At 33.0% G+C, this 57,671-nt stretch carries 56 protein-coding genes (1 of these 56 running past the window's edge); 11 read left to right on the plus strand and 45 right to left on the minus strand.

Going from position 1 to position 57,671, the window contains the following annotated elements; translation table 11 throughout:
* The 11 genes from LO744_RS00005 to LO744_RS00055 all read right to left on the minus strand — a co-directional run.
* The coding region (locus LO744_RS00005; protein ID WP_317207261.1) for an IS630 family transposase at nt 1-509 on the minus strand (509 nt) is incomplete at its 3' end.
* Complete coding sequence (locus LO744_RS00010; protein ID WP_230666131.1) at nt 418-918, minus strand: helix-turn-helix domain-containing protein; 501 nt, start codon at nt 916-918, stop codon at nt 418-420. The genes LO744_RS00010 and LO744_RS00005, both read right to left, overlap by 92 nt.
* A 44-nt stretch (nt 919-962) precedes the next feature.
* Entirely contained in the window at nt 963-1,337 is a 375-nt protein-coding gene (locus tag LO744_RS00015) for a hypothetical protein (protein ID WP_230666133.1), read from the minus strand.
* A 546-nt stretch (nt 1,338-1,883) separates the two neighbouring features.
* Complete coding sequence (locus LO744_RS00020) at nt 1,884-2,162, minus strand: hypothetical protein (RefSeq protein WP_230666135.1); 279 nt, start codon at nt 2,160-2,162, stop codon at nt 1,884-1,886.
* A 119-nt stretch (nt 2,163-2,281) separates the two neighbouring features.
* The gene (locus tag LO744_RS00025) at nt 2,282-2,644 is read right to left on the minus strand and encodes a toxin-antitoxin system YwqK family antitoxin (RefSeq protein ID WP_230666137.1); all 363 of its coding nucleotides are present in this window, start codon (nt 2,642-2,644) and stop codon (nt 2,282-2,284) included.
* A gap of 5 nt (nt 2,645-2,649) precedes the next feature.
* The gene (locus LO744_RS00030) at nt 2,650-3,015 is read right to left on the minus strand and encodes a hypothetical protein (RefSeq protein WP_230666139.1); all 366 of its coding nucleotides are present in this window, start codon (nt 3,013-3,015) and stop codon (nt 2,650-2,652) included.
* Between the two features lie 67 nt (nt 3,016-3,082).
* On the minus strand, nt 3,083-3,463 hold the full coding sequence (locus LO744_RS00035; RefSeq protein WP_230666141.1) for a hypothetical protein: 381 nt from the start codon (nt 3,461-3,463) through the stop codon (nt 3,083-3,085).
* 203 nt (nt 3,464-3,666) lie between these two features.
* Nucleotides 3,667-4,047 carry a hypothetical protein gene (locus tag LO744_RS00040; protein WP_230666143.1) on the minus strand — a complete coding sequence of 127 codons (381 nt, stop codon included), beginning with the start codon at nt 4,045-4,047 and terminating at the stop codon, nt 3,667-3,669.
* A gap of 203 nt (nt 4,048-4,250) precedes the next feature.
* Nucleotides 4,251-4,628 (minus strand): hypothetical protein, encoded by a 378-nt coding sequence (locus tag LO744_RS00045; RefSeq protein ID WP_230666145.1) that lies wholly within the window; start codon nt 4,626-4,628, stop codon nt 4,251-4,253.
* A gap of 116 nt (nt 4,629-4,744) precedes the next feature.
* Nucleotides 4,745-5,389: a hypothetical protein gene (locus LO744_RS00050; protein WP_230666147.1), complete on the minus strand. Its 645-nt coding sequence runs from the start codon at nt 5,387-5,389 to the stop codon at nt 4,745-4,747.
* Nucleotides 5,390-5,603: 214 nt separating this feature from the next.
* Nucleotides 5,604-5,966: a toxin-antitoxin system YwqK family antitoxin gene (locus LO744_RS00055; protein ID WP_230666149.1), complete on the minus strand. Its 363-nt coding sequence runs from the start codon at nt 5,964-5,966 to the stop codon at nt 5,604-5,606.
* A gap of 558 nt (nt 5,967-6,524) precedes the next feature.
* Here LO744_RS00055 and LO744_RS00060 point away from each other — a divergent pair.
* From LO744_RS00060 to LO744_RS00080, 5 genes are all read left to right on the plus strand, one after another.
* On the plus strand, nt 6,525-7,538 hold the full coding sequence (locus LO744_RS00060; RefSeq protein WP_230666150.1) for a DUF2931 family protein: 1,014 nt from the start codon (nt 6,525-6,527) through the stop codon (nt 7,536-7,538).
* A 289-nt stretch (nt 7,539-7,827) separates the two neighbouring features.
* Nucleotides 7,828-8,748 (plus strand): helix-turn-helix transcriptional regulator, encoded by a 921-nt coding sequence (locus tag LO744_RS00065; RefSeq protein WP_230666152.1) that lies wholly within the window; start codon nt 7,828-7,830, stop codon nt 8,746-8,748.
* Nucleotides 8,749-8,863: 115 nt separating this feature from the next.
* Nucleotides 8,864-9,409 carry an energy transducer TonB gene (locus LO744_RS00070; RefSeq protein WP_230666154.1) on the plus strand — a complete coding sequence of 182 codons (546 nt, stop codon included), beginning with the start codon at nt 8,864-8,866 and terminating at the stop codon, nt 9,407-9,409.
* A 57-nt stretch (nt 9,410-9,466) separates the two neighbouring features.
* The gene (locus LO744_RS00075) at nt 9,467-10,018 is read left to right on the plus strand and encodes a DUF3575 domain-containing protein (protein ID WP_230666156.1); all 552 of its coding nucleotides are present in this window, start codon (nt 9,467-9,469) and stop codon (nt 10,016-10,018) included.
* 55 nt (nt 10,019-10,073) lie between these two features.
* Nucleotides 10,074-10,505: a nucleoside deaminase gene (locus tag LO744_RS00080; protein WP_230666158.1), complete on the plus strand. Its 432-nt coding sequence runs from the start codon at nt 10,074-10,076 to the stop codon at nt 10,503-10,505.
* A gap of 64 nt (nt 10,506-10,569) precedes the next feature.
* Here LO744_RS00080 and LO744_RS00085 read toward each other — a convergent pair whose 3' ends face one another.
* The 19 genes from LO744_RS00085 to LO744_RS00175 all read right to left on the minus strand — a co-directional run bounded on the left by LO744_RS00085 (nt 10,570) and on the right by LO744_RS00175 (nt 30,058).
* Complete coding sequence (locus LO744_RS00085) at nt 10,570-11,328, minus strand: type III pantothenate kinase (protein WP_230666160.1); 759 nt, start codon at nt 11,326-11,328, stop codon at nt 10,570-10,572.
* A 291-nt stretch (nt 11,329-11,619) separates the two neighbouring features.
* Nucleotides 11,620-12,423, minus strand: coding sequence for a hypothetical protein (locus LO744_RS00090; RefSeq protein ID WP_230666162.1), 804 nt, complete (start codon nt 12,421-12,423; stop codon nt 11,620-11,622).
* A gap of 93 nt (nt 12,424-12,516) precedes the next feature.
* Complete coding sequence (locus tag LO744_RS00095; RefSeq protein ID WP_230666164.1) at nt 12,517-12,954, minus strand: hypothetical protein; 438 nt, start codon at nt 12,952-12,954, stop codon at nt 12,517-12,519.
* Nucleotides 12,955-13,031: 77 nt separating this feature from the next.
* Nucleotides 13,032-13,442: an STM3941 family protein gene (locus LO744_RS00100; protein ID WP_317207244.1), complete on the minus strand. Its 411-nt coding sequence runs from the start codon at nt 13,440-13,442 to the stop codon at nt 13,032-13,034.
* Between the two features lie 247 nt (nt 13,443-13,689).
* On the minus strand, nt 13,690-14,775 hold the full coding sequence (gene prfA / locus LO744_RS00105; protein WP_079463606.1) for a peptide chain release factor 1: 1,086 nt from the start codon (nt 14,773-14,775) through the stop codon (nt 13,690-13,692).
* A gap of 105 nt (nt 14,776-14,880) precedes the next feature.
* Nucleotides 14,881-17,004 (minus strand): hypothetical protein, encoded by a 2,124-nt coding sequence (locus tag LO744_RS00110; RefSeq protein ID WP_230666168.1) that lies wholly within the window; start codon nt 17,002-17,004, stop codon nt 14,881-14,883.
* A 1-nt stretch (nt 17,005) separates the two neighbouring features.
* Nucleotides 17,006-17,530: an LptE family protein gene (locus tag LO744_RS00115; protein ID WP_230666170.1), complete on the minus strand. Its 525-nt coding sequence runs from the start codon at nt 17,528-17,530 to the stop codon at nt 17,006-17,008.
* Nucleotides 17,531-17,544: 14 nt separating this feature from the next.
* Nucleotides 17,545-18,252: a hypothetical protein gene (locus LO744_RS00120; protein ID WP_230666173.1), complete on the minus strand. Its 708-nt coding sequence runs from the start codon at nt 18,250-18,252 to the stop codon at nt 17,545-17,547.
* Nucleotides 18,253-18,269: 17 nt separating this feature from the next.
* Nucleotides 18,270-19,562, minus strand: a complete 1,293-nt coding sequence (locus LO744_RS00125) for a sigma-54 interaction domain-containing protein (protein ID WP_230666175.1) — start codon at nt 19,560-19,562, stop codon at nt 18,270-18,272.
* An 82-nt stretch (nt 19,563-19,644) separates the two neighbouring features.
* Nucleotides 19,645-20,076 (minus strand): hypothetical protein, encoded by a 432-nt coding sequence (locus tag LO744_RS00130; protein WP_230666177.1) that lies wholly within the window; start codon nt 20,074-20,076, stop codon nt 19,645-19,647.
* A complete protein-coding gene (locus LO744_RS00135) occupies nt 20,060-20,641 on the minus strand; it encodes a DUF1016 N-terminal domain-containing protein (protein ID WP_230666179.1) in 582 nt (193 codons plus the stop codon). Before LO744_RS00135 ends, LO744_RS00130 begins: the two co-directional genes overlap by 17 nt.
* A 125-nt stretch (nt 20,642-20,766) precedes the next feature.
* Nucleotides 20,767-22,206 (minus strand): tRNA (N6-isopentenyl adenosine(37)-C2)-methylthiotransferase MiaB, encoded by a 1,440-nt coding sequence (gene miaB, locus LO744_RS00140; protein ID WP_230670434.1) that lies wholly within the window; start codon nt 22,204-22,206, stop codon nt 20,767-20,769.
* Between the two features lie 131 nt (nt 22,207-22,337).
* Nucleotides 22,338-23,066, minus strand: a complete 729-nt coding sequence (locus LO744_RS00145) for a hypothetical protein (RefSeq protein ID WP_230666181.1) — start codon at nt 23,064-23,066, stop codon at nt 22,338-22,340.
* An 88-nt stretch (nt 23,067-23,154) separates the two neighbouring features.
* Nucleotides 23,155-23,568, minus strand: coding sequence for an energy transducer TonB (locus tag LO744_RS00150; protein ID WP_230666183.1), 414 nt, complete (start codon nt 23,566-23,568; stop codon nt 23,155-23,157).
* Between the two features lie 3 nt (nt 23,569-23,571).
* Nucleotides 23,572-24,054 (minus strand): energy transducer TonB, encoded by a 483-nt coding sequence (locus LO744_RS00155; protein WP_230666185.1) that lies wholly within the window; start codon nt 24,052-24,054, stop codon nt 23,572-23,574.
* 92 nt (nt 24,055-24,146) lie between these two features.
* Nucleotides 24,147-25,379: an MFS transporter gene (locus LO744_RS00160; RefSeq protein ID WP_230666187.1), complete on the minus strand. Its 1,233-nt coding sequence runs from the start codon at nt 25,377-25,379 to the stop codon at nt 24,147-24,149.
* Between the two features lie 152 nt (nt 25,380-25,531).
* Nucleotides 25,532-26,731 (minus strand): diaminopimelate decarboxylase, encoded by a 1,200-nt coding sequence (gene lysA / locus LO744_RS00165; RefSeq protein WP_230666189.1) that lies wholly within the window; start codon nt 26,729-26,731, stop codon nt 25,532-25,534.
* A gap of 456 nt (nt 26,732-27,187) precedes the next feature.
* On the minus strand, nt 27,188-28,411 hold the full coding sequence (locus LO744_RS00170) for a 3'-5' exonuclease (RefSeq protein ID WP_230666191.1): 1,224 nt from the start codon (nt 28,409-28,411) through the stop codon (nt 27,188-27,190).
* Nucleotides 28,412-28,531: 120 nt separating this feature from the next.
* Nucleotides 28,532-30,058 (minus strand): helicase HerA-like domain-containing protein, encoded by a 1,527-nt coding sequence (locus tag LO744_RS00175; protein WP_230666193.1) that lies wholly within the window; start codon nt 30,056-30,058, stop codon nt 28,532-28,534.
* A 370-nt stretch (nt 30,059-30,428) separates the two neighbouring features.
* Between LO744_RS00175 and LO744_RS00180 the strand changes: the two genes are divergently transcribed.
* From LO744_RS00180 to LO744_RS00190, 3 genes are read left to right on the plus strand one after another with little or no spacing between them, the layout of a single operon-like run.
* Entirely contained in the window at nt 30,429-31,838 is a 1,410-nt protein-coding gene (locus LO744_RS00180; protein ID WP_230666196.1) for an MBL fold metallo-hydrolase, read from the plus strand.
* Entirely contained in the window at nt 31,839-32,207 is a 369-nt protein-coding gene (locus tag LO744_RS00185) for a rhodanese-like domain-containing protein (protein WP_230666198.1), read from the plus strand.
* A 27-nt stretch (nt 32,208-32,234) separates the two neighbouring features.
* Entirely contained in the window at nt 32,235-32,534 is a 300-nt protein-coding gene (locus tag LO744_RS00190) for a thioredoxin family protein (protein ID WP_230666201.1), read from the plus strand.
* Nucleotides 32,535-32,636: 102 nt separating this feature from the next.
* Here the strand turns inward: LO744_RS00190 and LO744_RS00195 are convergent, their stop codons facing one another.
* A complete protein-coding gene (locus LO744_RS00195) occupies nt 32,637-34,706 on the minus strand; it encodes a T9SS type A sorting domain-containing protein (protein WP_230666203.1) in 2,070 nt (689 codons plus the stop codon).
* 204 nt (nt 34,707-34,910) lie between these two features.
* A complete protein-coding gene (locus LO744_RS00200; protein WP_230666205.1) occupies nt 34,911-37,034 on the minus strand; it encodes a T9SS type A sorting domain-containing protein in 2,124 nt (707 codons plus the stop codon).
* A 149-nt stretch (nt 37,035-37,183) separates the two neighbouring features.
* On the opposite strand from LO744_RS00200, the gene LO744_RS00205 reads away from it, so the two are divergent.
* Nucleotides 37,184-38,050, plus strand: coding sequence for a helix-turn-helix domain-containing protein (locus LO744_RS00205; RefSeq protein ID WP_230666207.1), 867 nt, complete (start codon nt 37,184-37,186; stop codon nt 38,048-38,050).
* A 99-nt stretch (nt 38,051-38,149) separates the two neighbouring features.
* On the opposite strand, the gene LO744_RS00210 is transcribed toward LO744_RS00205, so the two are convergent.
* On the minus strand, nt 38,150-38,440 hold the full coding sequence (locus LO744_RS00210; RefSeq protein WP_230666209.1) for a hypothetical protein: 291 nt from the start codon (nt 38,438-38,440) through the stop codon (nt 38,150-38,152).
* A gap of 178 nt (nt 38,441-38,618) precedes the next feature.
* Nucleotides 38,619-40,226 carry a fumarate hydratase gene (locus LO744_RS00215; protein WP_230666211.1) on the minus strand — a complete coding sequence of 536 codons (1,608 nt, stop codon included), beginning with the start codon at nt 40,224-40,226 and terminating at the stop codon, nt 38,619-38,621.
* 375 nt (nt 40,227-40,601) lie between these two features.
* On the opposite strand from LO744_RS00215, the gene fumC reads away from it, so the two are divergent.
* On the plus strand, nt 40,602-41,996 hold the full coding sequence (gene fumC / locus LO744_RS00220; protein ID WP_230666213.1) for a class II fumarate hydratase: 1,395 nt from the start codon (nt 40,602-40,604) through the stop codon (nt 41,994-41,996).
* 584 nt (nt 41,997-42,580) lie between these two features.
* Here the strand turns inward: fumC and LO744_RS00225 are convergent.
* The 11 genes from LO744_RS00225 to LO744_RS00275 form a co-directional block, all read right to left on the minus strand.
* On the minus strand, nt 42,581-43,615 hold the full coding sequence (locus LO744_RS00225; protein ID WP_230666215.1) for a S41 family peptidase: 1,035 nt from the start codon (nt 43,613-43,615) through the stop codon (nt 42,581-42,583).
* A 14-nt stretch (nt 43,616-43,629) separates the two neighbouring features.
* The gene (locus LO744_RS00230; RefSeq protein ID WP_230666217.1) at nt 43,630-44,667 is read right to left on the minus strand and encodes a porin family protein; all 1,038 of its coding nucleotides are present in this window, start codon (nt 44,665-44,667) and stop codon (nt 43,630-43,632) included.
* A 31-nt stretch (nt 44,668-44,698) separates the two neighbouring features.
* Nucleotides 44,699-45,307, minus strand: coding sequence for a hypothetical protein (locus LO744_RS00235; protein WP_230666219.1), 609 nt, complete (start codon nt 45,305-45,307; stop codon nt 44,699-44,701).
* A complete protein-coding gene (locus LO744_RS00240; protein ID WP_230666221.1) occupies nt 45,294-45,854 on the minus strand; it encodes an RNA polymerase sigma factor in 561 nt (186 codons plus the stop codon). The genes LO744_RS00235 and LO744_RS00240 overlap by 14 nt, the downstream gene beginning before the upstream one ends.
* Before the next feature lie 146 nt (nt 45,855-46,000).
* A complete protein-coding gene (locus LO744_RS00245; RefSeq protein ID WP_230666223.1) occupies nt 46,001-46,744 on the minus strand; it encodes an ABC transporter ATP-binding protein in 744 nt (247 codons plus the stop codon).
* Nucleotides 46,745-46,915: 171 nt separating this feature from the next.
* Entirely contained in the window at nt 46,916-48,379 is a 1,464-nt protein-coding gene (locus tag LO744_RS00250) for a DUF5687 family protein (RefSeq protein ID WP_230666225.1), read from the minus strand.
* A gap of 95 nt (nt 48,380-48,474) precedes the next feature.
* On the minus strand, nt 48,475-48,900 hold the full coding sequence (locus LO744_RS00255) for a hypothetical protein (protein ID WP_230666227.1): 426 nt from the start codon (nt 48,898-48,900) through the stop codon (nt 48,475-48,477).
* Nucleotides 48,901-48,914: 14 nt separating this feature from the next.
* Nucleotides 48,915-49,460, minus strand: coding sequence for a hypothetical protein (locus tag LO744_RS00260; protein WP_230666229.1), 546 nt, complete (start codon nt 49,458-49,460; stop codon nt 48,915-48,917).
* 127 nt (nt 49,461-49,587) lie between these two features.
* The gene (locus LO744_RS00265; RefSeq protein WP_230666231.1) at nt 49,588-51,429 is read right to left on the minus strand and encodes a M1 family metallopeptidase; all 1,842 of its coding nucleotides are present in this window, start codon (nt 51,427-51,429) and stop codon (nt 49,588-49,590) included.
* Nucleotides 51,430-51,698: 269 nt separating this feature from the next.
* On the minus strand, nt 51,699-53,390 hold the full coding sequence (locus LO744_RS00270) for a DUF6909 family protein (protein WP_230666233.1): 1,692 nt from the start codon (nt 53,388-53,390) through the stop codon (nt 51,699-51,701).
* A 191-nt stretch (nt 53,391-53,581) separates the two neighbouring features.
* A complete protein-coding gene (locus LO744_RS00275; RefSeq protein ID WP_230666235.1) occupies nt 53,582-56,089 on the minus strand; it encodes a toxin-antitoxin system YwqK family antitoxin in 2,508 nt (835 codons plus the stop codon).
* A 219-nt stretch (nt 56,090-56,308) separates the two neighbouring features.
* On the opposite strand from LO744_RS00275, the gene LO744_RS00280 reads away from it, so the two are divergent.
* On the plus strand, nt 56,309-57,671 hold the 5' portion of the coding sequence (locus LO744_RS00280; RefSeq protein WP_230666237.1) for a glutamine synthetase III family protein. Its footprint extends 833 nt past the window's final position; the window shows 1,363 of its 2,196 coding nt (coding positions 1-1,363); it begins with the start codon at nt 56,309-56,311; the stop codon falls past the right edge of the window.

Here is a 57,671-nt window from a genome sequence, read left to right on the forward strand (position 1 = left end):
TAATCTTTTGCACGAAGCCATTCATACTTTATTTTTCGCCAAAGAATTTCAATAGAATTAAGATGTGGACTATATTTTGGAAGATAAAAAATTTCAATATCTAACTTCTTCCATTTTGAAATTTGGGCTTTAAATTCCTTAGAATGATGTATCCGTGCATTATCTAAACAAATAACAGTCTTCTTTGTGATTGTTTTTGAAAATTCATCAATGGCCTGAATTACAAAATCAGAAGTTATTTTTCCAATATGATGACGCTGAAAAAGATTATTATTCTTAGACATCATCCCAAAAACATTGATTCTTTTACTGTGCCTGGGTATAATTTTTACATTTACATTTTTTTGTTGCCAATGGTAAGAAATGGAGGGAGTTAAAGAAAATCCGCTCTCATCAGCAAAGTATACATCCAAATAATCATCTTTCGTCAGACTCATTAAACTCTTCAATTGCTCTGCTTTCAATAGATATTCTTCTTGATTTTGTAGAGGCTTGAGCCAACATCGTATTCTTTTCCAGACATAATCTTTTTTTTAGAAAGATTTTTAGCATTCTTTCTGTAACACGTTCTGAAAGATTTTCATTGATAAAACAGGTCGTTTCTTTCACAGAATCTCCCTGATCTATTTTATCCAAAATACATTTTTCTTCTTCTGAAGAAAATGAAGAAAAAACATTTATCCTTCCTTGTCCCTTTTTCGTATAAAGGCCTATAAACCCTTTATCTTCATACGATTTAATCCATGAATAAACAGCTCTGATTTGTACTGAGAAAATATCCGAAATCTGCTTTGCTCTAATGCCATTATGATTCATGATCAAACTTTTGGCACGGTCTCGAACGAAAGAATTTGGATGGTGGCTGGACATCATTTTCAAGGTTGCCTTTTCATTTTCATTTAAAACTATAAATTTCATCCTTTAAAGTTGTAAAATATTGACGAATAATTAGAGTGTACTACTTAATACCCGCTACTACCATTAGTTACGAAATTTCTCCAAGCTTTTACTATTTCTTTAAAATCTGCTGTAGGCAAACTATAGTCAGGTGTAATATTTGGATTTAGATCATAAGCTTCCATATCATGGTATATCTTAGTTAAAGTATAAGAAATTGTTATAATCTGTAAACTCTGTGTAGTATAAACTGTTTCTCCCTGTTGAGATACATTTGAACTGAGGTTTATTACTTCTAGTAAATGATCACAACCAATGATACTTCTAAAAGTAGCAATAATTGAATCTAAAGAATAACTTATAGAATGCATGAATTTAATATTAAAACCATGAATTTTTTTTATTCCAAAGGTTACCTTATAATCTGTTAAAGTGTTCATAATATTTTTACTTTAAAGCTCTGGCCAACAAGCTGTTATTTTATTTATATAGCCATAATTCCCTCGCTGCCAAATGAATCCTTTCATGTGACTTTTTTTTAAGTCCAAATTCTTTCAGAAAGTATTATTTTTATAAATATATACAATGATGAGTTGAAATTCCACAATTCTGAAGGTTTATACTTCATAAGTTTTGCTATCGTAGGTTAGCTCGATGTATTTATCAGAAATGAATATAAAGAAGTTCTTTTTAAAACCTTACAGTTTTCCAAAAGAAATAAAGAATGAAAATACAATATAATAGACTATTCTGATGAAAAAGGTTTATGGGAAAATATAGTGGTTTTTAGAATATTTGATTTCTAAGATAACTGAGCACACGAAAGGATTCGTACAGCTGCGGGGATTTCTCATATTTTATAACTTTTTGTATTTCTTTGCTAAGTTTACTCCTTTGTATAACTTTAAAACATTCAAATTTTAATATTCTTTGTTTGCCTTTGCATCAAATAATAAAATATTTGTGAAAACGGACATTCATAAAAATTAATAATGCTTAAGAAAGTTCAACCACTCTAAGCATAATGCTCTAAAATCTTGTAAAGAACATGTGAACGGATACTTATTTTGGGCATCTTCGTCCCAATACTCTACTCCATTTGGGGTAATAAAAGCTATATCATCATATTTATTTGTAAGTCCAGAATCGTTTATATGATTATATTGTCCAGCGATTACCAAATTTAAATTTTCAATAATTTCTTCCAAAATTTCAATTGATGTAAAACCTGAAATGTGAGCCATATCCCAATCCGAAGTTTCCACATCTTTAAAGGTATAGCCATTAACGTTTTTTTTACGAATTTAATACCTCTTTGTTCTAATATTCCCATAATATTTTTTTTAATAATCAGCGGAGGAGTATTACATTTTTGCTAAAATATTTAATCTAACAAATGGTATTTTTTAATAATCTTATTATAGTTTTCTTGAGAAATTAATATATACGAATCAGTCTTATTACCATTTACATCGTATTTATTAAATGCAATACTATTTTGATTACTTGTAAAACATAATGTTTCTCTTTTAATATTTCCGTTAGAGTAATATTGATTAACCCATCCCATAGTAATCCCATCTCTAAATTCTTCTTCAGATTCAATATTTCCATTCGGATGGTATCCCAAAACTGCATATCCTGTAAATAGCTGTCCATTATAAGCTAATAATTCTTCGGCTGTATGATTCGCTTCTACTAAGTCATCAAAATTTACTCTTATTTTTTGTGGTTGTTTTAAAGGCATTTTTTTTAGTTTAATAAAATCATTTTAATATCTCTAGTAATTAAACAACAATCATAATATCGTGGGAGAACCTGTGATTTTCTAAATTTTATAGTATATCCTAGAATACTTTCAAAAATTCGATCATCCACATTAAGTTCTTTTCCTTCTAAATCCCACAATAAACGATTTAATGACCGTACTTCACCATGCAAGCCAAGAAAACCTTCTGCTCTTTCTAAAAGTAATAAATCTGTTTTTGCTTGCTTCAAATTTAAAATTTCTAAATGAAATTCTACTCTTTCCAATATTAATGGATGCATTGATTTGCCATCTGCTTCAAAATGATCAAAAATTTCCTTAATATTATCTTTATTTTCATGACTGGCCACACGAAAGGATTCGTGCGGCAGCTCGGGGATATTCTAAAAGTATATCATTTGCAGAATTTAATAAAGTTTAGGTTAATAATCCACTACCATTAACTACGAAATTTCTCCAAACCTTTACAATTTCTCTAAGATCTGCTGTAGGCAGAATATCACCAGGAGCAATATTTGGGTTTGCATCATATTTATTTACATCATGATACAATTTAGTTTCAGAATAACCTATTTTTAACATTTGTAATCCTTGCGTATAAAATAAAACATCTTCTGATTGTGGAGGATTATCAAGGACAGCGTTAATCATTCTTATTAAACTATCACAACTAGTTATTGTTCTAAATTCAAAAAAGATAGCATCTAGAGATGGACTAGTCGAAGACATTAGTTTAAAATTCTTCTCATGAATTTTTCTAACTCCAAAACTTATTTTATAATCTGTTATAATACTCATTTTAATTATTTAACTCAAGTTTCCTATGTATTACCGGTGTTTGATTTGGTTTGATTTTTTTGTGTTTGGAGTGATATTCTAAAAATAAGTTCTGCAAAATAATTAATGTTGTATTTTATGAAGATAAGCATCAGGTTGTAAGTCTTTTATCTTTTCTCTATTTTCTTTCATCTACTTATATCACTTGCAGAATTTAATAAAGCTTAGGTTAATAATCCACTATCATTAACTACGAAATTTCTCCAAGCTTTTACTATTTCTTTAAACTCTGCTGTAGGCAGAATATCACCAGGAGCAATATTTGGGTTTGCATCATATTTATTTTCATCATGATACAATTTAGTCTCAGAATAACCTATTCTTATCATTTGCAATCCTTGTGTAGGAATGAAAAAATCTTCTGATTGTGGAGAGTTATCAAGTCTAAGATCAATTGCACTTAATAAATCATCACAACTAGTAATACTTCTAAATTCAAAAAGAATAGCATTCAAAGATGGTCTAGTTGAAGATATAAATTTAAAATTCGTGTTATGAATTTTTCTAACTCCAAAACTTATTTTATAATCTGTTATAATACTCATTTTAATTATTTAACTCAAGTTTCCTATGTATTACCGATGTTTGATTTGGTTTGATTTTTTTGTGTTTGGAGTGATATTCTAAAAGTAAGTTCTGCAAAATAATTAATGTTGTATTTTATGAAGATAAGCATCAGGTTGTAAGTCTTATATCTTTTCTCTATTTTCTTTCATCTACTTATATCACTTGCAGAATTTAAAAAAACTTAGGTTAATAATCCACTATCATTAACTACGAAATTTCTCCAAGCTTTTACTATTTCTTTAAAATCTGCTGTAGGCAAACTATAGTCAGGTGTAATATTTGGATTTAGATCATATGCTTCCATATCATGGTATATCTTAGTTAAAGTATAAGAAATTGTTATAATTTGCAAACTTTGTGTAGGATAAATTATTTCTCCTTGTTGAGATATACCTAATCTACGGTTAATGGCTTCTAATAAATTATCACAATCAATAGCATTTCTGAAATTAACAATAATTGAATCTAAAGAGTAACTTATAGAACGCATGAATTTAAGATTAGAATCATGAATTTTTTTTATTCCAAAGGTTACCTTATAATCTGTTATAATACTCATTTTAATTATTTAACTCAAGTTTCCTATGTATTACCAGTGTTTAATTTGGCAAGTAATTTTTTTGTGTTTGGGGGAATGATTGTAAAGATTAACCAATCCCCTTCTATCCTTTAAAATTATGTTGGAAGTATTGGATTGAACGAATGGAAAAAATGATGCTGATTCCATGGAAATTTAGCCATAATCTCAGAATTTGCTATAAATTCATTTAGTGTATAATCATCATCATAATAAAATATTTCATCTATGGTATCGTCATCATTATACCAGAACTTTATATTCGGAATATTTTGATTACCAAACTCATATGCAAAAATGCTCGGATCTCCAAAAAACCGTTTTCTCTTATTAGTATATAATCCAGTAGCATGATCTAAATGACAATTCGCTATTTCCCTATTTCTATTATCAAAAACTGAAATACCTTGGTCTTGCAAGATTCCTTTACGATATGTCATATAATCCCATTTCACATCTCCATTGTTATTTGCTTGCTTATGATGATAAAAAATCCAGAATCTTCCCTTAGAGCCTATTCCTATATGATTATTAATAACATCATTTAAATTATCTGTTGGCGAAATAAAAACCTCACCTCCATACTGTTCAACCATTTGGGTTTTAGGATTTTTAAAAAATTTATCTATTTTTAACACTTTATTTGTTGCGTCATCAAGAGTTAGGTGATTAAATTCAGGTAGCATTTCTAATTGTTGAAAATTTACTTCCTGATTATTCTCGTTTGTGTATTTTACACCCATTTTACCATTTAATTTATTTTTGAAGAGTCTAAATATGGCTTAAAATCATATTTAACACCTTCTTTTACAATATCAAAGTTATTTTTTTTAAATCAAAGGCTATTTCCTCGTTGCCGCATCAATCCTTTCGTATGACTTTTTCTTTTAAGTCCAAATTTTCTCAGAATGTATTATTTTTATCTTTATAAAAATATAGTTTTTAAAATTGAAATAACTATACTAACAAATTAAATTTATTAACAGACTCATTATACATCTCTTGAGTTAACATCTTCATTGATTTAATTAGATTTCCGGTTTGATCATATTCATTTAATAATATTGAATTTCTAGAATCCCAAACACAAAGCTTTTCACTCATTAAATTTCCATTTGGATAATATTCATTGATCCAACCCATTACCTCTCCATCTCTATACTCTTTTTCATATGATACATTTCGATCTGCAAAATAATCTAATACAGCATATCCTGTAAATAGTTGTCCGTTATAACCTAAAATCTCTTGTGATGTATTCGATACATATTCTAAACTATCAAAATTTACTCTTATTTTTTGTGGTTGTTTTAGTACCATTTTTTTAATTTAATCGTATTGTTTTAATATCTCCTGTAACAGAGCAACAAGTATAACATCTTTGAAATACTTAATCTTTTCCAAATTTTCTTACATATCCTAAAATATCCTTTAGTAAATCATCAACTATTATAGGTCTATTTCCTTTTAAATAATGTAATAGCCTATTAAATAATCTTAATTTCAGCATGCACAGGTATTTCTCCAGTTCTTTGCAGTATATTACAAGATGCTTTTATTGATTCAAATGTATATATTTCTAAATGAAATTCTCTCGTTGCCGCACGAGTCCTTTCGTATGGCTTTTTTAATTACAACTCATCAATATTAAAAACAAATTCCAAAAAAAACAAAACACGACACCGTTTGTCGCATTTACCACATATATTTGTGTTAGAAAACTTTACAAATGAAAAAAGATTTTTACCTTACAAGATATGCCCTGATCATTAAGAAATTAGAGAGCTCCGGTGACATATTCACAGATGGAAGATTATAATTTCGTCTAAGCAAATGTATCTAATTTTAAAGATGAAAAAGAGTTTAAAAACCCTCACTATGAAAGACAAACTTACAGTCCTAAACTGGCTGTGTATGATACTCTTCCTTAGTATACTGATGTCTTCATGTCAGAAAACAAAATATCAATGGGAGGCGGGTATTTCGGCTCCCAAATATTATCCTGCAGGAAATATAAGAGTTAATTTCGATAATGCAAGCAATGGAAGCACTTTCAGTATTGATCCAGGTTGGGGGCAAACTTATGGTGCGGTAGTTGGAGAGAAATGGAAAAGTGTACCGAAAGAAGTTTTTATACATTACAGCAGTGGTGCAGAAAATTACACTTACGAAGGAAAGGTATTACTCCCACAAGAAAAGATAAGGGATTTATTTAATAAATACAGTCTTGATGACAAAGATAATTTAGGACATTTAGTGATAGGTATGGCACCTGGAGGCTGGATAAGAGTTTGGTTTCAAACGATAGATCATAAAACGGATAATTTGGTAAACATAGAAGTGGCTAAGGCCAAGTTAAGGGGATCCTATGATAATACAGCTGATGAAAGATATAAAGTAAAAAATTTCGAAAACTGGGGTAAGTATTACACTTACTGGCAGCATCATGGTATTCCTTATGAAGCATGGGCAAATAATGAAAAGGAATACAATATGTACTTTGATTTTAATAATCCCAATAAAAGAAAAGTAGAATTTAGTTATACTTCACAGGATGGAACATTTGAGCAAGGGATAGGAATATGGAAAAAATTCCGTAGAAAACTACCTTGCGAATTTGAATTGGGTTGGCGTGATAAAGCAAAAGAAACTTTCTATTGTTCCAAATTTACTATGCCAAAAAGTTTTAAAAGTTTTGTAGAAAAAAAGGAGTTAAATACAATTGTTTTTAAGTTAGAAATTGATGATAATGATCAAGATGCAACACTTTATTTAGTTACAAATAATACAAAAGAAAGAATACTAAAATTTAAGAATAAACAACCAACAGAAGAGGAGAAAAAAAATAATGAATATACCTATACAACAGAAGTAGAATATTTTATACCTTAACATTTGAAAAAAAGAATGCAAAAATCCGTCTTATAAAAGATAATACTATACTTCTGCTTACTAGTTTTTTACTCCTTTGCTTATAAGAGAAACTTTAGTTCACGAAGTGCTCATACTTTAGGTTTCCTTCATTTATTCCCTTACACTGCCGCACGATTCTATCGTGTGGCTTTTTTAATTTCAGCCAACCCCATTAAAAAAAATTCTAAAAACTTTTCAAAGAAAAAAAACAAAACACGACACCGTTTGTCGCATTTACCACATATATTTGTGTTAGAAAACTTTACAAATGAAAAAAGATTTTTACCTCACAAGATATGCCCTAATCATTAAGAAATTAGAGAGCGCTCCGGTTACCTATTCGCAGATGGAGGACTACCTTCTCAACTCTTTCGAATTTCAGGATGCGGGAATCAAGAGCTACTCTATTCGTACTTTACAAAGGGATATTCGGGAGATTTCAAATCTTTTTAATCTTTCTATTCACAACAAAAAGAAAGGTGACAATCGGTATTATATTGAAAGTCGCCCAATGATGGAGGTAGATGAGTACAACCAAAAATTACTCGAATCATTTCAGGTAAGCAACGCCCTAAACAACCATCCCGATTTTGCTAATTTCATCTTTTTTGAAAGCAGAAAACCTACCGGAGTCGAACATTTTTATGACCTTTTCTTTGCCATTAGAAACAAAAGAATTGTTTTGTTTGAACATTACAATTATAAAAATAAACTGATGACTTCCCGAAAAGTTCATCCTTTGGCATTAAAAGAATCTAAAGACCGATGGTATCTCATTGCGATTGATACCAAAGACAAAGCGTTGAAATCTTTCGGTTTAGACCGAATCAATTATTTGGATATTACTCCGCAAAAATTTAGAGAAAAATATAAATATAACTTTAGAGAGCATTTCAAAAATGCTTTCGGAGTAATGAATTTAACCGAACAACATCCTCAAAAAATAGTCCTGAAATGCAGCCGTCACCAGGGAGAGTACATTCGAAGTTTTGCACTTCATCAGTCTCAAAAAGAAATTAAAGAAACCCCGACAGATATTTATTTTGAGTTTTTCCTCCACCCTACTTATGATTTTATGCAAGAAATTTTATCGTATGGAAAAGAGGTGAAAGTATTAGAACCTATAAGTCTAGTTGAAGACATTAAAAAACATTTACAAGAATCATTAAACAGTTATCTGAAAGACTAGAATTTCACATCTTTTTGATTACATTTACATAAATAATCATGTATTGAAAGCTTTATCTCTTCTTTTTATACTCATCTCAACATTTTGCTTTTCTCAACAAACTGAGGAGTTTAAAATGGTGAAAAATTACTATAATCAGCACAGAACAATGCTGAATACAGAGTTTAAGAAAAAATTTGATACCGAAAAAAATCCGTTACATAAAGCTGCTGTGAAAAACGACTTTCTTTTTTTTATGAAAAAGATGGACAGTATTGAAAATGTAGCACTTATCGCTGCCTTGCTTAAGGTAAAAAATCTTGAAGATATAAAAAGAATACATGCTAAAACAATTCTATCTCCGCAGCAGAACTTTACTCAATCAATTCAAAAAACGGCAAATTATCCGGGTGGAATCAATGCTTTACGCAAAGAAGTAGCACAGCTTTTTTACGGAGATAGCGTATTTTCTGAAACGGGAAACCTAAAAACCAATGTTGCATTTATTGTCGAAAAAGATGGTACGATTAGTGATGTAAAAGCTGAAGGTGATAATTTCACATTCAACCGACAGGCAGAAATTGCATTATACTCTATTTCTGAAAAATTTTCGCCTGCTTACAATGATGGAAACCCTGTAAGATACCAGTTCAAACTGCCTTTAGTACTCAATTTTGACTAACGCTTAATTTTATCACCATATATTGTTTTATTATTTATCTTTGGCAAAAAAAGCTACATGAATAAAATTCTACTTGGATTATCTTTAATTCTCGGAACATTTGCAGTACAAGCTCAAGAAAATACAGAAAAGCAAAGAAAAAACGATATTCTCGCCGACCCTATTTTATTGATTGCAGTCCCTTTGGCCAACGTTTCTTATGAAAGATTAATTTCACAGAACAAAGGTATTGGGGTAAACGCAATGATTACATTGAGCGATGAGGTAGACGACTTCAAGCAAATTTCTCCCTATTTCAGGTATTATTTTGGAAAAAAATACGCTTCAGGATTTTTCTTTGAAGGTTTTATTCCGATTACAATGCAAAAAGACGAGTATTACAATAGCTATTACGACAGCCCTACCAACACTTATTACTACAATTATAGCGGTTCAAAAAACATTACCACTGTAGGATTAGGTTTTGGAGTTGGAGGAAAATGGGTGATTAAAGACAGATTGGTCATAGAAGCAAGTGGTGGTATTGCCAGAAGATTTGGTGATTTCGACAATTATGATATCGGTCCCGTTACTGGTAAAGTGATGGGTGGAATCGGTTATAGATTTTAAATTTCACGAATATATTATATTGAAAAGCTTAGTTTTGTACTAAGCTTTTATTTTTATGTTTACAGACGAATATTTTATGAGAATGGCTTTCCAGGAAGCTGAGATTGCACTAGAAAAAGATGAGGTTCCTATCGGGTGCGTTGTTGTTGCCAACAATCGTGTGATTGCAAGAGCTCATAATCTTACTGAAACTTTAAACGATGTTACCGCACACGCCGAAATGCAGGCCATCACGTCAGCCGCCAATTATCTGGGCGGAAAATATTTAATCAATTGTACTTTGTATGTCACTTTAGAACCTTGCGTGATGTGTGCAGGAGCGCTTTCTTGGTCGCAGATAACAAAAGTGGTCATCGGGGCAAGAGACGAGCAGCGTGGATTCATCAATAAAAGTTTAAGCCTTCATCCTAAAACCGAAATCGTTTCCGGAATTATGGAAAATGAATGCTCCTCAATCGTGAAAGAGTTTTTCAAAGCTAAAAGATAGGTTAAGGTTGAGGCTAAGATTGAAGTTGATCAATTTTTGCTTTACATCTTAGCCTCAGCCTCGGTTATAAATTTTTTCCTAAGAAATAAAGTCCTTTTAGGGTATGAAGTCGGTCCGTAATATGAATTTTTTCGGTGAGAGGCTTGTAAACATGCGAAGCTCCGCCTGTAGCAATTACAAAACAGTCATCATTAACTTCATCATTAATACGGTCTATAAAGCCTTCTACCATACCCAAAAAGCCATACACCATCCCACTTTGCATGCAGGTTACCGTGTCTAAACCTAAAACAGATTTCGGCTTTACCAATTCAATCTCGGGAAGCTGGGCGGTTTGACTGATGAGAGAATTAAGAGAAGTGATAATTCCGGGAGCGATAATTACACCTAAACATTCACCGTTTTCAGCAACACAGCTTGCGGTAAGCGCAGTTCCAAAGTCTAAAACGATTTTTTTTCTTCCGGGATATAGATTGTGGGCTGCCACCAAATTGGCATAGATATCTGTTCCCATTTGTTTAGATTTTGCCACCACTTCAGAAGGAGTGGTACGGTCGACCATTACAGGAGCAATACCGTGAATTTTTCTGATGGCAGAAGTTATTTCTCTCGTTAATTGTGGCACTACGGAGCCTATAATTACTTTTTTAATGTCCTTAGGATCAATTTTATAGGTTTGATATAAAATCAACATTTGACCGTGCAGTTCATCGGCAGTACGATAAGGTTTTGTATTGATTATCCATGAAATATCACAGTTGTCATCATCAAAAAGACCAAATCTGATATTGCTGTTTCCAACATTGATTACGATAGAATTCATTGACATATTTTTCAGTCGGAAACTCATCATATTCTTTTAACGAAAGATGAATATCCATATTAATTTTTCAGAGGTAAAAATAATACTTTTCTTTAAAAATAAGCTTTCAAAGTCAATGAAAATGATCTATACTTGTAATGGATTTATTTTAAACCAAACACTTATGAAAAATATTTTTGTATTTATTTTACACTGTAGTGAATGAATAAAGTTACAGTAATCTCTTACGAACAAACAACCATATATAATTATTTATCAATAATTTGAAAATCAACCAATCAACTAATCTTATTATTTATTTTTAAATAACTTATACAATTTCTCTTGATACTTTTCCAGCTCTTGAAAATTATAAAATTCTTCTTTTTTAAATTCAGATAAAATTTTTCCTGTTTTATCTTCAAGAATAATTATTTTAGGCTCTATGGGTTGATCCTGATATCCTCCTAAACGAATGTACCAATACGAACCCGTCTTATCAAAATATCTGCTGATTCTTTTCGAAGGATAATCATTATATGAATTAGCAATTTTCGCTATATCATTATAAGTCATCTTAAAATATTTTTTGTGATCTATATGCTGCAGTAAATTTCCTTTTTCATCATACACATACCAATTTCCTACACTGTAAGCACCTTTATCTGTATCATTATATTGTTTAATTGTAAAAATATTACCATTCGAGTAAAAATCAATATAAGTATGAATTGTCTGACTAAATGACGCAGGGTCTTCTCCTTTTTCTACCTGTGAAGATATTGTTTGTTTAGTATTTTTTTGAATATGTTGTAATTGACCATTTTTGTATTTATAATAGTTAAAATTATTTTTATCTTTTTGAATGCTGAAATCATAATCTTGAATATTATTTATGTTGATCATTCTAGAAGAATCTTTTGTTTTGTCGAATATTTTTTTATTTTCCAGCTTCACAAGATTACTTAAGTCTGGGATTTCTAAATTGTCTTTTGATATATTGGGTATTTTAATTTCATATTTTGTTTTAGTATTTGTCTTTTTTAATGATTTTTTCTGCGCGAAGAAATTGGTAATTATTAATAGAGGTAGTGCTATCGACAGTATTTTTTTCATTTTCTAATATTTCATGATGGTTTATCTTATTTATTTTTATCATTGCTCAATGTTGAATCTTTTTTGTAGCTCGGTTATACAAATTTTTGCATATTAGTAATTTTGATAAATGATTCTATTTGATAAATAATAAATTGATACTGAAATTACAAAAGTTAAAATCCAAGAAATTATTTCGGCTTTGTTCATCGTATCTAACTCCATTTTATATCCAAAAATATAAATTATTGGAGTTGTAATAGATAACAGAAATGCTGTAGATAAAACCTGCAAATTATTTTTTCTGTTAAATATTTTTCTTCCCAATAAAACAATCGGATAATATAAAATACAACTTATAATTATTGGAATGAAATTGTAAAATAAAGCAGCCATAAGCATATCTACAATATTAGCTTGGCTTACTCCAGAAAAATATTTAGTGGTTTCTGGTAAGAATGTTTCATTTGTTAAGTTAAATTTCATTATTAAGAAATATAACATCAAAAATGATAAATCTTTAATAATTATATGCAGAGGAAATAATTTCATTTCACAACTAAATTTACAATTTTCATGATCTTTTTAATACAGTTTTAATCATCTTTTCAAAATTAATCCAATTAAGATTACACTTTGTATTCTTTCCTTTTTTCAGTTAGTAAACTATAAAGATTTGTAGCTTCTATCTGCAAATAATTAGCAAATAGACAGACTGGTGTACCATTAGAATTGTAATTCATCTTTCCCGTTCTAAACTTTAACCAATGACTTGTTTTATTAAGATAATCTATTGGATTTCGTAGTACAATAAGAATAATTTTTCCGTTATTAATGTCTACAATTTTAATATCTATAATATCTTTCCACGGTATAAAACCCACAGCAAGAGCACTAGAATTATCATAGATTCCTTTTTCATTAATAATTAATCCAGGATTTTTATTAAACAATCTAATGATCATCATTATTAAAGCAAAACCAAAAAAACTACAAAGAAAAGACCCGCTAAAAAACGGGGAACAGGTCTCATTATCCAAGAATGTCTGGCGGAATAATCAATAGATTCAGGTTCAAAAAATATTAATAATAATCCAAGGACAGTAAGTGAGAGAGAAAACAATAATAATAAGATTATTTTAAATTTACTTAACGGAATTTCAATTTGGGTAATCTCCTTGTACATAATAATATAATCGTTTTTAGTTTTGTCAAAAGTAATGAAAGAATCAAAATAAAAAAAGCTTCCGATTTCTCAGAAGCTTTGTATTTATTAGAAGAAATAATTTAGTAATTATCTTCTTCGCCTTTCATTTTTTCAGCGTTTTCGGCCATGATTACAGCATCAATCATTTCAGAGATATCACCATTCATATAGGCATCTAGATTGTACATTGATTTACCAATTCTATGGTCTGTAACTCTTCCCTGAGGATAGTTGTACGTTTTGATTTTTGCAGAACGGTCACCGGTAGAAACCATCGATTTACGCTGTGCAGCGATATCTCCTACTGATTTCTGAACTTCAATATCGTATAGTTTGGTACGAAGCATTTCCATCGCCAATTCACGGTTTGCCAACTGAGAACGAGCTTGCTGACAAACAACCACCATTCCTGAAGGTTTGTGCGTCAACTGTACCTTTGTTTCAACCTTGTTTACGTTTTGTCCACCCGCTCCACCAGAACGTGAGGTTTGCATCTCAATATCTGCAGGATTCAATTCAAAATCTATTTCTTCCGCTTCCGGTAAAACGGCAACGGTAATCGCAGAAGTGTGTACTCTACCTTGAGATTCTGTTTCAGGAACTCTTTGTACACGGTGAACACCAGATTCAAATTTCATGATTCCATAAACACCGTCTCCTTCAATTTTTAGAATTAATTCTTTGTATCCTTTTGCAGCCTCACTAGAATCTGTGATTTCATGCTTCCAACCTTTGGTTTTAAAATACATGGCATACGCTCTGTAAACATCTTCTACGAAAATTGCAGCTTCATCACCACCGGTTCCGGCACGAAGTTCTACAATAACGTTTTTATCGTCTGCAGGATCTTTAGGAATTAAAAGAACTTTAAGCTCTTCTTCAAACGCAGGAATCTTTTCTAAAGCTTCGTATTTTTCGATTTTTGCCAATTCTACAAAATCTTTATCAGAACCATCTGCAATGATTTCATCTGACTCTTCGATGGTATCTAAAGCTCCTTTATATTGATCGTAAACTTTTACAATTTTTCCCAAATCACTATATTCTTTGTTTAAAGAAGAATATCTTTTCTGGTCTGAAATGACATCAGGTTGAATAATAAGGTCGGCAACCTCATTATATCTCTGCTTTATCGCTTCTAATTTTGGAATTAATGATTTAGACATATTAAAAATTTAGTTTGCAAAGATACGGAATTGACAACGAAGAACAAAAGCTCATTTTCATGAGCTTTAATTTTTTAATTTTTGAAAGTAAATTGCTATTTTATTTTAGCTTTTCCCTCTGCTATCTTTGATTTCCTGAATCTTAGTTTCGAAATGTTCTTTTCGGTGAGGATGCTTATTTATCAGTACCTGAAATGCTTTAATCGCTTTAGTGTACAATTTCTGCTCAATGTATAGAGTCGCCAAAGTTTCAGTCATCAGGTGAGAAATATCGTCTGTCTTTTCTTTCACCACAAAATTCACTTCGTCTTTTAACTGGCTTATTTTAGGATTGTTTTCTATGAAAGATTCAATCACTTTATTTTTATTCTCTATTTTGACCTTTTCAATATCGTCAGTTCTGTCAATCTTTAACCAGCTTTGCCAAGTATTGATAAAACCAGGAACATTACTGTCTAAAACAGCTTGAATTTCAGGTTTCGAAGGTTGTTCTTCTACTTTTTCTTCTGGTTGACTCTCCTCTTCTTTTTTGATTGCTAAACTTGAAATGTCTGCTCCAAAGAACGAAACATTCATCACGGGAGCTTCTTCTTCAGTAGCATTAATGACTTCAGCTTCATTTATAGTTTCTTCCGAAATACTTTCTGTAACAGTTTCCAATTTTTCTTCTTCTAAAGAAATGTCTTCTGAAACTTCTTTTATTTCTTCTATTTTATCAGCCTGTTCAGCTTTTAATTCTACTTTTTTGCTAAATGAATCTGGTGTATGTGTTTCAAAACTCATCGGTTTCCAGACAGAATTTTCTTCCTTTATTTCTTCTAAAACAGACGTTTCATTTTTGTCTTCAGAAAAATTCTCCTTAGTTTCAGAAATAACTTCAGCATCTTGATTAGCTTTAGCTTCATTTTCAACAGCAGCTTCAACCACAAAATCCTGCGTTTCGGCAAAGCTTATTTCTTTCCCAGTTTCTTCTTCTGGCTCTGTTGTTTTCGTTTCAGAATCTTTTTTATTGGCTTTCATCTTTTTCTCAACTTCTTCAATCAGACGTCTCATTTCGTCTTCATGATTATTGATAGTAGATTTTGGAGCTTCTTCCAAATCCTTTTGTTCGGAAACCGTGGTTTCTATTTTAACATCAGGTAAAAAAGAGTCTGTTCCATGAAAGCTTAATTCAGATTCGTCATTAATTTTTTCAGCAACATCTTCAGAACTAATTTTATCTTCATTAATGATTGTTTCAGGATTTAAAGCTTCTGAAACGTTTTCTAAGTCAATATTTTCTGTAGAAATTTCATTTTCAACAGATTCTTCTTGCAGAATTTCATCATCAGCTTTAAAAGATTCTTCTACATCAGAGCTAACCTCAGATTCATCAATGATTTTTTCTTCTGTTTTTTCAGAGTCAATGGTATCTTCATTGACAGTTATTTCTTGATTTAAATCTTCTGAAATATTTTTCGATTCAATATCTTCCGTAGAAATTTCATTTTCAACAGATTCTTCTTCCAAAACTCCATCTTCAGCTTTAAAAAATTCTGTTGCATCAGAACTAACTTCAGCTTCATCGCTATTTTTCTCTACAATCACCTCAGAACCGATGGCATTTTCCTGAGGAATGATTTCAGTATCAGCTTCTGCAGAAAGTACATCATCTTGAGTTTTTTCCTCTTCAGCCACACGTTTAATTGGGAAAGAAGATTTTTGGGTAACAATTACTCCAGACTCTAGTGTAGATTCCAAATCGATGATTTCCGAATGTTTTTCATCCAGGAAATTTTCTTCACCTTCAAATAAAATTCTATTGCGTTCACCATTCACAACGACATGCTTAATTTCAGCTTTCGGACTAGCCAAAGATTCTGAAATTGCTTTATAATCATGTTTCGGGAAGGTTTTTTTCTCTTTTACCCACCAAAAAGGCTCTTTGGTATTCTTTGTTTTATTTTCAACAATAACCGTAGCTTCTTTTTCTACCGTTTCAGTTTTTGTCGGTAAGATTTTTCCGTTAATCAACTGATACAGAATTTTCTTATCGGTGGTATAAGCTGCCGTTGTAGACAGCTCTTTCTGATAATTTTCTTTATCAAAAAGATGAACACCATACAAATGCAAAGCACGAATGTTTTGAATATAAGGGAAAGAATTTATTTCTTCTTTCAAAAGATGTAAATCTTCTGACTGTATATTTTTCGGGTTTTTTAATAATTCTAAAACTCTAGTATTCATCATATTACCAGTTCGCTACAATGTCGTTATATATTTTATTGATAATTCTATCTGTAGCCAATTTTACCTGAGAAGTTTCAATATCATTTTGAGAAAGACTGCTATTGAACACTGCTTCATCAGAAAAGTTTTTCTCAAAACTCAATTCTGGATGCAGTTTATTTTCATAACGAACCTTCACCGTGATTGTCAGTTTATTTTGCGATTCCTGAATCGTTCCGCCACCACTAGTCGGCTGCGTAGTAGAGCTTATGGTAGTTGGAGTGATTGAATAATCTGTAATCTCACCTTCAATCAAAATATCTGGGTTTTGCTTGGTTCCTTTTAAAGTGGTACGCTGCAAAAACCTGTTTTGCATATCCGTAGAAAACTGCTGCGACAAGGTAGGATTTACCAGCGCTGCATTATTGGGAAACTCATTAATCTGTACCGTTTTTTCGTCTGTAAGAGACGAACCGTTAAAGGAATAACAAGAATTTAAAAACCCTACAGATATGATTAAAAGGATAAGATTTTTCAACTGATTCATTTTTTTAAATAATTTTAATATTTTTCTGTACTACCAATTTCGGTAATTTCGTCGTATTCAATTTGTTGAATGGCATCTTCAAATGCAAAATAATTAGCAGCATAGGCAAAAGGAAGAGTTACTAAAAGCCCGATTCCACAAGCCAAAACACCTATTTGTGCTAAAATACTTACTACTAATGAGAAAAGGAAAATATTTAAAAGGTTTCCTTTCGTCATCACTTTAGAAATATTCCAAGCTGTTTTGATATCTGTAATTCCTTTAAAGCTAATTAAAGGCATAATATAAAATCCTTTTAATACAAAATAGTAAATGGCAACGAACATTACAAACATATATGGAAACATCAAAATTGCAAAAAGAGGGCTTGCTTCTCCATTTGCATCCGCCGTTACTGCAGCGATTCCTCCAAAAACAATAAAAGGGATATACAAAACCATTACACCTCCGATAATAATCAATTGCAAAATAAAATAAGGCATAAAATCCTTAAAATCAAAAATTTCGCCTACGCTTGGGTTTTGATTGTTTTTTACTTTGCGTAGGTATTTATAGAAATTCCCCATTGCTAAAGCTCCACAAAGTGGAATAAATGTCATTAGAAAGGTTACTAAAAAGCCTACGAATACACTTCCAAAATCTTTCTTTAAAAGTTCAAAGCCCTTGTTGATATACTCACCAAATTTAAAATTGATGGGTTTGGGTGTTAAATTTACATTCATGATTAATGTGTTATGATTTATTCTTCTAAGTTATATTGTTTTATTTTCCTGTAAAGTGTTCTTTGTGAAATCCCCAATTCATCTGCCGCTCTGTTTCTTCTTCCGTTATGTTTTTCTAAAGCTTTCACGATTAAATCTTTTTCATTATTCTGAAGAGATAAAGATTCGGGTCTGTTTTCTTCCACTTCAATATCTTCAAAATCTTCGTAAGTATCTTCAGAATTTGAGACAATTGTCGGGTTCTGAACACTTTGATTATTGGCGTTGTTATTTTCAAAATACAACAACGAATTGGCATTGGCAGCCTGCTGAGGTTCAGGTGTATAAATTCGGCTTATCAAATTTTTCTCCTGGTTGCTGAGGTCTGCAGTTCCTCTATTCTTTATGAGTTCCGAAGTTAAGGATTTTAAATCATTAATATCATTTCGCATATCGAAGAGAATTTTATACATAATCTCTCTTTCGTTGCCAAAATCGGTCTGCTTTTGTGAGTTCGGTTGATTCACCACCATTGGCAAATGCGCATCCATCGGAATATATTCTGCTAATTTTGCTACCGTAATATTTCTTTCGCGCTCCACAACCGTCATTTGCTCCACAAGGTTTCTCAACTGACGTACATTTCCAGGAAAAGAATAATTTTCGATGTAATGAACAGCACTTGGGTCTAATTCCAGTTCGGGCATTCTGTATTTTTCGGCAAAATCAATGGCAAATTTTCTGAAAAGCAGATGAATATCGCCTTTTCTTTCTCTTAAAGCCGGCATATCAATTTGCACGGTGTTTAGACGGTAGTACAAATCTTCACGGAATCTTCCGTCATGAATTGCCTTCATCATATTCACGTTGGTTGCCGCAACAATTCTTACATTGGTTTTCTGTACTTGTGAAGAACCTACTTTCATAAATTCACCACTTTCTAAAACTCTCAAAAGACGAACCTGTGTTTGAACAGGCAACTCTCCTACCTCATCCAGGAAAATTGTTCCACCATCGGCCACTTCAAAATATCCTTTTCTGGTTGCTGTAGCTCCTGTAAAAGACCCTTTTTCGTGCCCAAAAAGTTCGGAATCTATCGTTCCTTCCGGAATTGCACCACAGTTTACGACAATATAAGGCTGATGTTTTCTTTTAGATTCTGAATGAATAATTTTGGGAATAAATTCTTTTCCCACACCACTTTCTCCAATTACAAGAACTGAAATATCTGTAGGTGCTACTTGAATTGATTTTTCTAACGCACGATTTAAAGCCGGAAAATTTCCGATGATACCGAAGCGGTTTTTTATATTTTGAAGCTCGTTGCTCATAAGTAAAATTTAGATTTTGATTAAATTTCGTCTACATTCTAATGTAGAAACGATTGATTAGTTGAAATACATTGATTAAATTTTAAATAATCGTATCCAAATAATCTTTGTTTCTAATCTTTGAAACCTTACTTTTAAAATATAAAATCTCAGCAAAAGAATTCTCTTTGCTATTTTTTAAAAAATTAATTAAATCTTGATGGTGTTTTTCTTTTTCTGAAAACCCATTGATAGCCTTTTGATAAGAACTGCTTTGTTTGGTTTTGTACAAACTGTTCCCTAAAACGTCTTCTGCATTTTTCTTATCACTAATGGCAAATTTGCGTTTCGAATTTTTATTTAAACCTATTTTTTCTAACGCTTTACCATCTTTAGCATTTAAAAATTGATTATAAATTTCGTACAACTGTTTGCAATCTTCACTTCTAATCGTTCCGTTGCTTACCTGTGCCGAAATATTACTGCAGATAATTACCAACAATACACTTAGGCAATACTTATGAAGTTTTTCCATTGTCTGAGTTTAAAATGTTAATAAAATCTTTTATAAAATAATTAGGATATTGTCTTTGCAATTCTCTTAAGCTCCAGTTGTTTTTAAAACTTTCAATTTCGTAGAATTTTCTTTCGTTAACATCTTTGATTCGCATTAATTTTAAATAGTGCGACCATGAAAGATTGAATTTCGCAGACACTGTCTGTGGAATTTTAAAAATATTAGATACTGTCTGTAAATTCTGAGATTCCGTAGACAGTATTGACGAAATTTGATTTTGGGAATTCACAGACAGTGTCTGTGAAATTGAATACGATAGATAAAACTGCTTCATTTGCTGTAAATTAGAAGCCGAAAATCCCTTCCCAAACCTTTCCGTAAGATGCAAAGACAAATCTTTAAGAAGTGCTTTCCCGTATTCTGCGCGGTTTTCTCCGTTTTGCTCGTCTTCTACAATCATTCTTCCAATCTCGAAATAGGTAAGAACCATTGTTTGATTTACAGCTACAACAACACTTTTTCTGGCATTTTCTAATAATGCAGAAATGGTATGTAAGAGTTGTGTATTTTGTAAATCTTTCATTTTGATTAAAAAATCTTGTTTTGAAGCCTTAGTTCGCAGCCCGACCTGAGTGGAGCTCTTTTTGTGAGGAGGAACGACGAGCAAAAAAGCGGGAACGGAGGGCGGATAAAGCTGCCATAAAAAAATTAATTTTTCACAGTTTCCCCTAAAAGTGTGCCCTGTGTGTTGTTGAAAACAAAAACGTTTACAATGTCACCCATTTTCTGACCTTCCTGCATATCGAATACGCAAACAGCATTCTGAGAATTTCTTCCCTTCCACTGGTTTTTATTTTTTCTGGAAATTCCTTCAATTAAAACTTCGTGTACTCTACCCACGTAACCTTCCATTCTTTTTCTTGAAAGTTCACCTTGCAAAGCAATAACTTCTGCCAAACGTCTTTGTTTAACGTCTGCAGGAATATTGTCTTCCATCTTTTTATGAGCTGGAGTTCCCGGTCTTTCAGAATAAGAGAACATATAGCCGTAGTCGAATTCAACTTCTCTCATTAAACTCAAAGTATCTTGATGGTCTTCTTCAGTCTCGTTGCAGAAACCGATAATCATATCTTGTGAAAAAGAAATATCCGGAACGATTTCTTTCGCTTTTCTAATAAGCTCTAAATATTCTTCACGGGTATGTTGTCTGTTCATCGCTTCAAGCATTTTATTGCTTCCACTTTGAACAGGAAGGTGTACGTAATTACAAATATTATCGTGCTTTGCAATCATTCTGAACACATCTAAACTCATATCCTGAGGATTGGATGTTGAGAATCTGATTCTCATTTCAGGAATTGCTTTAGCTACTAAATCAAGCAATTGCACAAAACTTACCGCGGTTGCTTTCTGCATTTCTGAAGCTTTAGCAAAATCTTTTTTAGGACCGCCACCATACCAAAGGTAAGAATCTACGTTTTGTCCTAAAAGGGTAATTTCTTTATAACCGCTTTCCCAAAGATTTTTACATTCATCTAAAATAGAGTGTGGATCGCGGCTTCTTTCACGACCTCTCGTAAATGGAACCACGCAAAAAGTACACATATTATCGCAACCTCTCGTAATGGTAACGAAAGCCGTCACCCCGTTTCCGCCTAAACGAACCGGGTTGATGTCTGCATAGGTTTCTTCTTTTGAAAGAATTACGTTAATTGCATCTCTTCCGTCTTCGGTTTCTTTTAAAAGATTTGGTAAATCTCTGTATGCATCGGGACCAACAACAAGGTCAACCAGCTGTTCTTCTTCTAAAAATTTGGTTTTCAAACGCTCAGCCATACAACCTAAAACTCCCACGGTCATGCTTGGGCGTTCTTTCTTCAGGTTTTTGAACTGCGCTAAACGCATTCTTACGGTTTGCTCAGCTTTTTCACGAATTGAGCATGTATTAAGAAGAATCAAATCGGCTTCTTCAACCTTTAATGTTGTATTATAGCCTTGCTCGTTAAGAATTGACGCAACAATTTCAGAATCAGAAAAATTCATCTGACAGCCGTAGCTTTCCAAGAATAATTTCTTAGAGTTGCCATCTTTTTCTGCAATTGCAAAAGCTTCGCCCTGTTTTGTTTCGTCTATATATTTTTCCTGCACGGTATCTAAAATTTGAGATTTGATGTTTGATGTTTGAGATTTAAACTGCTGTGCAATTTCAAATCTCAAACATCAAATTTCGAATCAATTGAGTTTGCAAAGATACAAAATCTTATGCCAGAATGGCAGAACTATTTTTTCTGAAAATAAGCAGAAAACTTTCCCGGAAAAGCTACTCTTTGTTTAATGGGAATATCAGAATAGTAAGCCGGTTTCCATTTCTTTTTAAGACCACTTAAGGCTTTTTTAAAATCAATAGCAAATGCTTCATTATTTACATCGGGATAAATTCTAGCATTTACAATATCTCCTTCTCTACTGATGTAAAACTCTAGATTAATATCATCACTCAAATTATATTTTCTAAAAAGAAACTTAAAATTGCCTACAAAATCGCTATCAAAAGCTACATATCCACCTGGATATTGTGCTGGAGTAACATTTTTGTAGGGATTATACCCAGTTTTATAACCGCTAATTAAATCTTTCGGATAAATAATAAACTCCGTTACGGCTCCTAGTTGATTTCCTTTTACTTCTGCAGGCTTCCAATTTTTAAGGTTTTTCAGCAAATCCATTGAAATATCATAAGCACATTTGTTTTTAGAAATATAATCTGCATCAATATCTTGAACCAATTTCACCGTTTTATCTTGCATGACAATGATTCTCGGCTGATAAATCTCTTTAGCATCACATTCTGGAACTTTATTTTTAATTAAATATTCATTAATTTCTTTATAAAACTGTACAACTCCACCCTCATAAAAGCGTTGACCTTTAGGATATTCGTCTAAAAACTGAGCCTTGAGCAAAACTGTATTTAAAAGGAATAGAAGAACATAAAATTTATATCTCATCTCAAAAAATTTAATAAAAAAAGTCATTACAAAATGTAATGACTAAAGTAAATGAATTAATTCATTTATTGGTGTATTTTAATAACAATTAATCTCCGAGATCAAAATGATCTGAAGTGAAATTTATTTTAATAACTTTTTTTGAAACAACTGGTTTTCCATCCTGCATTGCAGGTTTCCATTTTTTCTTAACTCTTTTAATCGCGAAATTCATATCATCGATAAATAATTCGCTATCTTTTACTTTAGGTAAAACTTTAAGATTATCGACCTTCCCATCTGTAGTGATGTCGAAAAGAAAAGTAAATTGACCATTCACAGCATATTTTCTCAAATCAATATAGCCATGAATCATTTTTAAAAATTCTTTAGTAAAAACCTCGTCTCCTCCAGGAAATTCGGCTTTTTCTGTTCTGCTCAGATTCTCAGATTCAAATTTAGATTCCTGAGCAAAGCTTTTAAATCCTATTAACAAAAATAAGACAAGAAAATATTTATTCATCAATTACATATCTGCAGACAAAGATGAGAAATTCATTTTAAGTTTCATTTCAGACTTTATCGGTTGTCCGTTACATAGTGCAGGTTTCCAGTCTTTTTTAATTCTTCGAACCACATACTGCATGTCTTCAAAGAATACTTCACTATTCAAAACTTTGGGAGTACCGGCTACATCAATCACTTTTCCCATTGCATCAATAGTGAGCGTGAAGGTAAAGTCACCGGTTAAAGTATAAAAATCTGAGTTGAGATACGTGTACATATATTTTCTGAGAATAGTTTTGTAAGCTGTTGCTCCACCTTCAAAACTTGCTGCCTGAAAATCATTACAACCCTTCACAGCAACCTGCAAAAAAGGTTCTTTAATATCTATTTTTAAAAGATTTTTATTGTTTTCTACGATGAAAGATTCATCTCTGTCTTCAAGGTCTTGTGCAAAAGCGAAGTTTGCAGCTAAAAGCCCTATAAATAAAGCAAGTGTTTTCATAAAATAATTTTTAAAACTACATAAAAAATTGAGCCAAAAAAAGGAATTTCATATTTATTACAAAATTCCTATATGTTTTAAAATCTCAAAACTCAAATAGCTTTTTGCACCTTGCTCCCTGTTTCTCTCAGTAACAATGATATTAAGATGGCTAAAATAATTCCGCCTATCCAGAAAAATAAAGAATTCTGAAAATGAATAGTAGCATCTGACAAACCAAGATTTTTCCCAAAATAATGACTAAAAACAGGGCTCAATAATGTCGTCACCCCAAAAGTTATAAAATTGATAGCTCCTGTAGAACTTCCTTTCACATAATCGGGATTGGTTTCTTTAATGACAGAATACGGAATCATCGCCGCACCCGACCCAATTCCTAAAATAAACATACTGATTTTAGCCGAGAATAAATCTGGTAGAAAAATCAATTGAAGTAAGCTTACAATCATCAAAACAGCGCCTCCCACCAAAACAGGCTTTCTCTTTCCTATTTTATCTGTTATAAATCCTAATAACGGGCATCCAAAAACCCATCCGAAAGCTACCATTCCGCTTGTTACTGCTGCATCATGAAAGGCAAACTGCTTATCTTTTTCGAAAAAAGCAACCGCCCAAGTCATCGCAAAAATAGTTGTAGGAGCAAATAACAGTCCCGAAATCAAACCACAAAGCCATGATTGAGGATTTGTGAAAACAATTTTATAAGTCTCTAAGTATCCTAATTTTTTAGATTGATCGTCACTTTCGTTATCCAAATTTTCTTTCGGTGTCACAAAATACAATGCAAAAGCTGTAATGATTGTAAAAATACCCGACCAAAGCCAAAATGTATTAATATTCATCCCCGATTCTACCAAAGGCCCCACGACAAACTGTCCTGATGCTCCGCCCAACATTCCCAAACACTGAGTAAAACCGATTGCCGTTGCCAAAGATTTTGAAGAAAAACCTTTACTTGCAAGATACACACAACCCGGAAATGCAAAAGCGCAACCCGCTCCTTGTAAAAGCCTTCCCGAAATTCCGGTAAACTGGCTTGAAATTAAAAAGAGTAAAGCTCCGATTCCTAAAATGAAAGTCCCTACAAAAAGAGATTTTTTACCTCCGAATTTATCCAAAGCTATCCCAGCAAGAAGACTACAGGTAGAATATGTATAATAATAGGTTCCAATCATCCATACAAGTTCCAAATTATTGGTATTGAAATGACTGGTTAGTTGTGGTAACATCACTGCAGGTGCAGATCTGATTACGTAATCTAAAAAATAAAATACAAGCCCGAAAACCCAGGCGATTATATACAACTTTTTCAAAGAATTGTTCATTGTGTAAGAAAATTTGGACTTTAAAATAATCCTCCACAGATTATTTGGAGCAAATATTCACTCTTCAAATGTAAGAATAATTAAAGATTCAAAATGAATCAGAGCTATTAAATATAAAAAAAACTCCACAATTTCTTGTGGAGTCCTATGTTTTAAATAATTTCAATCTGATTTCTCAAAAGATCCTCAAATTCATCTCTTTTTCTGATTAAATGTGCTTTTCCATCTAAGAAAAGTACTTCTGCAGGCTTTAGTCTAGAGTTGAAATTTGAACTCATCTCAAAACCGTAAGCTCCCGCATTGTGGAATGCTAAAATATCACCTTCTCTTACCTCGTTCAATTTTCTGTCCCAAGCAAAAGTATCGGTTTCGCAGATATTTCCTACAACGGTATAAATTCTTTCGGCCCCTTTCGGATTAGATAAATTTTCAATCTGATGATAAGAATCGTAAAACATCGGGCGAATTAAATGATTAAATCCAGAATTTACTCCCACAAAAACCGTCGCAGTTGTTTGCTTGATTACATTAGCTTTCACTAATAAATATCCACTTTTCCCAACTAAAAATTTTCCTGGTTCAAACCAAAGTTCGAATTTTTTTCCTGTAGATTTTGAAAATTCTGCAATTACTCTTTCTACTTTTTTACCCAACGTTTTTACATCGGTTTCTTCTTCACTGTCTTGGTAAGGAATTTTGAAACCGCTTCCCATATCCAAATATTTCAGATTTGGGAAATGCTCAGACAATTCAAGCATAATTTCTAAAGCCTGAAGGAAAACATCCGGGTCTTTAATTTCGCTTCCGGTGTGCATGTGAAGACCTTCTACATTCAGGTTAGTAGACTTCATCACTCTTTCGATATGACGCACTTGGTGAATAGAAATTCCGAATTTAGAATCGATATGACCTGTAGAAATTTTATAATTTCCACCGGCAAAAATATGCGGATTGATTCTTACTAAAATGGGATATGTATTTCCGTATTTGTTTCCAAACTGCTCAAGAATAGAGATGTTGTCGATATTGATATGAACGCCGAAGGTCATCGCTTCTTCAATTTCAGCCAAATCAACACAGTTGGGGGTAAACAAGATTTTTTCTTTTGTGAAACCGGCTTTTAAACCTAATTTAACTTCATTTATTGAAACACAATCCAAAGAAGCACCTAAGTTCTTGACATATTTCAGAATGTTGATGTTTGTCAATGCCTTTGCAGCATAGAAGAACTTTGTGTGTTTTAAAAAAGAAGATGTAAGTTTTTCGTATTGAATTTTAATCGATTCTGCATCGTAAACGTACACCGGCGTGCCAAATTCATTGGCAATCTTTAACAATTCTTTTGAATTCATAATTTCAATTTTACATAAAAAAAGGCAGATTCTTCCGAAAAGAGTCTGCCGCAATAATTATTTTTTATGCAAGGCAACTCCTTAAATATTCCAAACCTTAGAGAACTTTATAGTCCCCTTTTTACCAGTTTTATTTTGTTTAAAATTTTGCATTGCTTTTTTTATTCTTTTGCAAAAATACTATTTATTTTGCGAATATTAATTTGAAAATCATTTTCTTCGGGCTAAACGCATTAAAAATAAAATTTTTCAACCACAAAAGGCACAAAAATCTTTTAACATATTAGTTATTTTTAAGTTTGTGATTCGATTTTTAAGAAGAACACATAAGCTTTAAAATCAAAGATTTTTTTATACTTACAAATCTCAAAAACTCGAAACTCGAAACACCTCTATTTCCTATCCTTTATTTAATTAAAAATCTATAGTCTTGGGTGAATAACCCAAAAAGCATCTTTATTTCGGCAATGGTAAGGTTTCAAAATCACCACGAATTAGTGCCAATTGCAAATCATTTATAAGGTCCGAACTTGGTAAAGGCAAATCTATTTTTAGTTTTGCTATTTTACTCATCGTCTGAATCTGTGTAAACAATTCATAAAAACCATAAGACGTCACTTTTCCGTTATCAATAATCAGAAAAAGTTTCTCACCTAGTTTTCTCCCTGCTCCCAGCCAAAGCTCGTTTCTCTTTTTGAAATCAATCTTCTTTTTGAAAACATTCACATCATTAAACTCTTCTATTTTACTGATAAACTGTACAGCTTTTGAACCTTGTGTGAACGCTCTAAATTTAAGAATCGGTTTTTCAGTTTTATTTAATGTATTTTTTTCAACTATATATTTATCATTTCTAAAGTACAGACCGAATGGCAATACTTCTCTCTTTTTTACTCCTTTTGAGTTTAAAATCAGCTTAGCGATAATATCAGTTCCTGTCAGTTCAAAATTGATTTGCTCAGCTTCAGTTTGGATACTTTCCCATTTTTTTGATTTAGAATTAAAAAGCTTTTTCGAAAACTTATTAATATCCTGCACATAATCAGAAAAAATAATTTTCCCTGCTTCATTTTGGAAATAAACAAATCCTTTTTCGCTTGGTAAATCCTGAGTTAACTCTTTGATTTTGTTGATGTAACTTTTAGCATTTGTTTCCTCATGCTGCTCCTGAATAATCTCGTTACTTGTATCTTTTGAAAGCAATAGTTTAAACAACTCTAAAGTTGCTCTCGCGTCACCTTCTGCGCGATGTGCGTTAACCAAAGGAATTCCCAATGATTTCACCAATTTCCCTAAAGAATAACTTACCTCATCCGGAATCAGCTTTTTAGCCAAAGGAATGGTATCTAAAGTATTGATTTTAAAATCATACCCTAACCTTTGAAACGATTGGCGAAGCATTCTGTAATCGAAATCTATATTGTGACCTACTAAAGTGGTATTTTCTGTAATTTCGACAACTCTTTTAGCCAACTCATGAAATTTCGGAGCTGTTTTTACCATTTTTGGGCTAATATTGGTCAGTTTCTGAACAAATGGGGTAATCTCACTTTCCGGGTCAACAAGTGAAATAAACTGGTCGACAATTTTATGACCATCATACTTGAAAATGGCGATATCTATAATGCATTCTTTTCTAAAACCTGCACCATTGCTTTCTATATCTATGATTGAATACATTATAATCTAACTTAAACTTCTATAATCAAAAATCAAACCTTTTGAAATATTAACAAAAGGGCAATTCTGCTAAAATAATGAAATTAGTTTGAGAAATCCAAAAATTGACAACTCAAAACGTTATCTTTTTCTTCCACCTAAACCAAACATTCCTAAAATCGCTTTTGCACCTTCTCTCATTAAGGTATTGGCAAAGGTTCTCCCGGCACTGCTTTTTAAAACTTGCTCAAACATTCCCGGCTCTTCTTTTACAGGTTTTGTTTTCTGGGTTGGAGCTGAATTTTCAACAGCCTGCTCCATTCTTTTTACTAAAATCTCATAGGCAGACTCGCTGTCGATTGGTGTTTCGTATTTTGAAACCAAAGCCGATTTTGATGTTAATTCTAAAATTTCTGCATCATTCAACACATCCATTCTTGACTCTGGCGAAATTAAATACGTATGAACAAGTGGCGTAGGAATTCCTTTTTCATCCAACGCCGTGATAAAAGCTTCGCCAATTCCTAAATTTTGTATCAACTCAGAAGCATTGTAAAACTCTGTTGTAGGATAATTTTCTACGGCTTTAGAAATCTCTTTTTTATCTTTTCCGGTAAAACCTCTCAACGCATGTTGAATTTTTAGCCCTAATTGTGAAAGCACATTTTCAGGAACATCTCCCGGAATTTGGGTAATAAAGTAAATTCCGACACCTTTAGAACGAATCAGTTTTACCATCGTTTCTATTTGGGAAACTAAAGCTTTTGAAGATTCATCAAAAATCAAATGTGCTTCATCGATAAACAGAACCAATTTTGGTTTTCCACTATCACCTTCTTCGGGGAAAGTCATATAAATTTCAGCAAAAAGCGACAGCATAAAAGTAGAAAATAGCTGCGGTTTGCTTTGAATATCTGCAACTCTTAAAATATTGACAACTCCTTTTCCATCTCTTGTTTCAAGCAAATCATGAACATCAAAACTTAGTTCACCAAAAAAATCTGCCGCACCTTGTTGTTCTAAGGCAACAATTGACCTTAAAATAGCTCCTAAAGACGCAGGAGCAATAGAACCATAATCGGCAGACAGCTCAGCTTTACCTTGAGGATTATCGGTTACGTATTGTAAGACTTTCTTTAAATCATTTAAATCAATCAGAGGCAAACCTTTGTCATCGCAATATTTAAAAACAATCGACATGATGCTTTGTTGAGTATCATTTAATTCTAAAATTTTACTTAATAAAACAGGACCAAATTCGGTAACCGTAGCGCGCAATTTCACACCTTTTCCACCAGAAATACTCATCAGCTCCACCGGAAATGGCTGTGGATTGTACGAAAGCTGTGTTTTGGCATAACGCTCTTCAATAATAGCATTCATTTGCCCAGCTTCAGCAATACCAGAAAAATCTCCTTTGATATCTAAAACCAAAGATGGAATTCCTGCATGAGAAAGTTGCTCGGCGAAAACCTGAAGTGTTTTTGTTTTTCCAGTTCCTGTTGCTCCGGCAATCAGACCATGACGGTTGATGGTTTTTAAAGGAATGGTAACGTTGACCTCAGTAACGACCTCGCCATCCAACATTCCTTTTCCTAAAATAATATGTTCTCCTTTTGGAGTATATCTTGTCGAAAGTTCTTCAATAAATTTTGTTTTGTCTGCCATTTGATATTTTTAACATCTAAAGATAAAGTTTTTTGTAAAACGTTTTAATAATCTCTTTCACTTTATCACATTCATTATTATCATTTTTCATAAAATAAATTTAAATTAGCAGCTGGAGTAGCCTTCATAAGCTGATTTCTCTAAAATGTAATAAATATATTTGAGTGAATGATTATCCTTAAATTGAATCTAGGAAAGACCGTTTAAATTGATAAAAATAGCTTTGAAATTTTTATAAGATTTTTTGTAATTTAGAATAAATAAACCTTTATAGATTTATTCTATCATAACAGATATTTTATTTTAACGGGTTTTAAAAAATAAAACCCGATTTTTGTAGATTAAAGAACAAAAAATTCTCAACCCAAAAATGAAAATTGAGCAAATATATACAGGCTGTTTAGCACAAGGCGCATATTATATCGTATCAGAAAACGAAGCAGCAATCATAGACCCACTGAGAGAAGTAAAACCATATCTTGACCGTCTTGAAAAAGACAATGTCACTTTAAAATATATTTTTGAAACTCATTTCCATGCAGATTTTGTTTCCGGGCATTTAGATTTAAGCAAAAAGACAGATGCTCCTATTGTTTACGGACCGACTGCACAACCTGAATTCGAGGCAATTATTGCTGAGGACAATCAGATTTTTGAAATTGGAAAGATTAAAATAAAAGTCCTTCACACTCCGGGTCACACTATGGAAAGTACAACCTACCTTTTGATTGACGAAAACGGTGTAGAAACGGCTATTTTCACAGGAGACACTTTATTTTTAGGTGATGTAGGACGACCTGACCTTGCTCAAAAAGCAGGAAGTGTTACACAAGAAGATTTAGCTGGTATTTTATATGAAAGTCTTCATAATAAAATTATGCCTTTAGATGACAGTATTACTGTTTATCCGGCTCATGGAGCGGGTTCTGCCTGCGGAAAAAACATGCAGAAAGAAACGGTAGATATTTTAGGAAATCAAAAAAGAACAAATTACGCACTGAATCAACCTGATAAAGAATCTTTCATCAAAGAAGTATTAGACGGATTGACGGCACCACCCAAATATTTCGGGATGAATGTTGCGATGAATAAAGGTGGCTACGACAGTTTAGACACAGTGATGGACAGAGGCTTAAATCCCGTTTCTGTAGAAGATTTTGAAAGCTTTGCTGAAGAAACAGGAGCTTTAATTTTAGACACAAGAGGCCCTGCAGATTTTCATAAAGGATACATTCCAAATGCAATTAATATCGGCTTAAAAGGAGATTTTGCTCCTTGGGTAGGAAGCCTGATTGTAGATGTAAAACATCCTTTATTATTGGTTGCAGACGAAGGAACTGAAGAAGAAGTTATCACAAGATTAAGCAGAGTTGGTTTTGATAATGTTTTAGGATACTTAAAAGGAGGTTTTGAAGCTTGGAAAAACTCAACAAAAGAAACTGACGAAGTAAAAAGAATTTCTCCTGCTGAATTTGCAGAAGTATTTAATGAAAATTCAAAAGTAATTGATGTAAGAAAAATCGGAGAATATTCTGCTGAACATATTGACAATGCGTACAGCAGACCTTTAGACACAATCAGCGATTGGGTTACATCCATTGATGATTCTGAACATTTCTTTTTACATTGTGCAGGAGGTTACAGAAGTATGATTGCAGCAAGCATCCTTAACTCACACGGAATCAGAAATTTCACCGAAATAGAAGGTGGTTTTAATGGAATTAAGAAAACAGAAAAATTTCCTGTTTCAGATTTTGTATGTCAATCTAAAACTTTATAAATGAGAGGAAAAATAGGTGCGCTAATTCTGATTTCAATATTTGCATTAAACAGTTGTAAAACAAAAGCTGTAGCAGAAAACGGCATTAAAACTAACATTAAAGAAGTTGTAAAAAGCTCTGATGTAATGTTGGTAGATGTAAGAATTCCTGAGCAATACGCCGAAGCTACAGCAAATAACGCTGTTAATATTCCTTTGGCTGAACTACAAAATAATATTGATACGCTGAAAGGTAAAAAAGTAGTTGTTTTTTGCAACAAAGGTATTCAGGCAGACAAGGCGGTAGAAATTTTGAAGAAAAACGGAGTTGATGTTTATGATGGTACGACCTGGAAAAATGTGAAAGCCATTCAGCAAGAAAAAGAGTAAAAGTAAATTAGAATAAAACGAAATACGATGTCACAAAAATTCCAAGAAATAATAGATTCTGAAAGACCAGTTTTAATCGATTTTTTTGCTACTTGGTGTCAACCATGCAAAGTGCAATCTTCGGTTCTAAATACCGTGAAAGAAAACGTGGGCGAAAAAGCCAGAATTATAAAAATTGATATTGACCAATATCCTGCAATCGCTTCGCAATACAATGTGCGTGGCGTTCCTACATTGGCAGTTTTCAAAAAAGGAGAATTATTATATAAAGAAAGCGGTGTACACGATGTAAACCGATTGACACAAGTATTGGAGCAGTTTATGTAAAAGTTTTCAATAAAATATTTAGCCTAAATGTTGGCGTAAAAAAAAGGCTTAGATTGTACAATCTAAGCCTTTTCTTTGAAACGATATAAATCCTAAAAAGCATTAATTTTTAATCACTTTTTTAGAAATTATTTGTCCGTTTTTCAATTGTAATTCAACAATATAAACTCCTTTCTGAAGTTCTTGCATATTGATTGTATTATTTGAAAACTGAATATTCATTTTTTGCCCTACAATATTGGTAACATTTACTTTATCAATATCAGAATCTGTTTTAATATTTAAAATTCCATTAGTTGGGTTTGGATAGATTCCTACAGCAATTTTTCTAATATCTGAAGTTCCTAAACCTGTAGTAACATCTTTTATACATCTTACAGATTGACCTTGCCCTCTTGAGCTACCAGCTGAAGGATTTCCAATAGTAGTACCTACATAAAAGTATTTAGCTCCTATTCCGGTTGTCGTAGAGCTCCAGAAATAACCTCTTTGCCCCGTAAATTCAAAAGCACCATCTATAAAAGATCGGTTACCTCCGGCTGGAAGTTTAAGCTTACTGGCGTATGCAGTTGCAGGATTATTTATTCCTTCTGCGTTTTTAGTAGCAGTCCAGTCTGCCTGCGATGGCATCTTCCAATCCTGTCCTACTGCTTTACAAGGGTCTGCCCCGTTGGTTGAGCTAAAAGAATTAGGAGTCGCTGTCCATTGATCACTAAGATCATTTCCGCCCCACCATGATCCAAGAATGAACGAACCTGAGCTATTCAAACCCATAGGAGTATTTGGTGAAGGAACATTAGCCATTGATGAATTTCTGTTTTGGTGACCATCATCCCATCTTCCCCACTGGAAAAGATCTCCGTAAGACTCGACATCTGCCATAGAAGTCGCTACTTGTCTACTTCCTAAATTTTGCTGAAGCCAAACTTTACCGTCTGCACCTCTTACGGTTGTATAGGTGACCTGGTGACCTTGATAATTAAAAGTTACACAACCTGTATCTCCGGGATTGGTTCCTGGGTCAGCATTGTTACAAGCTGGAGTTGTATTGGGTAACTGAATTTTCTTTACTCTTACTCCGCTCTGAGAATAGGTAAGAACCAATGTGTTATTTACAGCATCATACTGTAAATCATTATATAACGCAGTACCATCTGAAACAAAATCTCCACCAAAATTAGCCCATGTATTTGTAGTAGCATCAAATTCATAAACGGTATTTTTACCCCCGTTTACAGACCATCCGCTTGCTACAGTGTAAAGTTTACCTGAAGGAGTTACCGCAATAGAAACATTATACAAATCATTTGAAATTCCAAAATCGGCATTGCCAATCTGTTCCCAAGTGGTTCCGTTAAATTTTTTCACATTCAGCCTTCTGTTATTAGCCGATGTAGAAGAGTAAACAACATACAACGTATTGTCTGAGCCTATTGCAATATCTGAAGTTGCGTTTGCCCCCTCTGTAAATGCTCTCCCCACTGAAGCTCCGCCCACTAAAGTCCACGCGTCAGTTGCAGAAGCCGTTAAGCTATTTTCAAAAACTTTCACTCCAGATGCAATGTGGCAAACATATACTTTTCCGTTTGTGCCCATTACCATTTCTGCGTGTGTAGGATTTCCTCCAGCAATATTTGTAGGACCAACTTGTTCCCAAGCTCCGTTTACCAATCTTTTTACAGTTCCAGATCCCACAGATCCGTAAACATAAGGAGTATTATTGGGTGCTATAGCAGATGCCTGATAATTTGTAGTATCGGTAAAAGCTAGTGGTAACAAACTCCAAGAAGTACCGTCAAACTTTCTTACTTCCATCCCTGCGTTTGGATACCCCCATTGATTGGTATAATATACATTTCCTGAAGTATCTAAAGAAAGAGAATTGTAAGTCGCTGTAGAAGTCGTAATTCCTGCACTACCACCCACATATGACCATGATATTCCGTTAAACTTTTGTACAGAACCTTTCTGAACAGAAACATCATAGTAAGAAACATAATAATTTCCCTGCGCATCAATGGCAAGATTATTATAACTGCTTGTTCCTGCAGAAATGCTTCCTGTAGAACCCACATCTACCCATTGTTGAGCATTTAATGTGCTTACTGCTATCGAAAGGATACCGATTCCGGCTCCAATTTGCTTCGCTTTTGATTGTAAATTTTTAAACATAAATAATTCTATTTTTATTTATTCTAAATTATTCTAGAATTTTCGGCAAAATTAGTCTTGAAAACAACCAAAGAGTTATCATTTCCAATTTTTTTGTTATCATATGAAACATGATGCTTGTCATTGATCTGAATATAAAAGCATTAGGCGACAGTTTCACGATGAAATTGTCGCCTAAACACAAATAAAATATTAAAATGAATGTTAGTTTTTAATGACTTTCTTAGAAATTTTTTGCCCGTTTTTTAGTGTCATTTCTACAATATAGACTCCGCTTGGTAAGTCTTGCATATTAATTTGATGATTAGAATACTTAATATTTAATCTTTGTCCCACAACATTGGTTACGCTTACAGTATTGATTTCAGAATCTGTTTTAATATTTAAAATACCATTCGTAGGATTAGGATAAACTCCTACGCTGATTTTTTTAATCTCTGTAGTTCCTAAGCCTGTAGCAACCTCTTTTATACATCTTACAGACATTCCTGCATCTCTACTAGCACTGTTTGATAAAGTTGAGAATCCACTGATATACAAATGCTGGCCAGAACCAGTATATGGTGATGCAGATGACGACCAAAGATAAAGTCTTGTTCCTGGAGAGTAAATACCATTATAATCTTTCATTCCTGCTGGAATTAATTTTAAATGGCTTGAAAGTGCCGAATTATATTCCGAAATATTTTCAGCAGCCATCGCAGCATCAATTTCTCCAACCGTTGGAAGTCTCCAGTCTAAACCAATTGCTTTACAAGGGTCTGCTCCTTTTGTAGCTGTTGCAGCTGAAGCGTTTTCTGCAGTCCAGGTATCAGAATCAGTTCCTCCTGACCAAAAGTTTGATGAGGAATTATAACCTGCAGAATAGAATGTTGCATTTCCACCATTTAAGCCAGCTGGATTATTAGATGAAGGAGCCGTTGCAGATAATGTAGAGTTTCTAAGCTGATGACCATCATCCCATCTTCCCCACTGGAAAAGGTCTCCATAAGCATCAGAATCTGTAAGTGATTCTGCTATCTTCGTGCTTCCAAGGTTTTGCTGAAGCCAGATTTTACCATCTGTTCCTCTTACGGTTGTGTATGTAACCGATTGCCCTCTGTAATTAAATGTTACACAGCCTAAATCTCCAGAATTGTTTCCTGGGTCTGTATTATTGCATGAAGGCTGTACCTGTAAAGTAAACTTTTTCACAACAGTTCCTTCAGTAATTCCTTGAGAAAAATAATCATCTAGAGAATAAGCTAAAACCAAACTATTGGTGTTTGCATCAAATTCTAAATCATTATAGTGTGTAGCACCGTCAGATACATAATTTCCTCCAAATGGACTCCATGTATTAGTTGTTGAATTGATTTCATACACCGTATTTTTACCTTCATTTTCATACCAACTGCTTGCAGCAACAAACGGTTTTCCTTGTGAAGTAACAGCTATTGAAAAATCTAGATTGCTTTCACCTACACCAAAATTTTCGTCTCCTAATTGCGTCCAACTAGTACCATCAAATTTCTTTACATTAATTTTTCTGAGTAAGCTGTTAGGATTATTTGGATTATTTAATGTTTTACCATACACCACATACAAACTATTATCAGTCCCTATTGTAAAATCTAAGGTAGCATAAACACTTTCAGTAAAAGCACTTCCCAAAGAAGCACCTCCCACCAATGTCCAAGTTGCAGTAGATGAAGCCGTCAATGTATTTTCATAAACACTTACCACCCCATTGGAAATCTGGCAAACATAGACTTTACCATTAGTTCCAAGTTTAATTTTCCCATGGTATACTACCCCAGAAACCACATTAGCTCCTATTTGTTGCCATGCACCATTTACAAAACGTCTTACGGTACCCTGAACATACGTATATAAAATATTATCTGCTGAAACCGCTGAAGATGGATATCCTGCAAAACCACTCGTAGGAATAGAAGCCAAAGAAGACCACGCAGCCGAAGAGAATTTATTGACATCCATATTATCACCTTTACTTAAGTGATAAACACTCCCATCGGGTGCCACGGATAAAGAATTGTGATTAGCATAATCATCAGTAACTCCAGCCGAACCTCCTAGATAAGACCATGAAGCTCCGTTGAGTTTTTGTACCGAACCTTTATCAACAGAAAGATCGTAGTAAGAAACATAATAATTTCCTGCATTATCTATTACAAAATCATTAAATCCACTTCCGCTAGCAGATAGTATTGATGTATTGCCTACATTTTGCCACTGCTGGGCATTTATAAAATTGCTTCCTGCAATCGATAGCACAAAAGCACTTAAGCTGACTTTTGTGACCAAAGTATATAAATTTTTAAACATAATAGATATTATTTTTATTTATTCTAAATTTAATCTAATTTTGCACAAAAGTAGTTTACATCCTGAATCCCTAGTTATCATTTTCAAATTTTCACTTATCGGATGTAGGCTTCTCTTAAACTATTATGGAAACAAAAACACTTCGCACAATGAAACAGACGAAAAGAGGCTTACTATTTCAATCTGAGGACATTAAAGTGGTTTTTAATGAAGATGCGACAATGGGAAACTATTTAAAATCGCAGTTTATTGAAGGAGAATCTAGTTTTAATATGTTGTTTTTATTGAGCCCGAACATTAATTTGAGAGCTTCAGATTGTGGAACTCAATTTAAATTCAACAAAAATCAATACATCCTCCATTATTCTTCCGCAGAAAATAGAGCTGAATTGTGGACAGAAAATCAGGAAGTTTTAAAATACCTTCAGATACAGGTCAATTATCAATATGTTTTTGATTTAATTGACCCTCAGTCTAATTCAGAAAGTGCAGAAATTCTGGACAATATGAAGAACAATAACTTTATTTTCCTTCATAAACAGACTCCACCCAATATGACGGTAGAAATGCACATGATTTTAAAGGAGATTTCAGGATATTCTAAAAAAGGAGTGATGCAGAAACTCTTTATTGAAGCCAAAATTATCAAGCTTTTAATCCTGATTTTTGAGCAGTTTAATGAAAAAGATATTGAAGAAGATTTATCTAAAACTCCAGAAACCATCAAGAAATTTTTAGATGAAAACTATCATAAGAATCTGAAAATAGAAGAAATATCTAAAATAATAGGCATTAATCAAAATAAGCTGAGAAAGGAGTTTAAAGAACATTATCAAACCACAATAGTAGATTATATTTCAGAACTCAGAATGCTGAAAGCTAAAAAAATGATTATCAACAAACAAATCATGATTAAAGAAATTGCCATAGAATGCGGCTATGAATACGTACAGAACTTCACCCGTGCTTTTAAGAAAAAGTTTGGAGTCTCTCCTGAAAAGCTCAGATTAGGGTAAAAAAAATAAAACCACTAAAATAAATTAGTGGTTTTGTATATGTTGTTTTGCTTTGATATTACTTTCTCAGAATTCATGTGAGAAAGCAATGACAATCAATTAATGATGTCCGTGATTGTGCCCGTGGCTATCGTGGATGAAAGGACCGTGACCTTTAGGCTGGCTGAAGATTACTTCAACACCTTCTTGCTCACTAAGCAATTTACTTCTGATCTCTTCTGGATCAAAAGGTTTCACTTTCCCAAAGTATTCTTTCAAACCTTCAGTTAACCACAAAGGAATAATAAAACCGAAAAACATTAAGATACACCAGAATCCTACAAGAAACATACAAATAAAATAGATTGTCCAAAGGAATTGGTAAAACGGCCAAAATGCTGATAACATCATTTTTCTTAAATTTTAAGCAAAAATAGGACTTTTTTCTTTTGTTCCAAAAGATATACAACCTATTTTTATTATTTATTTTTATTTTAAACTAAATTCAGACGCTTAGATAATAGATGAATAGATGATAGATGCTTCTCTATGATCTATTTATCTATCATCTATTCATCGTTTTTATACTTTAATGAGCAAGATTGGCAAAGAAATCATTTCCTTTATCATCGGTAATGATAAATGCCGGGAAATCTTTTACTTCAATTTTTCTTACCGCTTCCATTCCTAATTCTGGGAAATCTACGACCTCAACAGACAAAATATTATCTTTTGCCAAAATTGCAGCAGGCCCACCAATCGAACCGATGTAGAAACCTCCGTATTTGTTACAAGCATTGGTCACATCTGCCGTTCTGTTTCCTTTTGCCAACATCACCATGCTTCCGCCATGGCTTTGGAATTCGTCAACATAAACATCCATTCTTCCCGCCGTTGTAGGCCCGAAACTTCCTGAAGCCATTCCTTCCGGTGTTTTTGCTGGTCCTGCGTAATAAATTGGGTGATTTTTAAAATATTCAGGCATTGGCTGTCCCGCATCCAATAATTCTTTGATTTTTGCGTGAGCAATATCTCTTGCAACAATTAAAGTCCCGTTTAGTTTTAATCGTGTTTTGATTGGATATTTTGAAAGCTCAGCCAAAATCTCAGGCATTGGCTTATTCAAATTAATCTCAACAGCTTCTTCCAAATGTGGTGGCGTTGCAGGTAAAAATCTTTTAGGATCTTCTTCTAGTTGCTCCAAGAAAATACCTTCTTTGGTAATTTTACCTTTGATATTTCTATCTGCCGAACAAGAAACTCCCATTCCAACAGGACAAGAAGCTGCGTGACGAGGTAATCTGATTACTCTAACGTCGTGTGTTAAATATTTCCCTCCAAACTGAGCTCCGATTGCACTTTCCTGGCAAATTTTCTGAACTTTAGCTTCCCATTCCAAATCTCTGAAAGCCTGTCCTGCTTCATTTCCTTCAGTCGGAAGATTGTCGTAATATTTAGCAGAAGCTTTTTTTACTGCAGCTAAATTTGCTTCCGCAGAAGTTCCACCGATGACCAACGCCAAGTGATAAGGCGGACAAGCAGCAGTTCCTAAATCTGAAATTCTCTCTTTCACAAAAGCTTCAAGAGATTTTTCGTTCAATAAAGATTTTGTTTTTTGATACAAGAATGTTTTGTTAGCAGAACCTCCTCCTTTTGTTAAGAATAAAAACTCGTAATAATTTCCTTTTTTAGCATAAATATCAATTTGTGCCGGAAGATTAGAACCCGAATTTTTCTCATCAAACATCGTTAAAGGAACCACCTGAGAATATCTTAGGTTTCTTTTTTGATACGTATTGTAAATTCCTTTGCTTAAATATTCTCCATCTTCAACTCCGGTGTAAACATTTTCCCCTTTTTTACCCATTACAATCGCAGTTCCTGTATCTTGGCAAGAAGGTAAAGCCCCTTCTACCGCAACAGCAGCGTTTTGTAATAAATTATAAGCAACGAATCTGTCGTTATCAGTTGCTTCAGGATCGTCAATAATTCTTTTTAAACTTTCTAAATGTGAAGAACGAAGCATGAAAGAAACATCTGCCATCGCTTCTTCAGCCAACAACTCCAATCCTTTAGGATCGATTGTTAAAACTTCTCTTTCACCATGCTTTTCAACCTTCACGTAGTCTGAGGTCAACTTTTTGTACACCGTATCGTCTTTCAAAATTGGATACGGATCTTGATATTTAAAATCCATTATACTTTCTATTTCTGTGCAAAAATACGGCTTACGAAAAAAAGCATGAGCAAAATCAGCGACTTATGCTTGTATTTATAATGATTATAAATTGCGAGGTTTTTAAGCATTGTTTAACTTTATAAAAACTTTCAAACCACAAAAGTTTTTTTAACACATTAGTTATTTTTTAGTTTAATAAATAATGCTTTACAAGAACACATTAGTTTTTGAAATCTCTTCGAGGTTTGCTAATGCTCAAAAATTAAGCAAAATCTTTGATTTTCATCTTAAGTGAACTTCTATTTTCAAACAATTGAAGCTTATAAATAACTAAAGTGTTAATTTTTTGCCTTTTGTGGTTTAATTTTAAACTAAGCAAAAATTTCAATCACAATGAATTACAGAATAGAAAAAGACACCATGGGTGAAGTGCAGGTTCCTGCAGACAAATTTTGGGGCGCACAGACAGAGCGCTCAAGAAATAATTTCAAAATCGGACCAGAAAGTTCTATGCCCCACGAAATTATCGAAGCGTTTGCTTATTTAAAAAAGGCGGCAGCATTTACCAACACCGATTTGGGAGTTCTTCCTGCTTCAAAAAGAGATATGATTGCTAAAGTTTGCGATGAAATCTTAGAAGGAAAACTAAATGACCAATTTCCTTTGGTTATTTGGCAAACAGGCTCCGGAACACAATCGAATATGAACGTGAATGAAGTCGTATCAAACAGAGCTCATGTAAATAATGGCGGAACTTTAGGCGATAAATCAGAAGTCCATCCTAATGATGATGTGAATAAATCTCAATCATCCAACGACACCTATCCTACCGCAATGCACATTGCAGCTTACAAAAAAGTGGTTGAGGTAACCATTCCCGCAGTTGAGAAACTAAAAAATACGTTGAACGAGAAGGCCGTTGCTTTTAAAGACATCGTAAAAATCGGAAGAACGCATTTAATGGACGCTACTCCACTCACTTTAGGACAAGAATTTTCAGGATATGTTGCTCAATTGAATTATGGCATTAAAGCTTTAAAAAACACCTTACCTCATCTTTCTGAGCTTGCTTTGGGAGGAACAGCAGTAGGTACAGGCTTAAATACTCCAAAAGGATATGATGTAAAAGTAGCTGAATACATTGCAAAATTCACTAATCTTCCTTTTGTAACTGCTGAAAATAAATTTGAAGCTTTGGCAGCTCATGATGCTATTGTAGAATCTCATGGCGCATTAAAACAACTGGCAGTTTCTTTATATAAAATTGCGCAAGATATAAGACTAATGGCTTCTGGGCCTCGTTCGGGAATTGGAGAAATTCATATTCCGGAAAATGAGCCCGGTTCTTCAATTATGCCTGGAAAAGTAAATCCTACCCAAAACGAAGCATTAACAATGGTTTGTGCACAAGTTTTAGGAAATGATACTACGATTTCTTTCGCAGGAACTCAGGGAAATTATGAGCTGAATGTTTTCAAACCAGTAATGGCATTTAATTTCTTGCAGTCTGCACAATTAATTGCTGATGCATGTATTTCATTTAATGACCATTGCGCTGTTGGAATTGAGCCAAATCATGAAAGAATTAAAGAATTAGTTGATAAATCTTTGATGCTCGTCACTGCTTTGAACACTCATATCGGTTATGAAAATGCCGCAAAAATTGCAAAAACAGCTCACAAAAACGGAACGACACTAAAAGAAGAAGCTATCAATCTTGGGTTTGTAACTTCCGAACAGTTTGATGAGTGGGTGAAACCTGAAGACATGGTGGGAAGCATGAAATAAGGAGTTGCTTGTTGATGATTTAAATTTCGTATTTTAAAACTTTAAAATAGGTGATTAAATATTGCAAGAACTCAGAATGAATTTTCCAACAAAAATATTTAACAAACAATTGCTCGTAATTTTTCTTACGGGCTTTTGTTTTTTTTCATAGGCTCAGCAACAAAAAATTGTAAGAATTCTGAATGCTGAACTGAAAGAAGAAATGGCAATAGAAAAAAAATCGTCTGACAGAAAAGTAATCATTACCGAACCATTTCATATAGAAAAATAAAAATACCTTGGTTTTTGAATATATTACTATCCTCTATTTTTTCTTCCCATTTTTCTACAGGAAAAAAGATAATGAAAAATTTAAAATAAAACTTTTAAAAGCCTTCAAAAAAAGTGGTTATTCTGTCTCTAGTGAATATTGGGCAAACTGAAAAATCATATTTCGCAAGGTTAAAATTGAATTCCTGAATAAGCCTTAAACCCTATAAAAACAAGACACTCCGAAGAAAAATATCCGGAGCATCTTGTTTGTTAATGTGAATGTTAATTTAATTAATCAATTATTATACCAAATTGAAATGTCTGTTATTTTATCATGTTTTATTGTTGGTTAAAAACTGTATTGCTTCCTGAATGTTTTTGTCTTGTAGCAAATCATCGAAATTATCCTGTTTTGAAATCGCAACATCTGGAGTAATTTGCTTGTAATAGTTTCCATTTCTATCACAATCGAAGCCAGTACTGAGGGGCATAATGGCATCAAAGGGAAGATTGACCACCATATTAGACGTTGTTTTACCTAAAGTGTTTTCGCCAATAAAAATAGTATTGGGTCTTCCTTTAAATGCCAAAGCGGTTACCTCTCCCGAGCTTGCTGTCAGCCCACCTAAAATTACTGCCACATTGGCTTTATCCATAAGTTCTCCGGTTGGTTTTATAGAAGACGACTTTCTTTCGCCCTGATCATAAACACCTTTATTTAATTTGGTAGAATTGACCCATTTTTTATTTCCATCAAGCGTTCCCCACAGCAAATTATCTCCTAACAAATCATATAAAGCCAATAACATGGGTGTAGCATTTCCACCGGTATTAAAACGAAGGTCTACAATCCATCCTTCAGGTTTATTTTTAGTTTTTAGTTCGGCAATTCTATCATACAAAGGCTGAGCTATTTTACGTATATTTTCAGGACTAAAATCATCGGTTGGAATACTTGGCATTAATATATAACCATATTTTCCATCTAAGATTTTTGCTTCGAATTCAGGCTTAGCTTTAAACTTTTTCATCCACTGGTCGCTGAAATTCTCCCAAGAAATGTTTACTTTAGAACCATAGCTTTCTCCCTTGTAAATTACATTAGAATGATCTGCTCCAATTTTATCAAGCAAAACTTTCACCTCAGATAAAGAGTTTTTAAAATCTTTTGTCTTTTCAAGGTTTTGAAATGTTTCTGCCTTCAATTTTTTCCAGTCGAAATCTTTTTTGTACAAATAAGCAATCTCTAAAGATTTAAAAATCTTATCATAAAATACTTTTGTACTATCCTGCGATGTCTTTAATTTTTGTGCATTACTGTTTACAGCTAAACAGAAAATAAAAATCAGTCCTAAAAACTTTTTCATTATTAAAAATTAAATTACCATCCCAAAGCTACCCCAAAGACCAAAGCTTTATCATTTTCAAAGTAAGAACCTTTGAAGAAATTACTGAAATCTTTTTTAACAAACACACTCACATTATCGTAAGACAGTGTAAACTGAGCTCCGTAAACAAAAGGATTTACCTGATAGTTTGATCGATCCCTGGTATTTTGGTCATCTCCTTTCACGATATTATTGGTTGACATTTTAATTCCGCCATAAACGTTAGCTCCCACTCTGAAACCGTCAGAATATGGTCTGTATTGAATATCCATTCCTGCGTTTTTCAATTTAGAAAAATTATACTGGAAACCAATTGGAACCATTAGATATCCTGTTCTCAATTTGCTTTTATCCAGACTTCCTTCAAATTTAGCCAATGAAACGTCTCCATTTTGTTTTGCGAAAACCATATTATTGTCAGCACGAACTGTTCTCCAAGAGAACCCTAACCCCGAAATAAATCCCCATGGACTCGTTCTGCTAAACTGATAATTAAACTTTAGTCCAAATTCAAGATTATTAGCGTATCCTAAATTTTTATCTAAATCGTTATCTGGTTTGTCATTCGTCAACGTCATAATTCCGTAAGAAAAGTATCCTGAAAAATCTTTTGTCGCACGAAACTTCTTCATCAATTTCTGTTTCAATTCTTCATTAGAAGCGACATCAGAATTCAAAAGAGAATATCTTACCTGTTTCTGAATTACAGTATCCAGATCAAATCCTAAAGCTTCGATTCTTTGATCTATTTTTTCAGAATAAGTATCTGCAACCTGAGCTTTTTGCTTATCGAATTCTGTTTTGTCTAAATTTTTAGCCTGAAGAACCAACAACTCACTTTCCATCAGTTTCTTTTCTTCCTGAATAATGGTATTGATTTTCGCAGCATACTCTTCTACTTTTTCCTTTACAATCGGGCTTACCGTAGTATCTTCTTTTGGCTGAAGATTTAAACTTAATGTTTTTCTTTGTGCGTTGATAGAGGTTACAACAAGGCACAACATTCCTGTGATGATAAATTTCTTAATCATATTATTAATTTTTTTTAGTTTTTAAATTGGATTATTTTGTATTGAGATCGATGGTCGCAACATTACTTCCTTCCTTCGATTTATCGATAACATCCTTATGTTCTACCGAGAAAAGAAGCGTTGAAGGGTCGACATATCTTTTTTTCTTCTGAATTTGTACAGAGTCGGATTTCGCAATGATTTTCGTTGCCTGATTAAGCGTTATCTGAGAAGCAATTACGGAAGGATTTTCTTTAATTAATGGAAGATTATGCTTTATTGTAATTGCATTTTCTCCTTTTACTTCTGAAGAAATATTATTCATCTGAGTCAATTTTCCTTGAGTTTCTTTGATGATTATTTCCTGTGAATTGATGGTTTCAGGCTTTATTGAGTTTTCTTCTTTCAAAGAAGGGGCTTTAACCGTTTCTGCAACCTGTACTTTTGGTTCCGTTTCATTATTAAAAAACAAAACTGCTCCCAAGCCAAATACCAAAACAAAACATGCGGCAAGCAAAACCCAGTTGAGGTTAGATTTTTTTGAACGAGTATTTTCGGTTTGAGCCTGAATTTCTGACCACAAATCTCTAGAAGGACTTACTTCTCGCTCATCGATTTGCTTTTTGATTTGATATTCTAGATTATTTTTAGACGTGTTCATTTTTCAGTTTTTTTTGTTGTTGAAAGTAAATCTTTCTCAATTTTTCTTTTGCTCTGAAGAGTTGCGTTTTGCTTACTGCTAAAGAAATATTCAGTGTATCTGCAATTTCCTGATGCGAATATTCTTCAATCACATAAAGGTTGAAAACCATTCTGTACGCATCCGGAAGCTGATCTAAAAGTTCCTGAGCATTAAAATCAAAATCTATCGCCTCCTCATGCAAATCTTCCAAAACAGAAGCGTGAACATCGTCTAGATAAAAAACTGTTTTGCGGCTTTTAATAAAATTAAGACATTCGTTGACCACAATTTTTCTCGCCCATCCTTCAAAGTTCCCTTCACCACGAAAGCTTTCGATATGTTTAAAAATCTTACAAAATGCTTTAATCACACAATCTTCTGCCTGATACAAATCGCTGACGTAGCTTTTGGCTACACTCAGAAATTTCTTTATACTCTGATCATAAAAGATTTTTTGCGCAGCCGGATCCTCCCTTTTGAGGCGGCTCAGGAAATCATCTTTTTTATTATTAAACAAAAGCTTCATGGTTTATTCTGTTTCTATAGTAAAGACAGTGAAAATTTAAAATGGTTACAGAAAATTTTATTTTTTTATTTAAATTATCATAACCTACTGAAAATGAACTAAAAAAAATATCACAGATTTTAAAAACCTGTGATGTCTGATATTTATTAAATTGAAATTTCCTCAGAAATAACCTCCTGTTTTCCTGAGCTCACCTGATCGGCAAAATATTTTTCAAGAATATGCAAAGTCTCAGGGTTTGTTTGGATATCCTGTACCACGACTCCTTTATTGACAACAACAATTCTGTTACAAACTTCTGTAGTATGTGCAAGATCGTGACTCGAAATCAAGAATGTCACTCCGTTTTCTTTGGCAAAATCACGGATCATATTCTTTAATTTAATTTGCGTTGAAGGGTCAAGATTAGCAAACGGCTCATCGAGAATAATAATATCCGGTTTCCCGATTAACGCCCCGATAATCCCTACTTTCTTCTGATTTCCTTTTGAAAGGTCACGAACGTATTTTCCGGAGTTTATAATTTCACCATTAAATAAATCATGAAACTGCTTCAAGAATTCATCTACCGAAGCTTTATTCTGCCCTCTTAGCTCGCCAATAAAATAGAAATATTCTTCGGGAGTAAGATATCCAATCAGAAAAGTTTCGTCTATAAATGCAGAAACTTTATTTTTCCACGCCTCAGATTCGTTGACTTTAATTCCTTCAACGCTTACAAAGCCTGTTGTTGGCTGTATCAAATCGAGCATTAAGCTGAAAAGGGTTGTTTTTCCGGCACCGTTGTTTCCTACCAAACCGAACGTTTCGCCTTTGGTAATTTCTAAATTTTCTATGTTAAGAACGGTTGCAGTACCGTATGTTTTCTTTAAATTTTGTATTGTAATCATGTTGTTGGGTGTTTGATATTGGGTGGCAAATGCTATGTTGGACGATAATTTAATTTCCATGGGTTTCACCCACGGCTATTTTTGTTTGACCTCTTCGAGGTCGACCAAGTTCTATATTTAATTAATGTTTTTCACTTGGTTCTTTTTACTTTTACCTTGGCTCTTTTAAAATCAATCTTTTTTAAAAGCTTCCAGAGTGCTGTATTTTTCGGTTTTATATTTTTTAATGATGATGTCAAAGATTCTTTCACGGAAAATAAAACCAATAAGACCTAAGATTCCGATAGAAATGACCGCTGCAGAAATCCCGTAAAAATAATTCATCGCATAAAAAACAGCCATTGGTAAAAGCATTTTAGGAACCATTAAAATAAATGCCTTAAAAGTGATTGTATTTTTTTGTCCGATTCTTTTTTCTTTTGAATTAAGGTCAATAAGATTTTTATTATAAGCTCCCGACAAGAGCGTTAACTGAGAATTAACACCAATATTGTATAATCCGGCTGCGAAAAAGGCGAAATAAATATTCCATCCGAAATACGCATAAAACAAAGCCAGAACGATAGAAATAGCCGTTACAATATTCATCAACCACCATTTCGCTTTGAGATATTCTTTGTAAGGAACATTTTGGGTCATCATCAAAGGATAATAAGCACTGTCGAAAGCTGGAACCCTCTGTCCGAAAGTAAACTGAAACCCTCCCGTTACAAAAAGCCCCATAAACATCATCCATGCAGGACCACTGTACATATCATTGGCAAACATCAGCAAACCATAAAACAGAAACATAAAACTTCCGATAAGAACACCTTTAGTGACTTTATTACGCTTCAGCATCTTGATGTCGTTATTGATAAAAGTTCCAATAGCTCCGTATTTATTAAGGAAGGCGATATTTTCTGTTTTCCCAATTTCTTTTTTCCCTTCCAGACCTTCATCGAGATAAAAACTTTTTCGGATGTAGTTGAAAGTAATTTTCCAAAGAATAATAAACAACAAAACAGGAATCAGTGCAAAATACGGTTTTTCATAAAAGCTGTAAAAAACACTTTCCGAATAGGATAAAACCGGAACGATTTCGTAATAATTTAAAGCCGAAAAAGCTGCAATAACGATTCCTACACCAATGGCAATGTTTTCTTTATCATTAAATAAGAGATTGAGAAAATTATTGAGGTAAAACAAAGATGAAAGCCCTATAAACCAAGTGAAAATCCCAAGAAAACCATATCCGTTGAATGCTAAAATCCCACAGAAAGTTACGAGGAATATTGAATTAAACCAACTCAGCGGCGTGAGAAATGTTTTAATTAAAGTATAATTAACAACAACCTTTTTGGGAATATTCAAAGTAAGAAAAGGTTTAATATTCTGCGTCGGAATCTGTTGAAGCATATATTTAAACACCAAATCAACCAACCAGCCTATAATCAAAAAACGGGAAATTACTTTTAGCGAATCCTGCTTCATTTCTTCCTGTACGTAATAATAGGCAATGAAAGACATCATTCCGAGCCATAAAACGAAGAAACAAATCCCGATAGCTTTGAAAATCTTCATGGCAAGATTCAGCCCGACCGAAGATCCCCGAAAAAAACTCTTCCACTCCAGCTTTAAAAATCTTTTAAACATAGTTTACTTTTTAAATATTAGTAAAGAAAAGTTTAAAAATGTTACAGAATTTATCACTGAATATGGGAATAATCAATAATTCTCAAATTTCTAAATTAAGATTTAAGAAAAAGATTTTCAATTTTTTCATGATTTCCATTAACAAAACACTCAAGATATTGCAATGCAGTCTGAAAATCAATTGACCAAATGTCATCAAGAACCATTCTATCTTTGCTTCCTAAGAGACCAAATAAGATTTTCACATTTTTAGGTCTGTTGTACCATAAAGAGAATTCGAGTTTCTTATCTTTATTATATTCAGACGTTAAACCAAAAGATTTCCCATCCTGAACACAGGTAAAATCTAATGATGGGTTATAATAAACCGATTCCTTACCTAGGCTATCTGAGAATTCCAACAGTTCCATCCATTGATAATTTTGGGCGATTTCTAAAACATTTTTTGAAGAAAGTATTTCTTTTTTATATTCAATTTCTTTTTTGTCAGGATGACAAATAGAATAAGTATAGGTTTTCATCATTACTTTATTAATTACAATTTTAAAACTTTTTTAATCTCATCATACATCGTATTCAAATATTCATCTGAAGGAGCACAATTGCCATTAGAATAATTTCTAAATTTACCATTACAAAGTGCTTGAAAAACAATCCCATGACCATCACTACACACAGGATCCAATTCATAAGTTTGTTTTTCCCAAAACTTATATTTATTTATAATATTTTCGAAATCGACAGACTCTTTTTTGGTAAGTTTTCTATTTTGACATACGGTAATTGGATAATCAAACTCATCAGTTTTTTCATTATAAATGGGCTGGGCAATTTCATGAGAAATTAAAAAATACCCTGGTTTTCTTTTTTCAATATTCGTAAAAATCATCCTTCCAAATGCTGACCATTTATAGACTTGATAAATCTTATCTTCTGAATCTAACTTCTCATACAAATAAATACATTCTAAATATTTTAAACCTGTCTGTTTGAAATATCTTTCACAATCCTTTCTCTCCATTTGCTGTGAGAAAATTTGAATCGATAAAAGCGTTAAGCCTAATAATATCAAATTTTTCATCAATTAAATTTTCATCAATATACAAACATTCGAAAAACCTAAACTTTAAAACAACTTAAAAAATCATTATCAAAACAAAATCCCCAAAGAAAACTCTTCAGGGATTATTATTTATTTAAACTAAAAACTATTTCACTTCAACAAAATTGTCTTCGGGATTCACATCAGCCATTCTTTTGCTGAAATCTATTCCTAACACGCTCAATTGAGATTTACTGTATGGAATTGTCAAAGTATATTCTTTCTGTGTCCACGGCCAATATTTTAAAGTCGTAAATTCTCCGAATGCATCTTTGGTTTTCCAAGTGTGCGTCATATTCAACGGAATATGATAATTAATCAATTTATTATCTGAAGTAACTACAGAGAAGTCAATAGGCATAGGAACTTGGCTGTTATTAACTAAAGTTACCGTTGTTGACTTGTCTCCATATTGTACATCTTTAATTCCGTAGTCAATTGTTTTGATGGTGTTGATCCAATAATGGTGAAACCACTTCAGATCCATCCCCGAAATTTTTTGTGCAATGTGTAGAAAATCTCTATCTGTAGGATGTTTCATATTCCATTCGTTGAAATATTCAATCATAATTTTGGCTAAATTCTCTTCTCCTACGATGTAACCCAACTGCACCAGATACAATTCACCTTTCACATAAGTTGCAAAACTATACGCTGTTCCGTTATCGTGATGATCACCCAACCATACGGCAGGTTCTTCAATTCCTTTTTTAACAATCTTTCTGTAAGCGTCAATTTTTTCAACGAAAGCATTCGGTCTGTTATCTTTTGGCGGAAACAGCTCATGCATCACCAAACTTTCGGCATAACTCGTAAAACCTTCATCCATCCAAGGTCTTGTAGGCTCGTTGGTCGCCAATATTTGCTGATACCAAGAGTGAGAACCTTCGTGAACCATCAATCCCATCAAATCTTCCAAACTTTTTGCTTCGCCCAAAATCATGGTACACATCCCGTATTCCATTCCACCGTCACCTCCTTGTATGAAAGCGTAAGAAGGATAGGCATATTTCCCAAATTTAGAATTCATAATCTGGAAATATTTTGTAATGTAAGGTTTCGCTTCTCCCCAAGCTTTAGTTTTATCATTCTTCAGATATACAAAATACACTTTCGGACCTTGAGGAACATCGAAACTCTCTACTGAATAATCTTTATCTGCAGCCCAAGCGAAATCCAACATATTTTTGGCAGTCCATTTCCAGGTTGCAATATTTTTATCGGCTTTTACTTTTGCAGAAGCATCATAACCTTTTACTTCTTTTGGATTTAAAAGCGTTCCTCCGGCACCTAGAACATAATCTTTATTGATTTTTATCGTTACATCAAAATCTGCAAACGGCGAATGAAATTCTCTTCCCACATAGTCGAAAGTTGCCCATCCATCGTAATCGTATTCTGCAATTTTAGGATACCATTGCGTCATCGTCATATCGACACCTTCCTTATTGTTTCTTCCACTACGTCTGATTTGTTGCGGAATTACCGCATCCCACTCCATTGTAAATGTAGTTTTTGAATTAGGCTTGATGGCTTCATTTAAATAAACCTTCATTACGGTTTCCTGAATTTCATATTTCAGTTCTTTTCCATTTTGCTTGATCCAGTGAATGTTTTGTGCGCCTTCTTCATTTTTCGGAATCGATGCCAATCTTGAAATACCATCTTTCTGCAATCTAGAATCTCCATTTTTTCCCTGTCCGGCAACTCTCTGATCCATCATTGAGTTTGGCTTAAAAGCATTCCAATACAAATGGAAATAAACAACATTGAGCTCGTCTGGCGAATTGTTAGAATAATTTAAAGTCTGATTACCCTTGTAGGTAAATTTTTCTGCATTGACGTCGATATCCATTTTATATTGTGCAGCTTGCTGGTAATAGGCGTTTTGCTGCGCCTGAAACTGCGAAATGACAAACGCAAAAAGGATGATAAACGATTTTCTCATTGATAAATTTTTATTTTTTTTAAAGATAAGTAATTTTTAAAAGAGGCTCAAATATGGTTATTTAAAGACCTATTAGGTCTTTTGATGATTTAATAGCGATAATGTTAAAATATTATCCCACTGATTACTTAGATTTTTACAATAAATGTGAGTTTTACTATAAAAACCGTGTCAAGGTTTAGAACATTGACACGGCTGAAAATCATTCCCAATAAAAAATCCTTCAAGCTTTAAAACTTGAAGGATTTAAATATCTAAATAATCGTAAATTATTTTTTAGCTGAAATTTCTTTCTTTCCGCTTTGTAGAATTTTTTCAAGAATTCTTAAGGTAATCAGATAAGTAGGTTTTACCCCTGTTAATCCTAAACCCCCTGAAGAAAGCGTAGACCCCGTTTCTAAAGGATTATCTGAAGCATAATATGCATAACAAACAAATAAATCTGGTGCAATATGATGTCTGATTTTTGATGCTACCTGAATTGCTTTCTGATAATGAGCACCTTCCATTTCAAGACCAATTGCCTTCCAAGAAGTATTCATAAAATATTGTAGAATATCTCTGTTTTGAAGCGAAGTTCCCAACACGGTAATCATTGGCCCTTCAAAAGCTTTTAATTCATCATCTTTAAAATCATCTAATTTTAAAGCATTTTCGAAAGGATAGTTATCTGCCGTTCCTTCAAAAATATGAGAAGTAGGAATCATGATGTCTCCTTTTCCTCCTGATAAAATTCCAGCTTTCCCCATAATAGAAACCGATTTCACCTTCATCATATAGACTTCACCTTTTTGCTCAAAAGGTCTCAGTAATTCATCCATCACCTCAAAAGCCTGTTCACCAAATGCATAATCGAAAACCATGATAACATCATCGCCTGTAAATTTAGCATCGTTAAAAGGAGTATTTTTTAAATCTACTTTGCTTAAATCGATAATCTGAACATCGATATTACTTCCGCTTTTATCGTGGATATGAATTAAACCTTCTTCTAATGCATATTTAGAAACTTTATCTCGAAGCTCTTTCTTATCTGAAATATCGCCGTACAATTTGTAATCTACCTCTTTGGAATGTTTTTTCTTTAAAGCATCATTTCCGTACAGCATATTTTTCACAGAATGCATGTTAGCTGAAATAATGTGTAGCGGTCTCATGTGAAGATTATTTTCAAATAAAACTTCTTTCACTTTATTGGCCCATTTTTCACCAAAATAATGGTGCCCTACTCTTTCTTTAAGAATTGCACTAAAGTAAATTTCTCTCTCGCGACTTTCTTTAGCATCTTCAAGACTCACTTTTCCTAAATGGTAAATGATTTTGAATAATCTATCCGGATTTTCATCATCACCGAAAGTATTGTAAGCATTTAAAGTCTCATCAAACGTTCTTCCTATTAAAGACGAAAGATGAATTAATGCCACTTCTTTTTCTCTTCTGCTAAATTTTTTCTCACCTTTTACCACTTCTTCGATGATTTTGAAAGCTCTTGTCGGCTTCCAGTTTTCATGCTGAATAAATGCGAGGTTTCTGATTTTATCTGCTTCTATAAATAAGAACGTTAAATGCGTAAGAATATCATAGATTTCTGAACGACCCAAAAGAACTTCAATATTCATCTGGTGCTCATCGATTCGGTAACAGTTTCTTCTTCTCTTTTTAGGAACAATCGGCTCAAAACTTCCCTTATCAAAACCTTCATCTGAGGTAAGATGAATGAAAGCACACTCTTCAATACCCTCTGGAAGTCTGTCTAAAACATACATCAAACCATCTAGCTCCAATTTGCTTGGAACGCTCATGGTACCGTAAATTTCCGGATTGATCGTTTTCAACAAACTTCTAATGCTTTCTCCAGAAACTCCGCTTGGCTTGAAAAAACCTCTATAAAACAGGTGTCTCATAGATATGTATAGTCTTTCAATTGCCTCGGTAGTTTCTCTTGCTCTAGAATTTGTCATATATTAAATTTTTTATAAAAAGTCTTTCAAGTTACGAAAAATATATTTAATAGTAGATTATATCTTCTTTCAGTAACTGAATTATTTAATCTAAAAACCTAGTTTATTGATTAAAGTTTTTAAAATTAGTATTTATGATGCATTTTAGAAAGTAATTTAGAATAAGTTTTCTTCATATTAGAAATAATATTTTAATCTATCCTTTCCAGCTTTCTCACTTCTTCTTTTACTTTATCAAAACTAACTTTCTCTACAGTTTTCATTAATTTTCTCCCGATATACAATTGCAGCGTGTACGTGTTATTTTGCGTTGGAGTGATTAAAATTCCATCTTTAGGTTTTCCTGTGGAATCGATTTGAAGACCTGTAATAATTAGATTTTCGTCGGTTTCCTCAATAAATTTATTGCTTTTGAATTTATCTGCAAGATTATTAAACACTTCCTGAACCGTTGGAAATTCAGCAACAACAGCATATACTTTATAAAACAATTCAACTCCTTCGCTCGGCTCCATTGGCTCGTCTTGAACATTTACTTTTTTAGAAATAATTTTATTATTTTCTTCATAATAAAGAGTGACTGCTTCAGTGTATTTCGATTCCAGGTAATTTTTTCTTGTATCATCAATCACTTTCCCATCAATAGAAAGCTGTTTATTGAATCCGTTTTTAGAAATATCAATCGCTACAATAGCAGATTTCTTACCCTGCATATCATTGATTTCGATATTGTTATTTTTTAGTTCGAAATGAATTCTGTTAAAATAATGCATCGCAAACAAATCCCAGTCAAAACTTTTTAAGACTCCGTTTTTCCAATATCGGGTAACGAATTGCTTCTCATTTAATATATATTCCGCACCGTCGTATACTTTCCCGTCTTTATAGATTGCTTTGAGATTATATTCCTGAAATCTGTAATTATCCATATTTTTCAGATAATCATTAGAATATTGAAATTTCTGAATTCCGTTTTCAAAATAATCGACCTGCTTAAATTCACGACTATATTCGGTCTCGAAATACCCAGAATAAGGTTTTCCATTTTTAAGAATCCCTTCATAAGAATTTTGTGGTTTTTCTGAGATTATAAAAGAAAAATCTTTGATTTTTGTAAGAACTCCATTTTCATAGATTTTTTGTTTTCGGATTCTATCCTTACTATAAGTGCCTTCAAAAAAAGTTTCCTCGGTAATTTTTCCATTTTTGTAAACTGAAGCTTTGTCATCATTAACCAAAGTTCCATTATAAGGTTCGTCATTTTTATACTCTAAAGTTCCCACAACCTTTCCGTCATCGTAAAAAGTGGTCACTCCATTTAGTTTATCATTTTGAATGGTATAGGTCTTTTCTAAATTTTCCAATCGGTAACCAAATACTTTTTGTAAGCCTATTTTCTTGAAATTTTCAACGTTGATTAATTCATAATCATCAGAACGGTCATTAAGTCGCTCGATAAAAGTTCCGTTAAAAGGTTTTCCGTTTTTATAAATTCCTTTGGCAATAATTTGTTGGTCTTCATTGAGAGCAATTGCTTCACCTTCTTTTACACCGTTGATATAATTTAAATTGACCTTAAACTCGCCAACATTTGTATCAAAATTACCTAGAAAAGGCTCATCTTTTTTATAAACTCTTTTGCTTTTCAATTTTCCATTTTCATCATAAACCAATTCTTCGCCATCTCTCCAACCTTCTTTATATAAAGTTTCTGTTGCTATTTTTCCGTTTGGGAAATAGGAGAAGTTTTTTCCTGACCTTAGTTTATTTACATATTTTATAATAGCTTTAATTCCTGTTGCAAAATTATTCTGGAGATAATACCCATAATCCAATCCATTTGCAATATCACTTCCGTATTCGGAAAAATGAGTTTCGTTTAAAGCTTGAATTAATTTTCCCGATTTCTCGTAATTTTTCTGTTCGATAGATTTAAAATAACCTCTATCAATTGCAAAAATAGCTTCCTGAGCAATTTGTTTAGAATTTTCCCAAAATATTTTTTCGGTAACCGTTTTTCTATTTTTTATTTTTTTTGAAGAATTTCCCCCTTCATTTATTGGTTCTAAAAGTTCCATCGTTTGAGATTCAACTCCTACGGTTTGTGGAATTGGAGGCGGTGGAGGAACCGTCATTAAATCTTCGCCATCATTACGAGCTCCTATATCTGACGAAGAAACTTCCTGAATTTTCTCGTTGTAATCATAATCGTCATTATTCTTTATTCTTTCAAAACTTCCGCTCTCAGGTTTTCCTTTTGAATAAATCCCTTTCATTAAAACCACTCCATCAACAGCATAAACAATCGTTTCACCATCTTTTACGCCATTTTTATATTGAACACTTTTTCGGACTTTTCCGTTTTGATGATAATATAATAAGGTAGGATTTTTCGTTTCGTTTCGATACTGTTTGAAATTGTCATCATTTCCGTCTTTATCGTACCAAACAATATCTCCGACATAAGCGTTTTCATTATTTTTGAAAACATAACCTTCAAACTGCGGAGTTCCGTTGATATAAAAATCTTGAAGCAAGACCAATTCGCCCAATTCTTTCATCGGCATTAATCTATAATAAGAGGCATTTGTTTTTGTAGTCACCTTCCAATCGCTATCATAATAAATAGGACTTGTACTTTGAGATAAAAACATCTGCAAAAAGAATAAGGAGCTAATAATAATTAATTTTTTCATCATGTGATTTGGATTTTAATCAAAAATAAGAAATTCACCGCTTCATCAGATTTTCTTTTGAAAAGAATAATAAATTCAAGCTAGATAAACCAAACACCCCATTACGAACAGGGTTGATTCAGATTTAAACCATTAAAACAAATAAATATTGCAAAAATATAGGGGTGTTTTATTTTCGAATCATTTTTTTTGTAAATTTGCCCTATAAAACCACACCCATTTATGTCAACTTTAAGATTCAAAGCATTAGAAACTTTACCTTTTAAGGACTTTAGAAAAGATAACTCAGTAGAAATTCCTACTAAATTATCAGAACTATTTTGTGAAAACGTATTCTCTGAAAACACAATGAGAGAATATTTAACAAAAGAAGCATTCCAATCTATTATGGATGCTATTAAAAAGGGGACAAAAATCCAAAGATTAATTGCTGACCAAGTTGCTGTAGCAATGAAAGACTGGGCAATGAGCAAAGGGGTAACTCACTACACTCACTGGTTTCAGCCATTAACAGGAACAACGGCAGAAAAGCACGATTCTTTCTTCACTCCTATTGAAGGTGGAAGAGCTATCGAGAGATTCAGCGGAAACTTATTGATTCAGCAAGAGCCTGATGCATCTTCTTTCCCGAATGGTGGTATCAGAAATACTTTCGAAGCAAGAGGTTATACAGCTTGGGACCCTACATCTCCGGCATTTATTATGGGAACTACATTATGTATTCCTTCTATTTTCATCTCTTACACAGGTGAAACTTTAGATTACAAAGCACCTTTATTAAGAGCTTTGAACGCTGTAGACGAAGCTGCAACCAACGTAATGCAGTATTTCGATAAAAACGTAACAAAAGTAACTCCTACTTTAGGTTGGGAGCAAGAATATTTCTTGGTTGATTCAGCATTGTATCAATCTCGTCCAGATTTAGTTTTAACAGGTAAAACTTTATTAGGACACTCTCCTGCAAAAGGCCAACAGCTTGATGACCACTATTTCGGTTCAATTCCTACAAGAGTAATGAACTTTATGAAAGAGTTGGAAATCGAATGTATGAAATTGGGAATTCCGGTTACTACAAGACATAACGAAGTAGCGCCAAACCAATTTGAGCTAGCTCCAATGTTTGAAGAAGTAAACGTTGCTGTTGACCACAACTCTTTGTTGATGGACGTTATGGCAAGAATTGCTCACAGACACCATTTCCACATTTTATTCCACGAAAAACCATTTGCGGGTGTAAACGGAAGCGGAAAGCACAACAACTGGTCTTTAGCAACTGATACAGGTGAAAACTTATTGAGCCCAGGAAAAAACCCTAAGAAAAACTTACAATTCTTAACATTCTTCGTAAATGCTATTAAAGCAGTACATGAATATGCTGACCTTTTGAGAGCGAGTATTGCTTCTGCAAGCAACGACCACAGATTGGGTGCAAACGAAGCTCCACCAGCAATTATTTCGGTATTTATCGGAAGTCAATTGTTCAGAGTTTTGGAAGAGCTTGAAAAAGTAACTGAAGGAAAACTTTCACCAGACGAAAAAACAGATTTAAAACTGAATGTAGTAGGAAAAATTCCTGAAATTTTGT

Source organism: Chryseobacterium turcicum, from assembly GCF_021010565.1.
Taxonomy (GTDB): Bacteria; Bacteroidota; Bacteroidia; order Flavobacteriales; family Weeksellaceae; genus Chryseobacterium; species Chryseobacterium turcicum.

Bases quoted from the DNA above. Each gene is read 5' to 3' on its own strand.
- LO744_RS00010 (WP_230666131.1), bottom strand. From the start codon at position 918: ATGAAATTTATAGTTTTAAATGAAAATGAAAAGGCAACCTTGAAAATG.
- LO744_RS00015 (WP_230666133.1), bottom strand. From the start codon at position 1,337: ATGAACACTTTAACAGATTATAAGGTAACCTTTGGAATAAAAAAAATT.
- LO744_RS00025 (WP_230666137.1), bottom strand. From the start codon at position 2,644: ATGCCTTTAAAACAACCACAAAAAATAAGAGTAAATTTTGATGACTTA.
- LO744_RS00035 (WP_230666141.1), bottom strand. From the start codon at position 3,463: ATGAGTATTATAACAGATTATAAAATAAGTTTTGGAGTTAGAAAAATT.
- LO744_RS00040 (WP_230666143.1), bottom strand. From the start codon at position 4,047: ATGAGTATTATAACAGATTATAAAATAAGTTTTGGAGTTAGAAAAATT.
- LO744_RS00045 (WP_230666145.1), bottom strand. From the start codon at position 4,628: ATGAGTATTATAACAGATTATAAGGTAACCTTTGGAATAAAAAAAATT.
- LO744_RS00050 (WP_230666147.1), bottom strand. From the start codon at position 5,389: ATGGGTGTAAAATACACAAACGAGAATAATCAGGAAGTAAATTTTCAA.
- LO744_RS00055 (WP_230666149.1), bottom strand. From the start codon at position 5,966: ATGGTACTAAAACAACCACAAAAAATAAGAGTAAATTTTGATAGTTTA.
- LO744_RS00060 (WP_230666150.1), top strand. From the start codon at position 6,525: ATGAAAGACAAACTTACAGTCCTAAACTGGCTGTGTATGATACTCTTC.
- LO744_RS00065 (WP_230666152.1), top strand. From the start codon at position 7,828: ATGAAAAAAGATTTTTACCTCACAAGATATGCCCTAATCATTAAGAAA.
- LO744_RS00070 (WP_230666154.1), top strand. From the start codon at position 8,864: ATGGTGAAAAATTACTATAATCAGCACAGAACAATGCTGAATACAGAG.
- LO744_RS00075 (WP_230666156.1), top strand. From the start codon at position 9,467: ATGAATAAAATTCTACTTGGATTATCTTTAATTCTCGGAACATTTGCA.
- LO744_RS00080 (WP_230666158.1), top strand. From the start codon at position 10,074: ATGTTTACAGACGAATATTTTATGAGAATGGCTTTCCAGGAAGCTGAG.
- LO744_RS00085 (WP_230666160.1), bottom strand. From the start codon at position 11,328: ATGAATTCTATCGTAATCAATGTTGGAAACAGCAATATCAGATTTGGT.
- LO744_RS00090 (WP_230666162.1), bottom strand. From the start codon at position 12,423: ATGAAAAAAATACTGTCGATAGCACTACCTCTATTAATAATTACCAAT.
- LO744_RS00095 (WP_230666164.1), bottom strand. From the start codon at position 12,954: ATGAAATTATTTCCTCTGCATATAATTATTAAAGATTTATCATTTTTG.
- prfA (WP_079463606.1), bottom strand. From the start codon at position 14,775: ATGTCTAAATCATTAATTCCAAAATTAGAAGCGATAAAGCAGAGATAT.
- LO744_RS00110 (WP_230666168.1), bottom strand. From the start codon at position 17,004: ATGATGAATACTAGAGTTTTAGAATTATTAAAAAACCCGAAAAATATA.
- LO744_RS00115 (WP_230666170.1), bottom strand. From the start codon at position 17,530: ATGAATCAGTTGAAAAATCTTATCCTTTTAATCATATCTGTAGGGTTT.
- LO744_RS00120 (WP_230666173.1), bottom strand. From the start codon at position 18,252: ATGAATGTAAATTTAACACCCAAACCCATCAATTTTAAATTTGGTGAG.
- LO744_RS00125 (WP_230666175.1), bottom strand. From the start codon at position 19,562: ATGAGCAACGAGCTTCAAAATATAAAAAACCGCTTCGGTATCATCGGA.
- LO744_RS00130 (WP_230666177.1), bottom strand. From the start codon at position 20,076: ATGGAAAAACTTCATAAGTATTGCCTAAGTGTATTGTTGGTAATTATC.
- LO744_RS00135 (WP_230666179.1), bottom strand. From the start codon at position 20,641: ATGAAAGATTTACAAAATACACAACTCTTACATACCATTTCTGCATTA.
- LO744_RS00145 (WP_230666181.1), bottom strand. From the start codon at position 23,066: ATGAGATATAAATTTTATGTTCTTCTATTCCTTTTAAATACAGTTTTG.
- LO744_RS00150 (WP_230666183.1), bottom strand. From the start codon at position 23,568: ATGAATAAATATTTTCTTGTCTTATTTTTGTTAATAGGATTTAAAAGC.
- LO744_RS00155 (WP_230666185.1), bottom strand. From the start codon at position 24,054: ATGAAAACACTTGCTTTATTTATAGGGCTTTTAGCTGCAAACTTCGCT.
- LO744_RS00160 (WP_230666187.1), bottom strand. From the start codon at position 25,379: ATGAACAATTCTTTGAAAAAGTTGTATATAATCGCCTGGGTTTTCGGG.
- lysA (WP_230666189.1), bottom strand. From the start codon at position 26,731: ATGAATTCAAAAGAATTGTTAAAGATTGCCAATGAATTTGGCACGCCG.
- LO744_RS00170 (WP_230666191.1), bottom strand. From the start codon at position 28,411: ATGTATTCAATCATAGATATAGAAAGCAATGGTGCAGGTTTTAGAAAA.
- LO744_RS00175 (WP_230666193.1), bottom strand. From the start codon at position 30,058: ATGGCAGACAAAACAAAATTTATTGAAGAACTTTCGACAAGATATACT.
- LO744_RS00180 (WP_230666196.1), top strand. From the start codon at position 30,429: ATGAAAATTGAGCAAATATATACAGGCTGTTTAGCACAAGGCGCATAT.
- LO744_RS00185 (WP_230666198.1), top strand. From the start codon at position 31,839: ATGAGAGGAAAAATAGGTGCGCTAATTCTGATTTCAATATTTGCATTA.
- LO744_RS00190 (WP_230666201.1), top strand. From the start codon at position 32,235: ATGTCACAAAAATTCCAAGAAATAATAGATTCTGAAAGACCAGTTTTA.
- LO744_RS00195 (WP_230666203.1), bottom strand. From the start codon at position 34,706: ATGTTTAAAAATTTACAATCAAAAGCGAAGCAAATTGGAGCCGGAATC.
- LO744_RS00200 (WP_230666205.1), bottom strand. From the start codon at position 37,034: ATGTTTAAAAATTTATATACTTTGGTCACAAAAGTCAGCTTAAGTGCT.
- LO744_RS00205 (WP_230666207.1), top strand. From the start codon at position 37,184: ATGAAACAGACGAAAAGAGGCTTACTATTTCAATCTGAGGACATTAAA.
- LO744_RS00210 (WP_230666209.1), bottom strand. From the start codon at position 38,440: ATGATGTTATCAGCATTTTGGCCGTTTTACCAATTCCTTTGGACAATC.
- LO744_RS00215 (WP_230666211.1), bottom strand. From the start codon at position 40,226: ATGGATTTTAAATATCAAGATCCGTATCCAATTTTGAAAGACGATACG.
- fumC (WP_230666213.1), top strand. From the start codon at position 40,602: ATGAATTACAGAATAGAAAAAGACACCATGGGTGAAGTGCAGGTTCCT.
- LO744_RS00225 (WP_230666215.1), bottom strand. From the start codon at position 43,615: ATGAAAAAGTTTTTAGGACTGATTTTTATTTTCTGTTTAGCTGTAAAC.
- LO744_RS00230 (WP_230666217.1), bottom strand. From the start codon at position 44,667: ATGATTAAGAAATTTATCATCACAGGAATGTTGTGCCTTGTTGTAACC.
- LO744_RS00235 (WP_230666219.1), bottom strand. From the start codon at position 45,307: ATGAACACGTCTAAAAATAATCTAGAATATCAAATCAAAAAGCAAATC.
- LO744_RS00240 (WP_230666221.1), bottom strand. From the start codon at position 45,854: ATGAAGCTTTTGTTTAATAATAAAAAAGATGATTTCCTGAGCCGCCTC.
- LO744_RS00245 (WP_230666223.1), bottom strand. From the start codon at position 46,744: ATGATTACAATACAAAATTTAAAGAAAACATACGGTACTGCAACCGTT.
- LO744_RS00250 (WP_230666225.1), bottom strand. From the start codon at position 48,379: ATGTTTAAAAGATTTTTAAAGCTGGAGTGGAAGAGTTTTTTTCGGGGA.
- LO744_RS00255 (WP_230666227.1), bottom strand. From the start codon at position 48,900: ATGAAAACCTATACTTATTCTATTTGTCATCCTGACAAAAAAGAAATT.
- LO744_RS00260 (WP_230666229.1), bottom strand. From the start codon at position 49,460: ATGAAAAATTTGATATTATTAGGCTTAACGCTTTTATCGATTCAAATT.
- LO744_RS00265 (WP_230666231.1), bottom strand. From the start codon at position 51,429: ATGAGAAAATCGTTTATCATCCTTTTTGCGTTTGTCATTTCGCAGTTT.
- LO744_RS00270 (WP_230666233.1), bottom strand. From the start codon at position 53,390: ATGACAAATTCTAGAGCAAGAGAAACTACCGAGGCAATTGAAAGACTA.
- LO744_RS00275 (WP_230666235.1), bottom strand. From the start codon at position 56,089: ATGATGAAAAAATTAATTATTATTAGCTCCTTATTCTTTTTGCAGATG.